We start from the raw sequence: 56,852 nt of genomic DNA on the forward strand, positions 1-56,852 counted from the left end.
GTGCCGTCGACGCGGAAACGGTGGGCCTGATCCTGGTGGCCGGCGACGGTGACGCGCGTAGCGGTGCAGCGGCAGCGCAGCACGAGTCCGTCGATCCGAGCCGAAAGTTGTTCGAGGTCAATGGTTCCGGCGATCCATGGGCCGCCGACGTCGTCCGGGCATACGAGTTCGGCGTGCTCGCCACGGCCGCGCAACTGGTCGGCGCCGGGCAGGCACTGCTCGACGCGTCGGTCGAATATGCCAAGCAGCGAAGCCAATTCGGCAACGTGATCGGGACGTACCAGGCGATCAAGCACAAGCTGGCCGACGTCCACATCGCGCTGGAGTTGGCGCGGCCGTTGGTGTACGGGGCGGCGCTGTCGCTCGGCGACAACTCGGCCGATACCGCGCGTGACGTCAGCGCAGCGAAGGTCGCCGCGTCGGACGCGGCGCTGCTGGCGGCCCGGTCGGCGCTTCAGACTCACGGCGCAATCGGATTCACGCAAGAGCATGACTTGTCGCTGTGGCTGCTTCGCGTGCAGGCGCTGCGCTCGGCGTGGGGCGACCCAACGTTGCATCGGCGCAGACTGTTGGAGGCATTGTGAGTGAAGAACGGGAACTGCTGCGCGAAACCGTCGCGGCGTTGGTCGACAAACACGCATCTCCCGCCGCCGTCCGCGAGGCGATGATGTCGGAACGCGGCTATGACGAAACGTTGTGGAAGTTGTTGTGCGAGCAGGTCGGAGCGGCCGCGCTGATCGTTCCCGAGGACCTTGGCGGTGCGGGCGGCCAGCTTGCCGATGCCGCGGTGGTGCTCGAGGAACTCGGCAAGGCGCTGGTGCCGACGCCTCTGCTCGGCACCACGCTGGCCGAACTCGCGCTGCTGGCCACCGACGAGCCCGACACCGACGCGTTGGAGAAGCTGGCCGAGGGTGCCTCGATCGGCACGGTCGTGTTCGACCCGGGCTACGTGATCAACGGCGACATCGCTGACGTGGTGGTCGCCGCCGACGGCGCCACGCTGAGCCGTTGGACGGCCTTCTCCGCCAACCGCGTCGAATCCATGGACCTGACACGGCGACTCGCGCGCGTCGAGCCGACGGAAACTGCCGATGTCGGCGCCGACCCCGGGTTGGCGAATACGGCGGCGATCCTGCTGGCCGCCGAGCAGATCGGCGCGGCCGCGAAATGTCTGGACTTGACCGTCGAATACAGCAAGGACCGCGTGCAATTCGGCCGTCCGATCGGCAGCTTCCAGGCACTCAAGCACCGGATGGCCGACCTGTACGTCGCGGTGCAGTCCGCACGCGCGGTCGTCGACGATGCGATCGCCGAGCCGTCGCCGACGTCGGCGGCGCTGGCCCGGGTGTCGGCCAGCGAGGCGTTCACGAAGGTGGCCGCCGAGGCCGTCCAGATGCACGGCGGCATCGCGATCACCTGGGAGCACGACATCCAGTTGTACTTCAAGCGTGCCCACTCCAGTGCACAGCTGCTGGGCCCGCCGCGGGAGCATCTGCGCAGGCTCGAAGCCGAGGTGTTCTAGCGCTTGACAGCCTGCAACGTGTAGGTCAACGGCAGCCGCTCCGCGTGCTCGACGAGCCGCCATTCGCCATCAGATTCCCTACGCATGCGCGCGGGTAAGGCGTTGTTCGGCGCGGAGTCGTGTTCGACGAGCATGGTGAGCTCGAGGCCCGCCGCAAGAACAGCGGTGATGATCTCGCCGAGGCCGTGGTTCCAGCTGCGAGACTCGTTGTTACTGAAGGCGATCGCGGTGTCCACGTAGGTACCTGGATCCTCGAACGTGTCGGGCTCGAGCTGTTCGAAGTACGGGTAGCCGAGCATGAGCGCCTCGGTCCGGGTTTCATCGACCGCCCACATCATCGGATGGTATTCGCGGAGAAACAGCCTGCCGCCCGGGCGCAACAGCGCGGAAACGATGTGCGCCCAACGGTTCACGTCAGGCAGCCAGCAGAGTGCACCGATACCGGTGTAGACGAAGTCGAAACCACCGCCGACGGCAGCGTGAGCGCTGTATACGTCCGCTTGCACGAAGGCGACGTCGGCACCGGCCTCGGCGGAGATCCGTCGCGCGGTGGCGATCGATTCCGGCGAGAAGTCCAGCCCTGTCATCACCGCGCCGAGGCGATGCAGCGAGAGGGTGTCGGTGCCGATATGACATTGCAGATGGATTCCGCGCAGCCCCTCGACGTCGCCGAGGCGGGGCACGTCGAACCGGACGACATCCGACAGCCGCGTCGGGTCCGAGATCAAATCCTGCACCGCGTAATCCGCCGAAGCGGCGTGCGCTGGCGCGCGGTCATCCCACCAGGCCCTGTTGATTGCGAAGTGCTCGTCGTGCTGCTGCATGGTCCCACTATCCTCGCTCAAATGAGCACCGCGAGCAGCAATACCGGCCCAGCACTGCGAGCCGGAATCCCACCGTTCTACGTGATGGACGTGTGGCTGGCCGCCGCGGAGCGCCAACGCTCGCATGGTGACTTGGTCAATTTGTCGGCGGGCCAGCCGAGCGCCGGCGCACCGACCGCCGTACGAGAGACCGCCAAGCGCGCGTTGGACAGCGGCCCACTCGGCTATTCGGTGGCGTTGGGCATTCCCGAACTGCGCAGCGTGATCGCAGGCTCCTACCGGGATCGGCACGGGGTCGACGTCGATCTCGCCGACGTGGTGGTCACCACCGGGTCCAGTGGTGGATTCCTGCTGGCCTTCCTCGCCTGCTTCGACGTCGGTGACAGGGTGGCGATCGCCAGCCCCGGCTATCCGTGCTACCGCAACATCCTCTCGGCGCTTGGCTGTGAGGTCGTCGAGATGCCGTGCGGACCGGAGACGCGCTTCCAGCCGACGGCGCAGATGCTCGCCGATCTGGACCCGCCAGTGCAGGGCGTGATAGTGGCGAGCCCGGCCAATCCGACCGGCACGGTGATTCCACCCGAAGAGCTGGCGGCGATTGCATCGTGGTGCGCGGCCTCTGGAGTGCGGTTGATCAGTGACGAGGTCTACCACGGCCTGGTGTACGAGGGCGCTCCCGCGACCAGTTGCGCGTGGCAGACGTCGCGAGATGCCGTGGTGGTCAACAGCTTTTCGAAATACTTCGCGATGACCGGGTGGCGGCTGGGCTGGCTGCTGGTGCCACAGGAGCTGCAGCGGGCGGTGGACTGCCTGACCGGTAACTTCACCATCTGCCCGCCCGTCTTGGCGCAGTACGCCGCGGTCGCGGCGTTCACCCCAGAGTCGATCGCGGAGGCGGACGCACTGCTACACCACTACGCCGCCAATCGCCGACTGTTGCTCGACGGACTCCGCTCGATCGGCATCGACCGCCTTGCCCCCACCGACGGTGCGTTCTACGTGTACGCCGACGTCTCACATGTGACAACGGATTCGCTGTCATTCTGCTCGAAGTTGTTGAACGACACTGGCGTTGCGATCGCGCCGGGCATCGACTTCGATCCCGCGCGCGGCGGATCATTCGTGCGACTGTCGTTCGCGGGGCCGACCGGCGATATCGAAGAAGCGTTGCGCCGCATCGGATCCTGGCTCAGTTAACCATCGTCAGAATGGTGGTGGTTGGTAGTTTTCGGCGAGCCAGGCTTGACGTTGTCGTTGTTCTTCGGCGATGAGTTCGGTTCGTTGGCGGCGTTCGGCGGCGATGCGGTCACACCGGCTCTGTTCACGGGTCTGGGTGCGCCGCGGCATCATCACCTGGCGATACGGTGCGGGCTTTTCGTCGACCCCCGACACCCCTAACGCCTCGGTGGGCTGCCCCAACGTCGGGAACAGCGCCGCGCCGTGCGCCTCGGACACATAGGCGTGCCCGCTCGGGCCGGTCAACACGATCGTCCCGTCGGGCCGTTGTTCCTCATACCAGCCCGGGTGGAAAGTCTTGATCAAATGATGAATCCGGCAGTAATGCTTGAGGTCTGAGACATGGGTGACCCCGGCCGGATAGGGCACCGTATGGTCCAAATCGCACGCGGCGGCAGGTTTGTCGCAACCCGGCCAGCGACACGTCAAATCCCGCCACCGGGTGAACTCCCGCGTCACGGCCGAAGGCCGATACCCCGGATCCGGGGTGGCCGTCGGCAGCACCACCGGCTTCACGTGCGCCCTACGGACCAGACTGCGTACCGATTCGGCAGGCAGGATCCCGAAACTCGGGAGATACCCCGGCGCATCACCAGTGCCCTCGACGGTGGCCTGCTCAGCCAGTACGTGAATCACCACCGACGCCGCCGCCGCCGCGTTGTCACGCTCGACACCGGCTGGGCAGTCGTCACGTCCGCACTGGCAGAGCAGGGTGGCCTCCCCGCGCGCCAGTGCCCCCGCAGCAGCCGAACGGCGCTGTTGATGGCTGCGAGGATCATCGGGGCACACGGTGGCGGCCAACGCATCCAGGCGCGCAGTCAACCCCGCGCCATCCTCGGCACGCAGGAACCCGCTGATCTCGGCCATACCCGGTTGCGTCGCCGAGGAAGTGATATCGACGTAACAGTTGTCGTCGACCTTCGGAGGTACCCGCACCCCGGCCGGATCGAAGTTGGCCACCCACTGATCAACCCGATCCTTCAGCTTCGGCGTCGACAGTTTCATCCACTTGCGGCACTGATCAGCGATCGCCTCGTCCAACGCCGGCATCACCGCATCATCGACATTGTCCGTGCGTGCCACGATCGTCGACACCAGCCGCAGATCGATCACCCCCGACACAAACACCCGCGCCACCCTCGGCAGCCGATGCCACAGGTTGCAGGCGAATTGCACCTGGGCCACCGCACGGGCATGACTGATGTTCTGCACCGCGGCGATCTCGGCCGCCACCCCGTCACAATGATCAGCCACCCACCACTGACACTCGGCCAACGCTTCCTTACGGCGCACGAACAATTCGGCCACCGCCGCCAGGCGCTGAGCGATCGCGGTGGACTCATCCCGCGTCGCCTCACCCATCACGTCGATGAGGTCTCCGTCCGCTACGCCTTCGAACACATGTTCGATTCTGCCACAGCATCATGACCCGTGCAGAAAACAATCCACATGCCTCGCGGAGGCTACTGCTTCAGATTGGCGTACCAGTCGAGCAGCCCGGGGTCGTCGACGGCGCTCTTCTCCACCACTCGGGCCGGGTCGGCGCCCTGGAACAACTTCTTGATCGGCACCTCGAGTTTCTTGCCGGTGCGGGTGTGCGGAACGCCTGGCGCGACGATGATCTCGTCGGGCACGTGCCGCGGCGACACCTCGTCGCGGACGGTCTGTTTGATCCGGTCCCGCAGTTCGTCGGTCAGTTCCGCGTCGTCGACGAGAACGACGAACAGCGGCATCCAGTAGCCGCCGTCGGGTTGTTCGGCGCCGATCACCAGCGCCTCGGCGATCTCCGGCAGTCGCTCGACGGCTTGATAGATGTCGGCGCTGCCCATCCGAATACCATGGCGGTTCAAGGTGGAATCCGAGCGGCCGTGCACGATGATGCTGTCGTGGTCGGTGATCGTGATCCAGTCACCATGGCGCCAGACACCGGGAAATATTTCGAAATAGGCGCTGCGATAACGGGAGCCGTCGGCATCGCGCCAAAACGCCACGGGCATCGACGGCATCGGTTTGGTGATGACCAGTTCGCCGACCTCGCCTCGCACGGGTCTGCCGGACTCGTCCCATGCGTCCAGCGCGACGCCAAGGTAGGGCGCGGACAACTCACCGGGCCACACCGGCACGGTGCGGACGCCGCCGATGAACGCAGACACCACGTCGGTGCCACCGCTGATCGACGCGACCTGGACGCGGTCACCCACGTTGTCGCGCAGCCACAACGAGGACGACGGCGGCAAAGACGACCCCGTGATGCCGACAGTCCGAAGCTTCGACAGATCGTGCTCTGTACGCGGCACCGCGCCCGCCTTGGCACAACCCAGCACATAGCCAGGGCTGGTGCCGAGCACGGTGGCACCGATGCGAGCGGCGATGTCCCACAGGCTATCCGGCTTCGGATAGTTCGGACTGCCTGCGTAGCAGACGATGGTCGCGCCGACCAGTAAGCCGGCCACCTGGAAGTTCCACATCATCCAGCTCGGGCTGGTGTACCAGAAGAAGGTGTCCTCGGTGCCGATATCCGACTGCAGTGCAATCGCTTTCAGGTGTTCGAGGACGACACCTCCGTGTCCGTGCACGATTCCCTTCGGCAGGCCCGTGGTTCCAGAGGAGAACAGGATCCACAGCGGATGGTCGAAGTCGACGGGGACCGTGGTCAGTTCGTCCGGTTCGGCCACCGCGGTGAGTTCGGCGGTCAGCACGGTCGCGCGCAGTGTCGGCAACCCGGCCTTCAGCGTCGCCACGTCGTCGCGTTTGTCGTGAGCCTTTCCGCCGTACCGGTACTCCTCACCGGTGACCAGGACGACCGGCTCCAGCTGACCCAGCCGGTCCAACGCGGCCTTGGCCGAGTAGTCCTGTCCGCACGCGCTCCAGATGGCCCCGATGCTTGCCGTCGCGAGAAACGCGATGATGGCCTCGGGGACATTCGGCAGATACCCGACGACGCGGTCGCCCGCCGTGACCCCGTGGGAGCGTAGGGTTTTCGCGAAAGCCGCCGTGCGCCCCAGCAGTTCGCGCCAGGACACCTCGGTGACAGAACCGTCCTCGCTCACATCCAGGATGGCGGGCCGGTCGGTGCGCGCATTGCGGACGATTTGGTCGACGTAGTTCAATCGGACACCGGGGAACCACCGGGCCCCCGGCATGGCATCGTTTTCGAGCACACGCGCGGGCGCATCGCCCAGGCCGAAGTAGTCCCACAGTGCGCCCCAGAAGGCGCCTGGGTCATCGACCGACCATCGCCACAGCGACTGGTAGTCGGACAGGGTGCCACCGGTGCGTTGTTCGACGAAGCGGGCGAAGTCGGTGACGCGGGCGTCGGCGATGTCGCGTTGCGTCGGCTGCCACTGAGGAACATCGACCGCGTGTGTCACCGGGCGCTCCATCCGCCGTCCATGGTGTAGGAGGCGCCTGTCACCATCCCCGCCGTCGGTGAAGCAAGCCAACCGACAAGAGCGGCAACCTCTTCCGGTTCCACGAGCCGTTTGATGGCGCTCTCCTTGAGCAGAATTTCGGCCACCACCTGATCCTCCGGGATGTCGTGGGTGCGGGCCTGATCGGCGATCTGCTTGGTGACCAGCGGCGTGCGCACATAGCCGGGATTCACGCAGTTGCTGGTCACGTCGTGCGGACCGCCCTCGAGCGCCGTCACCTTGGACAGCCCCTCGAGCGCGTGCTTGGCGGTGACGTAGGCGACCTTGTACTCCGAAGCGCGAATGCCGTGCACCGATGAGATGTTAATGACGCGACCGAACTTCTGCTGGTACATGTGCGGAAGCGCCGCGCGGATCAACAGGAACGGAGCCTCCACCATCAGTGTCAGCATCGTCCGGAAGCGTTCCGGCGCGAAGTCGACGATCGAGTTGATGCTCTGCACCCCGGCGTTGTTGACCAGGATGTCCGTCGCAAGCTGCAGGCTCTCCAGCGATGAGACGTCGAGAAGGTCCACCGCCCATGCTTGCCCCCCGATTTCCCGGGCCAGCTCTTGGGCGCCCGCCTCGTCGACATCGGCGACCGTGACGGCGGCCCCGCGCGCGGCCAGGTGCCTGGCGCACGCCGCGCCGATCCCACTCGCCGCGCCGGTGACCAGCGCGGTGCGGCCCTGCAGGCCCGTCATGCCACGCCCGCCTTGGCCAGCTGCTCGCGGTCGGCCTGGTCGATGGTCACGAGGTCGATGCCCTTGGTCTCACGGGTGAAGTACACCGCGACCAGCGTGATGACGGCGGCGACCGCCAGGTACAGCGCGATCGGGACCGACGAGTCATATGCCTTGAGCAGAGCGGCCGCGATCGAAGGAGCCAACGATCCGGCGAAGATCGAGGTGACCTGATAGCCAAGGGACACACCGGAATACCGCATCCGAGTGGGAAACATCTCGGCCATGATCGCCGGCTGGGGGGCGTACATGAACGCGTGGATGACAAGGCCGATGATGATGGCGCTCATGATCAACAGGTAGTTGGCCGTGTTCATCATGGGGAACGCGAAGAATCCCCAGGTCCCCGCCAGCACCGCGCCGAGAAAGTACACCGGCCGCCTGCCGTACCGGTCGGACAGTCTGCCGATGAGCGGGATCACGACGAAGTGCACCGCATGCGCGACCAGCAACCACCATAGGATGTCGGAGGTGTTGGCGTGCACCTGCTCCTTGAGGTACACGATCGAGAAGGTGACCACCAGGTAGTACATGATGTTCTCGGCGAGCCGCAGCCCCATTGCCGTGAAGACTCCACGGGGATAACGCTTCAGCACCTCGACAACGCCGAACGAGACGGCCTTGACGCGTGCGACCTCCTGCTGCGCCTCGAGGAAGATCGGCGCGTCGCTGACCTTGGTCCTGATGTAGTAGCCGATCAACACGACCACGGCCGACAACCAGAACGCGACCCGCCATCCCCAGGACAGGAACGCCTCTTCGGACAGCGTTCCGTTCAAGACCAACAGCACGATCGTCGCGAGCATGTTGCCGACCGGGACGGCGGCCTGCGGCCAACTGGCCCAGAACGCGCGGTCGCGGTCAGGGCTGTGCTCGGCGACCAGAAGCACCGCGCCGCCCCATTCGCCGCCGACGGCGAAGCCCTGCAGGAACCGCAGCGTCACGAGCAGCACCGGTGCCCAATAGCCGACCTGAGCGAACGTGGGCAGGCAACCCATCAGCACCGTCACCGCACCGACCAACAGCAGGCTGAACTGCAGCAGTTTCTTGCGGCCGTACTTGTCGCCGAAATGCCCGAACACCACGCCACCCAGCGGGCGCGCCAGGAAGCCGACTGCGTAGGTCAATAACGCCGCGATGATCGCGTCGAGGTCGCTGCTGCCCTTGGCGAAGAAGATCTTGCCGAACACGAGCGTGGCAGCCGTGCCGTAGAGGAAGAACTCGTACCACTCGACGACGGTGCCGGCCATCGAAGCGGCGACCACGCGTTTCAGCCCGGTTGGAATCGCCTGGTCGGTAGTTCGCGGCATATCGCCGTGGACAGTCATTCGCACACTCCTGCCTCAGATGTGATGGCCAGCACAAATCTGGGTGCGAGTATTCATGCAGATAAGCGCACCTGCAATGGGCAAATCTGCACGCGGTATCTGCAAAAATGCAGATATGGCCGATGCGCCGCCGACGCCTGCCCGCCGCCCCAGCGCCGACGACCTGCTGGTGCTGCTCGCCGTTGGCCGGTCCGGGCGGTACAGCACCGCCGCCGAGGAACTCGGCCTGAACCACACCACGATCTCGCGGCGTATTGCTGCGCTCGAACAGTCGATCGGCGGCCGGGTGCTCGCGCGCGTCGGCGGCGGCTGGGAACTCACCGATCTCGGCCGCGCGGCACTGTCCGCGGCCGAAACCGTCGAATCGGCGGTCCGCTCGCTGACCGTCGACCCCGGCGGCGTGCGCGCGCTCGAGGGCGTGGTGCGGATCTCGGCGACCGACGGATTCAGCGCGTACATCGCGGCGCCTGCCGCCGCGCAGGTACAGCGCACACATCCCAAGGTGGCGGTCGAGATCGTGGCGACCACCCGGCGCGCCACTCAGCAGCGGTCCGGGCTCGATGTCGAGGTGGTCGTCGGCGAGCCGAAAGTCCACCGCGCCAAAGCCATACGGCTCGGCGACTACTGCCTCGGCCTGTACGCCTCGCGCGAGTATCTCGCCGAACACGGCACGCCGGTCAGCGTCGCGGACCTCGCCCGCTTCCCGCTGGTGTATTTCATCGACTCGATGCTGCAGGTCGACGACCTCGACATCGCGACGAGCTTCGCGCCCGCAATGCGCGAATCAGTGACGTCCACCAACGTTTTCGTCCATGTCGAAGCGACAAGGGCCCACGCGGGCGTCGGATTGCTCCCGTGCTTCATGGCCGACCGTCACGAGGACCTGCTCCGCATACTGCCCGAACGGGTCGCCATCCGGTTGGCGTACTGGCTTGTGACGCGAGGCGAAACGCTGCGCAGACCCGAGGTCGCCGCCGTCGTGGATGCGATCCGCAGGCGGGTAGACGAACAGCGCGACGCGCTGCTAGGCCGGCGTTAACGTCATTACATGCCGTTCATCGACCACCCCAAGGGCCGCGCTTATTACCGGCACTGGGCCGCCGCCGAACCGCGGGCAGCCGTCGTCTTCCTGCACGGATTCGGTGAGCACACCGGCGTCTATCACCGGTATGGCTTCGCCCTGAACGCCGCCGGCATCGACTTGTGGGCCGTCGACCAGTTCGGCCACGGTTTGAGTCCCGGCACCCGAGGCGACTTCGGCTCGATCGAGGACAGCGCCGCACTCGGCGACATGCTGACCGAATTCGCCGAACAGCACCACCGCGGGCTGCCGCTGATCGCGCAAGGCCATTCGTTCGGAGCGGTGGTCACGCTGTTCCGCCTGCTGGACCAACCCGACCGCTATCAGGCAGGGGTCATCTCGGGCGCCCCGCTGATACCCATCCCTGAGATGCTCGATACGGACAGCGCTTTCGATCTTGATCCGAGCTGGCTTTCCGCCGATCCCTTCTATCTCGATTCACTGGAAAACGACCCGCTTGCCTTCGTCGACGCCGACGGTAAGCCGTTGGCCCGCGAACTCGACAAGGCATGGGACCGGTTCGGCGGCGACCTGCCGAAGCTAGCCGTGCCGACGTTGGCGGTGCACGGTACGAACGACCCGATCGCGCTCGTCGACGGCGTGCGCGCCTACGCCGACCAGATCGAACTGTTGCAACTCGAGGAGTTCCCAGGCGCCCACGACATCCTCAACGAGACCGTGCATCGTGACGTCGCGGCGGCCGTCATCGGCTTCATCCGGACACAGACGGGGCCGCGGTGATAGTCGTAGCCGCTGGGCGTTTGCTGTGGCAGACTGCCTGCCAGGTCGTGACGAGGAGCGATGAGTGGGGCCGGACGAAGATCGACCGCAGCAGGGCGGACCGTCAGACGACGAGAAGCGCGCGCTCGGTGACAACGCGGAGAAGCCGTCCGGTGGCAGCATGCGGTTCCAGGATCCCGCGACCACAAGGCCCCGCCCGCCGACCGTCGGCGAGACGCGGGCCAGGGAGAAAGCCGAGCGCGAGCGGAAGGCGGCTGAGCAGGCGCGCGTTGAAGCCGAGCTCAAGAAGCAGCAACGCAACCGACGGTTGATCGGTGGTGCCGCGGTCGTCGGCGTGGTGGGAGTCGTTGCCGCCCTAGGCTACTGGGCGCTGTCCCCGCGGACGGTCAATGCGCAGTGCGTCCAGGAGGACGGCAACGGCGGACCCATCGTCGTGCCAGACAGCTACTGCACCGGCCATTCCGGCGGTTACGGCGGTCTGTTCATCTACAGCGGGCATCAGTACCGCTACTACTACGGCAGCAGCGGAACCGTCGGGTCGCGACCAGTGGGCGGCACGACGGTGATGCCGAAGGACACCACGGTCAAGACGTCGTCGGGCACCACCATTCAACGCGGCGGTCTGGGTACCAAGTTCTCGGGCAGCGGCGGCGGCTGAGCAGCGATCCGTGAAACGCCTCAGAACGGACCGACGGCCGGACTGGCAGTCGATCGTGGAAACGCAGGGCCTCGTGTTCGGCACGCCCGCGCTCGATCCCTCCGGCGCGGACCGCGTGTACTGGGACGAGTCGGTGTTCTACGAGTTCGAGATGGCCGAAGTGCTGGCGCTGGAGGCCGACGTCGAACTGCTGCATTCGATGTGCCTGAACGCGGTCGAGCAGGTCGTGCTCATGGAGCGATACGCCGATTTTGGTCTGCCGGAATGGAGTTGGCAGCCCATCGCCGAATCTTGGCGGCGCTCAGATCCGTATGTCTACGGTCGTTTCGACTTGCGCTACGACGGCGGCTCCCCCGCCAAGCTGCTGGAGTACAACGCCGATACCCCGACGACGTTGCTGGAATCATCGGTCTTGCAGTGGCATTGGCTGCAGGACAAGTTCCCCGGGTTCGACCAATGGAACTCGCTGCATGAACAACTCGTGGACCGGTGGAAGGTTGTGCGAGATACCCTGCCCAGCAACGAGCTTCACTTCTCCTGGTCGGGTGCCGAGCAGACCGGCGAAGACCAGATCACGACGACATACATGCAGGAGACCGCGGCCGAAGCCGGTTTCGAGACGATCGCACTGGAAATCGAGGATGTCGGTTGGGACACCGCCCTCGAGCGCTTCGTCGACTTGGAAGAAGCGCCGATCGATGCGATGTTCAAGCTCTACCCGTGGGAGTGGGTACTGGACGACGAATTCGGCAGGCACGTCGCATCGAGCCTTCCGCAGACGATGTGGATCGAACCGATGTGGAAGGCGCTGCTGTCCAACAAGGCGATCCTTGCGGTGCTGTGGGAGATGTACCCCGGGCACCCCAACCTGCTGCCCGCCTACCTCGATGAACCCCACGAGCTGACCGAGTACGTCCGCAAACCGAAACTGGGCCGCGAGGGTGGCAACATCACGATCGTCGGTCCGGGTGTCGAGTTGGCCACCGGCGGCATCTACGGCGAAGAGGGCTACGTCTATCAACTGTTCGATCCGCTCCCGCTTTTCGACGACGTGCGGCCCTCGTTGGGCGCATGGGTGGTCGGCGACTCGTCCGCGGGGTTGGGGATCCGCGAGGCCGGCGGCCTGGTGACCGACGACCGTGCTGCCTTTGTCCCACACCGAATTCCGTTGACAGAAGGAAGCTGATGATGACGACCACCGTATTGGCGCTCGATTCCGACTTCTGGAACACCGTCGGTCGCGGGGTCGGCGCCATGTGGCTGTACGCCGCTGTCGGGTTGGTGCTGATGGTGGTGGGCTTCTACGCGATCGACCTGGCAACGCCGGGCCCGCTGCGCCAGATGGTCAAGCAGGGCAAGCCAAACGCCGTCATCATCTCGGCGGCAGGCATCGTCAGCATGGCGTTCATCGTCGTGCTGGCCATCTACGGGTCGGGCGGAAAGCTCGCGGAGGGACTGATATCCACCGCGGTGTTCGGTCTCGTCGGCATCGCCGCGCAGGTGATCATGATGCGTGTCGCGACGACGGTGCTTGGCGTGGACATGTCCGGATGCCTGCACTCTGCGGAGTTTCGGCACCCCACACTGATGGTGGCGGCCGCCCAGTTCGCCCTCGGCCTCGTGGTGGCGGTTGCCATTCTGTGAGGCGTCGGTCGGCGGGCTGTATCTAGAGCCAGGTGTCGTCGGTGGTGGCGGTCAGGAACGCCTCGAGGTCGTCGCGCCATTGCGCAGGAGTGTTCTTGTCGGGCTCGATGCCTGTGTACTCGCCGCGGTAGAACAACAGCGGCCGCGGTTTCGTGTGCGGCACATCGGACAACGAGTGCACCGCGCCGAAGACGACGTAGTGGTCGCCGCCGTCGTGCACGGAATGCACGCTGCAGTCGATGTGGGCCAACGTGCCGTCGATGATCGGTGAGCCGAGCTTCGACGGGTGCCAGTCGAGTCCGGCGAATTTGTCCGGTTCCCTCGAACCGAATCGTGCCGAGACGTCCTTTTGCTTCTCGTGCAGGACGTTGACGCAGAAGTGGCCGCTCGCTTCGATCGCCTGCCACGACCGGGAGACCTTGGTGGGGCAGAACAGCACCAGCGGAGGATCCAGCGACAGCGCGGCGAACGACTGGCAGGCAAAGCCGATCGGCCCACCGTCGTGCACGGTGGTGATCACCGTGATGCCGGTGCAGAACTGCCCGAGCACATTGCGGAACGTGCGAGGGTCGATCGGTTCTGCGGCCACTTACTTGAAGCCGACGCTGAAGTCGTGGCCCCACAGGCTGACGGCCGTGCTCTCCCGTGCCACCCAATTCTGGTCCTCGACTTCGAGGCCCTCACAACCGAATTCGACATCGAAGCCGCCGGGTGTCTTCATGTAGAAGGACAACATCTTGTCGTTGACGTGCCGACCCAGTGTCGCCGACATCGGGACTTTGCGGCGCAGCGCGCGGTCCAGGCACAGCCCGACATCGTCGGCGTTTTCCACCTCGACCATCAAATGCACGATGCCGCTGGGTGTCTCACCGGGCATGAACGCCAGGCTGTGGTGGCGGGGGTTGACGCCGAAGAACCGAAGCCACGCGGGCGGCCCGTCGGCGGGCCTGCCGACCAGTTGCGGTGGCAGCCGCATCGAGTCGCGCAACCGGAAGCCCAACACGTCGCGGTAGAAGTGCAGCGACTCCATGTCGTCCCTGGTGGTCAGCACGACGTGGCCCAGACCTTGTTCCTCGGTGACGAACTTGTGCCCGTACGGGCTGACAACGCGGCGGTGCTCCAGCGCGGCGCCGTGGAACACCTCGAGGCGGTTGCCGGACGGATCCTGGAACCGAATCATCTCGTCGACGCGGCGGTCGGCCAGTTCCGCGGCGGTGGCCTCCTTGTACGGGGTGCCTTCGAGGTCCAGGCGGTTGCGGATCTCCTGCAGCCCTTCGGCGTTAGCGCATTCCCAGCCGGACTCCAGCAGCCGGTCGCTTTCGCCGGGCACGATCACCAAGCGCGCAGGGAAGTCATCCATCCGGAGATACAGTGTCGCTTCCCGCCCACCACCTGATGCGCCCTCGGTGGAGCCCTTGCCCTCGACCATGCCGAGCACCTTGAGGCCGTACTCACGCCAAGCGCCGACGTCCGTCGACTCGATGCGCAGATAACCAAGCGACCGGATGCTCATGACTGGCCTCCCAGAAAGTCAACTGTCAGCTTGTTGAACTCGTCGAATTTCTCCAGCTGGGCCCAGTGTCCGCACTGCCCGAAGACGTGCAATTGCACCCGCGGGATCTGCTTGAGGGCCAGCAGCGCGCCGTCGAGCGGGTTGACGCGGTCCTCCCGACCCCAGATCAGCAGTACCCGCTGGCGCAGCTTGTACACCTCGCGCCACATCATGCCGAGCTCGAAGTCCGCGCCTGCGAACGACTTTCCCATCGCCCGGGTGGCTGCCAGCGACTCCGGTGTGCTGGCGATCGCGAAGCGTTCGTCGATCAACTCCGGCGTGATCAATTTCTGGTCGTACACCATGATTCGCAGGAACGCTTCGAGGTTCTCCCGCGTCGGCTCGTAGGAGAACTTGCCGAGCAGCTTGACGCCCTCGGTCGGGTCCGGCGCGAACAAATTGACCGACAGCCCGCCGGGACCCATCAGCACCAGTCGACCCGCGCGGTCGGGGTTGTCGAGCGCGAACCTGACCGCGGTCCCGCCGCCGAGCGAATTGCCAACCAGCGCAGCGCGTTCGATGCCGAGATGGTCGAACAGGTTCAGCAATGCGGTGGCACTGTAGCGGTTGTACTGCTCGTGTTCTGTGTGCTTGTCGGAGTGACCGTAGCCGGGCTGATCGACGGCGAGCACGTGGAAATGACGCGCCAGCACGCCGATGTTGCGGCCGAAGTTGGACCAACTCGACGCGCCTGGCCCGCCACCGTGCAGCAGCACGATCGTGGGACCGCTACCCACGCCTGCTTCGTGATAGTGCAGCCGCATAGCCATATCCCCCGAGCGGACTTGGGCGAAGCGGGAGGTCGACTCGAACGTGATCTCTTGCTGCTGAGCGGTTTCAGCGGCGAATGACGTCATCAGGCCGGCCAATCAAACCATCGTGTCCTGCGGCGGAAGCCCGAACTCGTTGTTGCCGAAGATCAGATAGGCGCGTTCGGGGTCGTTGGCCGCGTGCACCCGGCCCGCGTGCGCATCGCGCCAGAACCGTTGCACCGGAGCGTCGTTGTTCAGTGCGGTGGCGCCCGACGCCTCGAAGAGCCGGTCGATCGACGCGATGGCACGGCCGGTGGCTCGCACCTGATCACGACGGGCGCGGGCACGCAGCTCGAACGGGATCTCCTTGTCCGCCTTGAGCAGTGCGTATTCGTCGCCGACATTGCCGATCAGCTGACGCCAGGCGGCGTCGATGTCGCTGGCCGCCTCGGCGATGCGAACCTTGGCGAACGGATCGTCCTTGGCCTTCTCGCCGGCGAACGCCGCGCGCACCCGCTTGCCCTGATGCTCCACATGAGCGTCGTAGGCGCCGTAGGCCATGCCGACGATCGGCGCCGAGATGGTGGTCGGATGCACTGTGCCCCAAGGCATCTTGTACACGGGAGCAGTGTTGGTCTGCAGGCCACCCGCCGTGCGGTCGTTCATAGACTTGTAGGACAGGAACCGGTGCCGCGGCACGAACACGTCCTTGACCACCACGGTGTTGCTACCGGTGCCGCGCAGACCGACCACGTGCCAGACGTCGTCAATGCGGTATTCGGTGCGCGGGATCAAGAAGCTGCCGAAGTCGACCGGCCTGCCGTCCTTGATGACAGGGCCGCCGAGGAACGCCCATGTCGCGTGGTCACACCCCGACGACCAGTTCCACGAACCGCTGACCAGATAGCCGCCGTCGACCACGGTGCCTGCACCCATCGGCGCGTACGACGAGGAGACCCGAACCGAGGGATCGTCGCCCCACACCTCTTCCTGGGCCTGCTGGTCGAACAGCGCGAGGTGCCAGTTGTGCACGCCGATGATGGAGCTGACCCAACCCGTCGAACCGCACGCGGTGGCGATGCGGCGCACCGCTTCGTAGAACACCGTCGGATCGCATTGCAGACCGCCCCACTGTTCGGGCTGCAGCAGTTTGAAGAAGCCGACCTCGTCGAGTTCGGCAACGGTTTCGTCGGGCAGCCGACGCAGATCTTCGGTCGCCTGGGCTCTCTTGGCGATCAGCGGCAACAGGTCGTCGATGCCGGCCAGGACCGACTGCACGTCACCCTGTTCAATGGACGTCACTGCTTTGCCTCCCGAGAGTACGGACCTGACAGAAGATTAGAACACGTTACGATTTGTGTCGAGCAGGGTATATCTGCAGCGGCTGGACCTGGGCACATGCATTTCTGTAACCTGTTCTAGTTATCACCGCATCTTTGACCAGGAAGGGCGCCACTAGTGACGGACGAGCCGCTCGGTAGCCACGTGCTCGAGCTGCAAGTGGCCGATGTCATCGAGGAGACATCCGACGCGCGCTCGCTGGTGTTCACGGTGCCCGACGGGCCAAACGATCCAGTGATCCCGGCGGAGAAGCTGCGGTATTCACCGGGTCAGTTCCTGACGCTGCGGGTGCCCAGCGAGCGGACCGGATCGGTGGCCCGTTGCTATTCGCTGTGCAGTTCGCCGTTCACCGGGGACCCGATGACGGTGACGGTCAAACGCACCGCCGCCGGATACGCGTCGAACTGGTTGTGCGACAACGCTCATGCGGGGATGAAGATCCACGTGCTGGCGCCGTCGGGCACCTTCGTGCCGAAGACGCTCGACCAGGACTTCCTGTTGCTGGCCGCCGGTAGCGGCATCACCCCGATGCTGGCCATCTGCAAGTCCGCGCTCGCCGAGGGCAGCGGCAAGGTGGTGCTGGTCTACGCCAACGAGGACGAGAACTCAGTAATCTTCGCGAGCGCGCTGCGCGATTTGGCGGCGAAGTATCCGGATCGGCTCGCGGTCGTGCATTGGTTGGTGTCGGTGCAGGGCCTGCCGACCGCGGCGGCGCTGGCCGGTCTGACCGCGCCCTACATCGGCCGCGACGCATACATCTGCGGGCCCGGCCCGTTCATGGCCGCCGCAGAGGAGGCGCTGAAGAGCTCGGGCGCGTCGGCGGACACGATCCACATCGAGGTCTTCAAGTCGCTGGAGTCCGACCCGTTCGCCGCCGTTGTCGTCGAGGACGACGACAGCGACGAGGGGCCCGTGACCGCGATCGTCACGCTCGACGGTGAGCGCCACGAGGTGCGTTGGCCGCGCAACGCCAAGCTGCTCGACGTGCTGCTGGACAAGGGCCTGGACGCGCCGTTCTCCTGCCGCGAGGGCCATTGCGGCGCGTGCGCGGTGCTGAAGAAGAGCGGCGAGGTGGAGATGGAAGTCAACGACGTGCTCGAGCAGCAGGATCTGGACGAGGGGTTGATCCTCGGCTGCCAGGCGCGCCCGCGATCGGATTCGGTCGAAGTCACATACGACGAGTGAGCGAACGGATACCTTGCTGACGATGAACCGGCTCACAGCAGCGAGTGCGGCGGCACTGGCGATCGCGGTGCTCATCGAGCCCGCGTCGGCGACGGCTGCGGCCAACTCCGCCGTCACCTCGATCCCGGTCGATCCGGCGACTCAAATCGAAATGCACGTCAATGCCGATTGCGCGGCGGGCAGATGCACGTTCAGCACGACGGCGAATCTGCTGACGCCGGACGGACCCACCGGATTCCCTGGCGATGCCTGGTCGCGGCAGACCATCACACTGCGCAGTTCGTCTCGCAGCGTGTGGCAGGAAGCCACCTACAGCGCGCCGTCGGGGATGCCCCGGGACAACAAGGGCCAGAATCACGACAACGTGCTGTCCAAGCTGTACAAGTCGCTCGACGACGTCGAGATCTCCATCACCACCTTCGGCGGCGGACCGATCGAGCGCTACACCATCGACGGCGAGTCCGTGCCGACCGATTGGCGCACAGGCCAACCGAATACGAAGGCCGACTTCATCGCATGCTCCCAGATCCAGGTGGTTTACGGCGGAGTGAACCTCACCACGCCGACGGCGTGCGCGCAGACCACATTCAGCTAGCGCGTTTCGAGCGTGTCAATAAAGGGGTAAACCCTCATCGTGCCGCGTCAGCGATTCGATCCGTACGCCGTGCTCGGGGTGCAGCGCACAGCAACCGGAGGCGATCACCAGCGCCTACCGAAGACGCGTCCGCGAGCTTCACCCCGACACGACCGTCCCGCAGCCGACCGATGAGCAATTCGAGCTGGTTTTGGCCGCCGACAACCTGTTGCGCAATCCCGCGCGCCGAGCGCGCTATGACCGCAGCGTCCGACGGGAACGGACGAAGTCGACCCACACCGCGGCGTCGGCTGGTGGCGTTCGCATCTTGGGCGTCTCGCTGAAATTCAACGCGCGGCCGCTTTCAGAGTGAGCTGATTTCTCGTCCTGCAGGCCTAGCGCGGCAGTCCCAACAGGCGTTCGCCCGCCATGGTGAGCAGGATCTGCTCGGTGCCGCCCGCGATGGTCAGGCAGCGGGTGTTGAGGAAGTCGTGCACCTCTTTGTTTTCCACGATGCCCGCGCCATGCGAGATCTCCATTCGAAACTCCGAGAGCGCTTGCCGGTACCGCACACCAATCAGCTTGCGGGCGCTGGCTTGTGGGCCCGGGTCCTGGCCGCCGAGGATCAATTGCGCAATCCGCTGATCGAGCAGGGACCCCACCTGAGCAGACCGAATCAGTTCGCCGAGTTGATCGGCCACCGCCGGATCGACGTCCAATTCGGTGACCGTGCGAAGCAACTCCTCCATCGGGTTGCCCAGTGCAGTGCCGTGCGCCATCGCCACGCGCTCGTTGGCCAGCGTGGTGCGGGCCAACCGCCAACCGTCGTTGACCTGCCCGACCACCATCTCGTCGGGCACGAACACCTCGTCGAAGAAGACCTCGTTGAACAGGCTGTCGCCGGTGATCTCACGCAGCGGGCGAATCTCGATACCCGGAGACGTCATGTCGATCAGGAAGTACGTGATGCCCTTGTGCTTGGGCGCATCAGGATCGGTGCGTGCCAGGCACACACCGAACTGCGCCCAGTCCGCCCGCGACGTCCACACCTTCTGCCCGGTGAGCTTCCAACCCCCCTCGGCCCGAACGGCTTTCATCCGCAGTGACGCCAGATCCGAGCCGGCGCCCGGCTCACTGAACAACTGACACCAAAACAGCTCACCGGTCAGCGTGGGCGGCACGAAGCGCTCGATCTGCTCGGGGCTGCCGTGCTCGAGGATCGTCGGCGCGGCCCACCACCCGATCACCAGATCAGGCCGCACCACACCGGCTTTGGCCATCTCCTGGTCGATCAACAACTGCTCGGCCGGGCTGGCTTCGCGGCCGTACGGTCGCGGCCAGTGCGGTGCCAGAAGGCCCGACTCGGCAAGCGCCACCTGCTGCTCATCGACAGGCAGCGCCGCGACTGTCGCTACCGCAGATGCGATTTCCGGCTGCAGGTGCGCCACCGAATCCAGATCGATGTGCAGTTCGCGGCGCACGCCATCGCTCGTCAGCGCGGCGACCCGGCGCAGCCATCGCGACAATCCGCCGAGGAACTGCGAAATACCATATGCCCGGCGCAGATACAGGTGCGCATCGTGTTCGAACGTGATCCCGATGCCGCCGAGCACCTGAATGCAGTCTTTGGCATTGGCTTTCGCGGCTTCAATCGCGGTGGCGGCCGCCACCGCCGCAGCGATGGACAACTGGCGTCCATCAGAGTTAGCGACCGCGGCCGCCGCATCCCCGGCGGCTACCGAGATCTGCTCCGAACGCAACAACATCTCGGCGCACATGTGCTTGATCGCCTGGAAGCTACCGATCGGCTTGCCGAACTGCTCGCGCACCTTCGCGTACTCGGTGGCGGTCCGCAGCGTCCAGCGAGCCACCCCCGCGGCCTCGGCGGCAAGCACCGTCGCGGCCAGATCCTCGACCCGTTGCGAGTCGACGGCCAACTCGTCGGCGGTCGCCGACTCCAGCACCACCCGCGTCAGTGGGCGGGTGAAGTCCGTGGCCTTCACCGGTTCGATCGTCACCCCGCCGGCAGTCGCATCGACGAGCAGCCACTTGTCTCCTGCAGGAAGGATCAGCACTCCGTCCGCGTCGGCGCCGAGCACGTAGTCGGCGGTGCCGGTGGCCTGACCGTCGCCGTAGCGCACGTCGGCCGTCAATGCGACACCCGCCGTCCGCTCCCCGCAGGCAAGGGCCTCGAGCAGCTTGGCATGCTGTTCGCCGAGCACCAGCGTGGCCAGCGCGGTAGTGGCGACCGGACCGGGCACCATCGCAGCGGCGGCCTCGTCGACCATCGCGCACAGGTCTTCTGCGGTGCCGCCCGCGCCGCCGTGCGCCTCTGGCAGCGCTACGCCGAAGATCCCTAGTTCGGCCAGGCCGCGGTAGGAGGTGTGCCACGCATCGGCCCTGCCCCGCTCGACGTCACGCACGGCCTGGACGGTGGCGGCGCTGGCCGCCCAGCTACGCACCAGGTCGCGCGCAGCAAACTGCTCGTCTGTGATGGTGGCCGACAACATGACTCCTACCGTTTGGGTGAGAAGGCCGTGCTTCTCACTAGAACGTGTTCTAATAGTGCCAGCGTTCGAGCGTCAAGTCGACCGCCATTGGGGCAGCACACGCCGGTGTCGTCGGTGTGCTGAGGGAAGAAAATGCAGTCCTGGATGCGTATCGTTTTCATGAGCACGCACGATGAAGGAGTAGCCGACCACATGTCTGGGATGTCGCAACCGGCACAGCCCGCGCAGGGTTCGGGGTCGGATTCGCGGCCGCGCCAGGTGATGAACGTGGCCGTACTGGCGGAGTCCGAGCTCGGGTCAGAGGCCCAGCGGGAGCGCCGCAAGCGCATCCTGGACGCCACGTTGGCCATCGCCTCGAAGGGCGGTTACGAGGCGGTTCAAATGCGCGCGGTTGCCGAACGGGCGGATGTCGCCGTCGGCACGCTATACCGTTATTTCCCGTCGAAGGTGCACCTGCTGGTATCCGCGCTCGGCAGGGAATTCGAGCGTATCGACGCCAAGACCGACCGTGCCGCGTTGTCCGGCGGCACGCCGTATCAGCGGCTGAACCTGATGGTCGGCAAGCTGAACCGGGCGATGCAGCGCAACCCGCTGCTGACCGAGGCCATGACGCGCGCGTTCGTGTTCGCCGACGCGTCCGCTGCCGGTGAAGTCGATCACGTCGGCAAGCTGATGGACTCCATGTTCGCCCGCGCGATGAGCGACGGCGAGCCGACCGAGGACCAGTACCACATCGCACGTGTCATCTCGGACGTCTGGTTGTCCAACCTGCTGGCCTGGCTCACCCGGCGGGCGTCAGCGACCGACGTCAGCAAGCGACTGGATCTGGCCGTGCGTCTTCTCATCGGCGACGGCGAGCACCCTAAGATTTAGCGGGTGGCTTCACCGCTACCTGTTGAACTGCAGCGCGCGCTCGGCACCGTCGCGCGGGTGCCGCGACTCCTGGTGGCGTGCGACTACGACGGCACGTTGGCGCCGATCGTCGCCAACCCCGACGACGCGCGCCCGTTGACTGAATCGGCGGCGGCGCTACGTGCGCTGGCCGCACTGCCGTCGACGACGGCTGCGTTGATCTCGGGCCGGGCGCTGCGCGACCTCGCGACGTTGTCGCGGATGCCTGCCGAAGTCCATCTGGTGGGCAGCCACGGTTCGGAGTTCGACACCGGGTTCGTGCACGCCATCGACGATTCGGCCAAGGCGCTGCTGGGCAGGATCAAGGATGCGCTGGGGGCGATAGCGGCCGAGTACGCCGGTGTCACCGTTGAGATAAAGCCGGCCAGCGTGGCACTGCACGTGCGCAACGCCGACCCCGCCGAGGGTAGGGAGGCGCTGGAGAAGGCGCGGTCCGCCGCGGTGCAGTGGGACGCGCAGGCGACCGAGGGTAAGTCGGTGCTGGAGTTCGCCGTCATTCAGACCGACAAAGGGCAGGCGCTCGACATCCTGCGACACCAGGAGGCGGCATCCGCGGCAGTGTTCATCGGCGACGACGTCACCGACGAGAAGGCGTTTCGCAGGCTGCACGGACCCGACATCGCCATCAAGGTCGGCGACGGCGACACGCTCGCCGGGTATCGAGTCGACTCGCCGGAAGATGTTGCGACGGTGTTGGAATGGCTGCTCGACGCGCGCCGCACCTGGCTGCTTGGCGGCCACAGCACGCCGATCGAGCGGCTCACCATGCTGTCCAATTCGCGCACGGTGGCGTTGTTGACGCCGGATGCCGACGTGGTCTGGATGTGCCATCCGCAGGCGGACGCGGCGGCGGTGTTCTCCCGACTCCTCGGCGACGCGACCGCAGGCCATTTCTCGATCGGGCCGCACCGCGAGGCGCTGCCTCTGTCGCAGCGCTACGTGACCGGCACGATGACCGTCGAAACCCGTTGGGCGAGCTTGCTTGTCACTGATTACCTGTCGCACGATGTGGGGGCGGGGCGCACAGACCTGATTCGGGTGATCAGCGGACAGGCCAAGGCGGTGGTGGAGTTCGCACCGCGCCCCGAATTCGCGCAGGCACCAGTCCACCTGCGGTCCGACGGGGACGGCTTGCGGGTCTTCGCGACCAACGAGCCGATGGTGCTGCGGTCTGTCGGGGTCGAGTGGGAAATCGTCCCCGACGGCGTTCACCAGACAGCGCGCGCCGTCGTTGATCCGGCGCAGGGTCCGGTGATCCTGGAATTACGGTGCGGTACCGAGGATCTGACGGAAAGCCCTGTCGATGCCGAATCGCGCCGCAACCGGGCCGAAAGCTACTGGAGCGACTGGGTTTCCACGCTCACGCTGCCGTCCCTGAAGCCGGAACTGATGAAGCGCTCGGCATTGACCCTGCGCGGGCTGGTGCACGCCGACACCGGCGCGATCATGGCGGCGGCCACCACGTCGCTGCCGGAAGAGATCGGCGGGGTGCGCAACTGGGACTACCGCTACTGCTGGATCCGCGATGCCGCGATGACCGCGTCGGCGCTGGTGTCCCTTGGCTCGACGGCGGAGGCCGAGGGGTACCTGCGCTGGCTGCACGGGGTGATCGAAACCATGCACGGACCCGAGCGGCTGCATCCGCTGTACGCGTTGTCCGGCGCGATCCTCGGCCCCGAGGCAGTGATCGATTCGCTGCCCGGTTATGCGGGTTCGCGCCCGGTCCGAGTCGGCAACGCCGCCAATGTCCAAGTGCAGCTGGATGTCTTCGGGCCCGTCGTTCAACTGATTTCGGATCTCTGTCACCGGCGGGTCGCCGACGGCCTGCCGAACGCGTTGACGGACGGGGACTGGAACCTGGTCAGCGAGATGGTGTTCGCCGTCGAAAGTCGTTGGGTGGAGCCCGATCACGGCATCTGGGAAATCCGCGGGAGTCCACGCCACCACGTCTACTCGAAGGTGATGTGCTGGTTGACGGTGGACCGCGCGCTGAAGCTGGCCGCCGAGTTCGGCCGCGAGGCGCCGCCCGGCTGGGCGACGCTGCGCGACTCGATCGCCGCACAGGTGCTCGAACGGGGCTGGCACGACAAGGTCAAGTCGTTCACCGCCGCCTACGACGGCACCGACCTCGACGCGGCGACCCTGCACATCGGGTTGTCCGGCCTGATCGAGCCGTCGGACGACCGATTCGCCGCAACCGTCGTCGCGACTGAGGCCGAATTACGCAGTGGTGCAACTGTTTACCGATACCACCGCGATGACGGCCTGCCCGGCACCGAGGGCGGCTTCCACCTCTGCGCCGCGTGGCTGCTCGAGGCTTACCTGCTGGTCGATCAGCGCTCTCAGGCCGAGGCGCTGTTCGACAGGCTGGTCGCCGCCGCAGGCCCGACGGGTCTGCTGTCCGAGGAGTACGACCCCGTGTCCGAGCGCGCATTGGGCAATCATCCGCAGGCCTACAGCCACATCGGTCTGCTGCGCTGCGCGCAACTGCTCGACGGCTAGGCGGGCGGACCCGACGTGCGGCCCCGCACCACATCGGTGTCCAGCACGTCCATCACCGGCAGGCCGTCGCGCGGCGGATTGTGCAGCAACCGTCCCGCGCGCCTGCCCTTCTCCATGCTGGGCTGCACCACCGTGGTCAGGCCGCGCCGCAATGCATCTGGGATGCCGTCGAACCCGGTCACCGTCATCTGGCCGGGCACGTAGATTCCCCGCGCGCGCAGATAGTCCATCGCCGAGATGGCAAGCACGTCGGCGGTACACATCAACGCGGTGACGCGCGGATTCGCCTCCAGCGCCACCTCTGCGGCCGCACCGCCCGAGGTCGGCAGGTGTTCGTAACTTTCCACCACTGTCAGAGACGCGGTGTCCAAACCCGCGGCCGTCATCGCGTCGTACACACCGTGGATCCGCTCGCGCTGCACGTGAAAGTGCGGAGTCTGCACGCGCTCAGGGTCGGCGACCGCGGGGCGCGGGCCGCCGTGCGGCCAGTCGCGGCCCAGTCGCATGGTGAGTAGGGCGATCTCCCGATGGCCCAGTCCCACAACGTATTCGGCGAGCCGCCGCATCGCCCCTCGATCATCGATGGAAACCCTCGACGTACCCGGGATGTCCTTGGGTTGGTCGACGACGACGACCGGAAGATGTCGCTGCTGGACCACAGACAGGTACGGGTCGTCATCGGAGGCCGAGTAGACCACGAAGCCGTCGACACCGGCTGCCAGCACCGCCGCCGATCCGTCGCCGACGCTGCGGTTCGGCCCGATGGCGACCAGTAGCAGGCCCTGTCCCGCCTCCTCACACGATTCGGCAAGACCGGCAACGAAATCCAACGCGGCGGGATCCGAGAACGAATAGTTCAGCGGTTCGGTGATCATCAATCCGACCGCGCCGGCCTTGCGGGTACGCAACGAACGGGCGACCGGGTCGGGTCCTGGATAACCCAACCGCTTGGCGGTGGCCAGCACGCGCTCGCGAAGGTCCGACGACAGTTGATCCGGTCGGTTGTAGGCGTTGGAGATGGTGGTGCGCGAAACTTTGAGCTCAGCGGCCAATGAGGCCAGGGTCGCACGCCGTCTGGGCGTGGGACTCCTCGACATGCTCCACGAGGTTAGCGGATCAAGTTGGTAAACCCGCTCAGCCATGCGCTAGAGTAATTGGAAACGGTTTTCATTTGTATTAGGAGCATGCGATGCGCGCGATCACGGCAACGGTCAGCCTGGCGGTGAGCACGGCTTTGATCGCCGGCTGCAGCCAGGGCCACGACGCCACTTCCGACCAGCAGCACACGGCTTCGGTCGTCGCGTCGACGAATGTCTGGGGCAGCGTGGCGAGCGCCGTCACCGGGGACCACGCGTCGGTCAAGGCGATCATCTCCAACCCCGCCGACGATCCCCACTCATTCGAGGTCAGCCCCGCCGATGCCGCGTCGCTCGCCGACGCGTCGCTGGTGGTGTACAACGGCGGCGGTTACGACCATTGGGTGGACGACGTGCTGGCCACCCACAAGGACGTACAAACCGTTGACGCGTACTCTCTGCTGTCCGCCTCGGTGCCACGACCGGCCAACGAGCATGTGTTCTACGACTTGGAGACGGCCAAGGAGGTCGCCAAGCAGATCGCCGACAAGCTGTCGCAGGCCGATGCCGGACACGCCGACGACTACAAGGCCAATGCGGACAAGTTCGCGCAGCAGGCCGACATGATCGCCGCCGCCGAGCGCGCGATCGGCGCATCCCATCCCGGCGCCACCGTGGTGGCCACCGAACCCGTCGCCCATTACCTGCTGACCAACACCGGGATCGTCGACAAGACGCCGCAGGGCTTCACCAAGGCGATCGAAGCCGACACCGACCCGTCGCCGTCCGACCTGGCCGCACTGCTCGACCTGATCAAGAACCGCCAGGTGTCGGCGTTGGTGTACAACACGCAGACCCAGACCGATGTCACCGAACAGATTCAGAACGCCGCCAAGCAGGCTTCGGTCCCGATCATCACGGTGACCGAGACCCTGCCCACGGGCACCGATTATCTGACCTGGCAGCGGCAGACCGTCGACCAGCTGGCCAGCCAGCTGGACAAGGCACCGCACTCGAACCGATAAGTTCTCCTAGTGGCCACTGACGTCGTCGCCGAATTGACCGGCGCCTGCCTGGCATTCGGCGACCGCGTGCTGTGGAACCACCTCGACCTGACGGTGCGTGCCGGGGAGTTCGTCGCTGTGCTCGGCCCCAACGGCACCGGCAAGACGTCGCTTTTCAAGGTGTTGCTCGGTCAACTCTCGCTGACCGCTGGCAGCGTCACGGTGACGGGTCAGCCGGTCCGCACCGGTAGCGAACGGATCGGTTACGTCCCCCAGCACCGCGGCGTGGAACGCGGGCTGTCAATGCGCGGCCGGGATCTCGTCGGGCTTGGCTACGACGGCCATCGGTGGGGGATGGCGAGCCTGCGCCCCGCCGACCGGGCGGCCAAACGTGACGCCGTGCAGCAGGCGCTCGAACAGGTCAACGGTGTGCACCTGGCGGCAGTGTCGGTCGGTGTGATGTCCGGCGGTGAGATGCAACGGGTTCGGATCGCGCAGGCGCTTGCCACCGATCCGGTGCTTCTCCTGTGCGACGAGCCATTGCTGAACCTCGACCCCGCCAACGCCCGGTTGGTGTCCGCGCTGATCGATCGGCGCCGTCGCGAGGCGAACACGGCGGTGCTGTTCGTCACCCACGAGGTCAATCCGGTTCTGCCGTACGTGGATAAAGTGCTGTATCTGGTCGACGGCAGATTCCGGATCGGCACCGTTGACGAGGTGATGACCTCGGCGACGCTGTCCGAGTTGTACCGCGCCGACATCCAGGTGGCGAAGGTCGGCGGCCGCTACGTCGTGGTCGGTCAAGAGGACCACTCAGGTCACGCGAGCGGACACGACAATGACTGAACGACTCACCGACATGTTGTCGAAGATGTTCTCGTTCGACGTCACCGCCGATCTGCTCAGCCGTGATTTCGTCCAGCAGGCGCTGCTCGCTGCCGCGTTACTCGCTTTGGTATCTGGCTTGATCGGGCCGTTCATCGTGATGCGGCAGATGTCGTTCGCGGTGCACGGATCGAGCGAATTGTCGCTTACCGGCGCCTCTTTCGCGTTGCTGGCGGGTTTCAACGTCGGGTACGGTGCGCTTCTGGGATGCGGGCTGGCGGCGGTGCTGTTCGGCATCCTCGGTCAACGCGCTCAACAACGCGACTCGGCGATCGGGGTGGTGCTGGCGTTCGGTCTCGGCCTCGCGGTGCTGTTCATCCACCTCTATCCGGGCCGCACCGGCACCAGTTTCGCGTTGCTGACGGGACAGATCGTCGGCGTCGGATACTCCGGCCTGGCGTTGTTGAGCGTCGTCGTGGTGGCCGTCGTCGCGGTGTTGGCCGTGTCGTACCGGCCTTTGTTGTTCGCGACCGTCGACCCCGAAGTTGCTGCGGGCCGCGGGCTTCCGGTGCGTGCATTGGGCATCGTGTTCGCCGCGCTGGTCGGTGTGACGGCAGCGCAGGGCGTGCAGATCGTCGGCGCGCTCCTGGTGATGTCGCTGTTGATCACCCCTGCGGCGGCCGCGGTGCGGGTGTTCGCGTCGCCGGCCGCGACGATCGTGGCGTCGGTGGTGTTCGCGGAGATCTCGGCAGTGGGCGGCATCATGTTGTCGCTGGCGCCCGGGGTACCGGTGTCGGTGTTCGTCACGACCATCTCGTTCGCGATCTTCCTGGTGTGCTGGGCGATCGGACAGCGTGGCCGTGAGCCGGTCGGCTAGCCGGTTTCGACTTGACGCGTTGAGTCCGAGGACCATTCGGACCACGAGCCCGGATACAACGCCGCGCTGATGCCCGCCGCGGCCAGCGCGGCCACCGCCACCGCCGCAGTGACCCCCGAGCCACAGTAGGCCCCGACCGGTCCGTCGAATCCAGGCAATCGGTCCAATGCGAACGTGCCGTCGCCGCGCAACAGCGCTGTGCTGGGCAGGTTTCTGGCGCCCGGGATGTGGCCCGCCACCGGATCGACGGGCTCCACCTCACCGCGAAACCGCTCGGGTGCGCGCGCGTCGAGCAGAACGTCGGCGGCGGCGGCCTGCTCGGCGGTCATGGTCGGCAGCGCGCCGGCGTAGAGGTCGTCGTGGGTCACCGCGACGTCGCCGGCTTCGGGTTCGACGACGCCGGTTTCGAGTGGTCCGGGCCAGGCGCCCAGGCCGCCGTCGAGGATCCGCACGTCGGCGATGCCTGCGGCGGTGAGCACCCACCACGCCCTTGCGGAACCGGCGCGATTCCAGTCGTCATAGACGACGACTGGGACGCCCTCGCGTACACCCCAACGCCGCGCCGCGGCTTCCAGGTTGCGGCCGGAAGGAAGCGGATGCCGCCCGCGCCCAACGACGGCGTGATCGCTGAGTTCGTCTTCGAGGGAGACGTACACCGCGCCGGGCAGATGGCCCTGCAGGTAGGCGGCCCGGCCGTCGGGCTCAGCCAACTGCCAGCGCACGTCCAGGATGGTCAGCGGTTCACCGGCGTTCAGACGTCCGGCCAATTCGGTTGCGCTGATCAACACGTCGTCGCGGCTCACCGTATCGATGGTGCCACCTAAGCTGTCCGCCGTGACCGAGCACGCCTTCAGCGCGGCCGAACGCAACGCCGTCTACCGCGCGATCACCGAGCGGCGTGATATGCGCAGATTCCTGCCGAATGAGACGGTGCCGGACGACGTGCTCACCAGGCTGCTTCAGGCCGCCCACGCCGCACCGAGTGTGGGGCTGATGCAGCCGTGGCGATTCATCCGTATCACCGACGCAGGGTTGACCCGGATCCATGCCATCATCGACGACCAACGGCTATGCACCGCCGTCGCGCTGGGGCCGCGCGGTGACGAGTTTCTCACCCTCAAGGTCGAGGGCATTCTCGAGTGCGCCGAACTGCTCGTGGTGGCGCTCGGCCCATGTTTTCGGCAGGCGCACGCGGCCCCAGATGGACCTCGCGTCGGTGTCGTGCGCGACCAGAATCTCTGGCTGGCCGCCCGCGCCGAAGGCCTCGGGATGGGCTGGGTCTCGATCTTCGATCGCGGCCTACTCGGCGCGCTGCTCGCGATGCCGCCCGACGCGCAACCCGTCGCGATCCTGTGCTTGGGGCCGGTGCCCGACTTCCCGACCCGCCCGCAGCTGGGAATCGACCACTGGACCTTCGGCCGACCGCTCGGCGATTTCGTCGCGGAGAACGGCTGGCCCGCGGCCACTCCGGCATAGGCTGACGGACGTGGTGACAGTGGATCTCAACGCCGATCTCGGTGAGGGCTTCGGCATGTGGGAACTCGGTGACGACGACGCGATGCTGGACGTGGTCACCAGCGCCAATGTCGCCTGCGGTTTTCACGCCGGGGACCCGGCGCTGCTGCTTCGAACCTGTCGCACCGCGGTGAAGCGGGGCGTTCGGATCGGCGCGCAGGTCAGCTATCGCGACCTGGCCGGCTTCGGCCGGCGCTTCATCGATGTCCACCCAGATGAGCTGAGCGCGGAGATCATCTATCAGATCGGTGCGCTACAGGCGCTGGCGCAGGCCGCCGGTGGAACGGTCAGCTACGTCAAACCCCATGGCGCGCTGTACAACACGATCGTCAACAACCACGGTCAGGCCCGCGCCGTTGCTCAGGCCGTGCATGCCGTCGACCCCGGGCTTCCCGTGCTCGGCCTGGCCGGCTCGGTCTTCTTCGCCGAGGCACAAGACCTTGGGCTGCGCACTGTTCCCGAGGCGTTCGCCGATCGGGCGTATCGGTCCGACGGGCAACTCGTTTCGCGCCGCGAACGCAACGCCGTGTTACACGACGTTGCCGAGATCGCCGACCGGGTGGCGTCGATGGTGTCCGCGGGCCGGGTGGCGGCCGCCGACGGATCGACAATCCCGATCACCGTCGAATCCATTTGCGTGCACGGCGATTCACCCGGCGCGGTGCAGATCGCCAACGCGGTGCGGGACCGACTGACCGCCGACGGCGTCGAGCTGAAGTCGTTTACTTGATCTCGACGAACGGCAGCAGTGCCATCTCGCGGGCGTTCTTGATCGCCGTCGCGACTTGACGCTGCTGCTGGGGGCTCAACCCGGTCACCCGTCGGGAGCGGATCTTGCCGCGCTCGGAGATGAACGTGCGCAGCAGATGGGTGTCCTTGTAGTCGATCGTCGTGACGCCCAGCGCCTTGAGTGGATTTTTTCTCTGCCGCTTGAGCTCTGGAAGTGGCGGCCGCCGCATCCGTGACTTCTTGCCTGCCATCAGATACTCCAATAGCGCGTGAGTTCACCGATCAGGTGTGGCGGGAAGTCTACCCAAGTGCGACTCTGACCGAGCGTTATTCGAGTATCAGCCCGCACGCGCGACAGTCCGAACTTCCGCAGATGACCCCGTGGCCTGCCGTCGACAACGTCGCGGTTGCGCAGCCGAACCGGATAATCTTCTGAGTTCGGCACGACGGTCGGCGTAACGCGCCACCAGTATTCGACGCCGTTCGTTCTTGGTGATTTTCGGATGCCTTGGCCATCAGCGTTCCTCGCGGAACTCGACATGGCGCCTGAGGACGGGATCGTACTTTCGCAGCACCAACCGGTCGGGATCGTTGCGCCGATTCTTGCGGGTGACGTAGGTGTAGCCGGTGCCCGCCGTCGAACGTAGTTTCACCAGAGGCCGAATATCGTTGCGCGACATCAGATCTTTCCCCCCTGCGCCGGATGCGGGCCACCACGGCTTCGATGCCGTCGCGGTCGATGACCTTGATGCCCTTCGCGCTGACACGCGAAACGGCGTTGCCGAACCCGGGGCTTCGCACGGTGGCCTGACAGTGCGCGGACATGTGCCTCTCATTCACTCGTAACCAGAAATGATTATCGTTTTTAACTATACATGTCGGGGCCGTCGCCGATGCCAGAAGATCCAGCAAGGGCACCTAAGGTGGCGTCATGCGCCTGAGACCCGGCCGCCCCGACTTGCGGAAGTACGCGAACGCGTTCGACGCGCCGGCGGCCCGGTCCGACGCGCCACTGACCGTGACATGGGCGGGTGTGACCACGCTGCTGATCGACGATGGCCAGTCCGCGGTGATGACGGACGGCTTCTTCTCGCGGCCGAGCCTGCTCCGAGTCGGATTGACCCGCCTGTCGCCGTCGACACCACGTATCGACGGCTGCTTGTCTCGCCTCGGCGTGCGCCGGTTGGAGGCGGTCATGCCGGTGCACACGCACTTTGACCACGCGATGGATTCGGCGGTGGTGGCCGAGGCAACGAACGCAGCAGTGGTCGGTGGGACGTCGGCGGTCGCGGTCGGCCGTGGCGCTGGCCTGCCTGACGACCGGCTCGTCGCGGTCACGCCTGGCGATCCGACGACGCTCGGCGCCTACGACGTGACGTTGATCGAGGGCGAGCACTGCCCCCCCGACCGCTTCCCGGGCGTCATTTGTCAACCCGTGGTTCCACCGGTCAAGGCGTCGGCGTACAAATGCGGCGAAGCCTGGTCGACGCTGGTGCACCACCGCCCATCGGACCGGCGACTGCTGATCGTCGGAAGCGCTGGCTTCGTCCGCGGTGCACTGGCCGGGCAGCGCGCCGAGGTGGTGTATCTGGGCATCGGGCAGTTGGGACTGCAGCCCGAGCAATACCTGATCGACTACTGGACCGAGACCGTGCGCACCGTTGGGGCCCGACGCGTCGTGCTGATCCATTGGGACGACTTCTTTCGTCCGCTCCACAAGCCGCTGCGGGCACTGCCGTACGCGGCAGACGACCTCGACGTGTCGATGCAGGTGTTGTCCGGGCTGGCCGAGGAAGACGGCATTCCCGTGCACCTGCCCACCCTTTGGCATCGCTGCGACCCGTGGAGTTGACGCTGGCGCTGGCGGCGCTGGCGGTGGTGCTCGGATTCGCGATGGTCCGGCCTCGTGGTTGGCCCGAGGCCGTCGCCGCAGTGCCGGCGGCGGGCCTCCTGGTCGCGTCCGGCGCGATCTCGCTGAAGGACGCTTGGGCCGAAGTGGATCGGCTGCTCCCCGTTGTCGGTTTCCTTGCCGCGGTGCTGGTGCTGGCTCGACTTTGCGATGACGAAGGGCTGTTCCGGGCGGCAGGTGCAGCGATGGCGCGGTCCAACTCGGGCAGCCAACTACGGTTGTTCATCACCGTTTTCATGATTGCGGCGGCTACGACGGCGGTGCTCAGCTTGGATGCGACGGTTGTGCTGTTGACGCCGGTCGTGCTTGCCACCGCGCGCTCCCTGCGGGTCGCAGCGAGACCGCACGCGTACGCCACCGCGCATCTCGCGAACAGTGCATCGCTGCTGTTGCCGGTGTCCAACCTGACCAACCTGCTGGCCTTCAGCGCGGCGGGACTGTCGTTTCTCCACTTCACCGCGGTGATGACGCTGCCCTGGCTGGCCGCCATCCTCATCGAATTCGCGTTGTTGCGTTGGGTTTTCGCGCGTGAACTCGCGATCGCGCCAACACATGACTCGGTGCTCAGCGAGGTCAAGGTGCCGGTGTTCACGCTCGCGGTACTGGCACTCACGCTGATCGGGTTCGCCGTCACTTCCGTGTTCGGATTGTCGCCCGCATGGGCGGCGCTCGCTGGTGCCGTGGTGCTCGGTGTGCACGGGTTGGCGCGCGGTCGCACGACCGTTTCGACTATCGCGGATGCGCTGGATGTGCCGTTCCTTGCGTTCGTGCTGTGCCTCGGTGTGGTTGTCGCCGCAGTGATGGCCAACGGCATCGACGCTGCGATGCGTCACGTGCTGCCCCTCGGTGACACCCTGCCGGCACTGCTCGGGATCGCTGCCGTCGCGGCCTTGCTGTCCAACGTCGTCAACAATCTTCCCGCAGTATTGGTGCTGCTGCCGCTGGTGACCGGTCCGGCCGCGGTGCTCGCCATCCTCATCGGCGTCAACGTAGGCCCGAACCTGACTTATGTCGGTTCTCTCGCGAATCTGCTGTGGCGCAGCGTGGTACGTCGCGACCTGCGTGCCGGCTTCGCCGAGTTCAGCCGCGTGGGCTTGGTCACCGTGCCGCTCACCCTTGTCGGTGCCGTCCTCGCGCTTTGGCTCGGGATCCGCATCTTCGGTGTTTAGCGACGCGGGGGTTACACCGACGCGAACAACAGAGGGCGATTCGCCGACTTGCGGCGCTGGCGGTGAGCGAATCGCCGTACGATCGGCAAGATTGGTGACGTGGCGTTCACCAGATTCGTGGCGCTCGGTGACTCGTTCACCGAGGGTGTCGGCGACCCACATCCGGACAGCCCCAACGGTTTGCGTGGGTGGGCCGATCACGTGGCGCTCGCTCTGGCACAGCACAACCCGCAGCTTGGCTATGCGAACCTGGCGGTGCGTGGTCGTCGAATGAACGAGATCCTCGTCGAGCAGGTTCAGGCCGCAGTCATGCTCGAACCTGATCTCGTCACCGTCTACGCGGGCATGAACGATCTGCTCCTGGTGCGCAACGACATCGACGCGATGATGGGTCGATATGCCGATGCGTTGAAGACGCTGCAGCAGTCCGGCGCACATGTGCTGGTGTTCACGGCGGGTGACCTCGGGACGGTGCCGCTGTTTCGGCGGCTGCGCGGCCGCGCCGCGGTGTACAACGAGTTGTTGCGCGGCATCGCCGATGATCTGGGCCTGCAACTGGTCGACTTCTGGCGCTTCACCGAGTTTCGCGATCCACGGCTGTGGGCAGGCGACCGCATCCATCTCTCGCCCCTTGGCCACGAGCGGATGGCGGCCAAAGTGCTTGACTCTTTGACCGTTTCGCACGGCCTGCCGACGCGCGCCGCCGCCTTGCTGGCGACGGATCTGCCGACGCGCAATTTCCGGGCAAACGTGGAGTGGACGCTGGCTTTCGCCGCGCCGTGGGTGGCGAAACGGCTACGCCGTGCGACACCCGGTGCGGGCGTGAAGCCGAAATATCCGGTGCTGACCCGGATCCGCTAGCCGCGGCGTTGCCGCGCGATTTCGGCCAGCACCACTCCCGCGGCGACCGACGCGTTGAGCGACTCAGTTGGCCCCGCCATCGGAATGGCTATCACGGCGTCACAGTTCTCCCGCACGAGTCGCGACAGACCCTTGCCTTCCGACCCCACCACCACGACCATCGGTTGCGTGCAGTCCAGGTCGTCGATGGTGGTGTCACCGCCGGCGTCAAGGCCGACCACCTGCAGGCCCGCGTCAGCCCAATCCTTCAGTGTGCGATTGAGATTCGTCGCCCTCGCCACCGGCAACCTGGCCGCCGCGCCCGCGCTGGTGCGCCACGCCACGGCGGTGACGGACGCCGATCGCCGCTGCGGGATCACCACACCGTGACCACCGAACGCCGCAACGGACCGCACAATCGCGCCAAGGTTGCGCGGGTCGGAGATGTTGTCCAGCGCCACCATCAGGGCCGGCACGCTGTCGTTGGTCGCCTTGGCCAACAGGTCGTGGGGATGCGCATATTGATACGGCGGCACCTGTAACGCGATGCCCTGATGCAGACCGTTGGCGGCGATGCGATCCAGGTCGTGGCGCGGCACCTCGAGAATCGAGATACCGCTGTCCGCAGCGAGTTTCACCGATTCGGTCAGACGCTCGTCGGCTTCTGCACCAAGCGCGACGTACAGCGCGGTGGCGGGTACCCCAGCCCGCAGGCATTCGAGAACGGGATTGCGGCCCAACACGATCTCGGTGTCATCGGTCTTGCGACCGGACCGTCCCTGTTGCTGACGTTGAGCCTTGGCCGCGCGTTTGGCGGCCGGATGGCCGGGCCTCATGTGTGCGGGCGGGGTGGCGCCCCGGCCCTCCAGCCCACGGCGGCGCACACCACCGGAGCCGACCGTCGGGCCTTTCTTCGTGCCCGGCTTGCGGATTGCGCCCCGACGTCGTGAATTCCCGGCCATCTACTTGGTGTACCCGTCGAGCAGCGCCCACTGCGGTCCGTCGGCGGTATCGGTGACCTCGATGCCGGCCTTCTTCAGCCGGTCGCGGATCGCGTCTGCTTCGGCCCAGTCGCGTCGTGCCCTGGCGTCTTCGCGACGCTGCACCTCGGCATGGACCAGCACGTCGACGGCGGCCAGCGCCGCCGATGTCTCGTCTTTGGATTCCCACCGCTCATCGAGCGGGTCCGCACCGAGAATGCTCATCATCGCGCGAATCGACATCGCCTGAGCCAGCGCCGTCTCGTGATCACCGGCGTCCAGCGCGCGGTTGCCTTCGGCTCGGGCGGCATGCACCTCGGCCAGTGCGATCGGGACGGACAGGTCGTCGTTCAGCGCGGCCGCGAACTTCGGCGTCCACTCCCCCGGCACCACCGCGCCGACGCGGTTGCGCACCCGGTGCAGGAAGTCCTCGATGCCGGTGTAGGCCTTGGCGGCATCCTGCAGCGCGGTCTCGGAGAATTCCAGCATCGAGCGGTAGTGCGCGCTGCCGAGGTAATAGCGCAACTCGGCGGCCCGAACTCGTTGCAGCACAGCGGGAATCGCGAGCACATTGCCGAGCGACTTGCTCATCTTCTCGCCGCCCATGGTGACCCAACCGTTGTGCAACCAGTACCTGGCGAACGCATCACCGGCGGCCTCCGCCTGGGCGATCTCGTTCTCGTGATGCGGGAACACCAGATCCATGCCGCCCGCGTGGATGTCGAACTCCGGACCGAGGTAGGCCTCGCACATCGCGACGCACTCGGTGTGCCAGCCCGGCCTGCCCGGGCCCCACGGCGTCGGCCAAGATGGCTCGCCGGGCTTGGCGCCCTTCCACAGTGTGAAATCGCGTTCGTCGCGCTTGCCCTTGGCGACCCCCTCGCCTTGGTGCACATCTTCGATCCTGTGCCCGGAGAGCTTGCCGTAGTCGGGCTGACTGAGCACATCGAAGTAGACGTCGCCGTTCCCGGTGTACGCGTGTCCGCGTTCGATCAGGCGCTCGATCAACTCGACCATCTGGGTGATGTGGCCGGTGGCACGAGGTTCAGCTGAGGGCGGAAGCACCCCCAGTGCGTCGTAGGCCGCCGAAAACGCCCGCTCGTAGGTCGCGGCCCACTCCCACCACGGCCGGTCCGCGTCGGCGGCCTTGTTGAGGATCTTGTCGTCGATGTCGGTGACGTTGCGGATGAACGCGACGTCATAGCCGGTGGCCATCAGCCAGCGGCGCAGCACGTCGAAGGCGACTCCGCTGCGGACATGGCCGATGTGCGGCAGCCCCTGCACCGTGGCGCCACACAGGTAGATCGACGCGTGGCCGGGCCGCAGCGGGACGAACTCGCGGACAGTGCCCGTCATCGTGTCGTGTAGCCGCAGTTGCGCGGCTGGGCCATGGGTCACTCCGACCTGCCGTTCGCTCCGCTCACGACGGGCCAGCTTACCGGCACTATTCGGCGCTGATTACCAGAGCGGTGGCGATGGCCGCCAAACCCTCGCCGCGGCCGGTGAGGCCGAGGCCGTCGGTGGTCGTTGCCGACACCGACACCGGAGCGTCCAGCAGCTCAGAAAGCACCTTCTGCGCCTCGCCGCGGCGCGGACCCACCTTGGGCCGATTACCGATTACCTGCACGGCGGCGTTGCCGACCCGGTAGCCCTGCGCAGACAGCAGACCCTTGACGTGCTTGAGCATGTCCGCGCCACTCACGTCGCGCCACTCAGCTCGTCCGGTGCCGAACACCGCGCCGAGGTCGCCGAGCCCGGCAGCCGACAACAAAGCGTCGCACAGCGCGTGTGCGGCCACGTCACCGTCGGAGTGGCCGGCACAGCCGTCGTCTTCGCCGAACAACAGACACAGCAGCCAGCACGGCCGACCGACCTCGATCGGATGTACGTCGGTGCCGAGCCCGACTCGGGGCAGGCTCTTCGCCGACATCAATGCCTTCAGGAGGCGGCGGCCAGAACCTCGTCGAGGATGGTTGCCGCCTTGGCGTCGTCGGTGTTCTCGGCGAGCGCGAGCTCGCCAACCAGGATCTGGCGCGCCTTGGCCAGCATCCGCTTCTCACCCGCGGACAGGCCACGCTCCTGGTCCCGGCGCCACAGGTCACGAACGACCTCGGCCACCTTGTTCACATCGCCTGAGGCCAGCTTCTCGAGATTGGCTTTGTAGCGGCGCGACCAGTTGGTCGGCTCCTCGGTGTGCGGGGCGCGGAGCACCTGGAAGACCTTGTCAAGGCCTTCCTGGCCGACAACGTCACGCACGCCGACATACTCGGCATTCTCGGCAGGAACTCGAACGGTGAGATCGCCCTGGGCAACCTTCAAGACGAGGTATTCCTTTTGTTCGCCTTTGATGGTCCGGGTTTCGATCGCCTCGATCAACGCAGCACCGTGATGTGGATAGACAACGGTGTCTCCGACCTTGAAAATCATCAGATACGAGCCCCTTTCACCCCTCCATGTTAACACGGGGCCGATAGGGGTGCCGATCAACGGTGCAGGTCAGGGGCACAGTCGATGAAGTGCAGGGGTTGACATGGTGACGAATCCGTGCATGGCAGACGTGGCCAGCGAACCGACGTAATCAGTTGGGCAACCCTGGCCGCGGCCGGGGCCCTGAAGCATCTGTCCCGATCGCTTTTGCCCTCTCGAAATGCGCCAACGCCGCGTTCACATGTGCTGTGAAGGCGTCAATCTCGGCCTGGCCGGCACCGGCGCCAGCGTTCAAGCAAACGTCCGCCGCGGCCCCGATCTCATCCACGACGGCCTGGACTTCGGCGGTCAACGCCCGCACCGGACTGGGCAACGTTGCGCGCAACCGTTGGTTTGCTTTGCTCATCCGCTCGCAGGCGGCCTTGGCGCCCGCGACATCACCCGCCCCGACAGCGCTCTGCACGCTTTGAACCGCACTTTCGATGTCGTCGCCCGCGTCAGACGCCTTCGCGGCCCAGGCCAACACCGGGCTCGATTCCTGCGCCGGCCTCACCGTGCCTTGGCCCCCCACCTCCGAGGTCATGTCCGGGAACCATTGCGGCAACGTGTTCGGCCTGGGCATCCACGGGGTCGCGTCCGTTGTCGAGGCGGCGGCGGACGGCATGTTGGCCACCTGCGTTCCTCCGCCTAGGACTACGGCGCTTGATGCGGTCGCCGCGAACCCGGCAACTATAAGTCCTACTCCTATCCAGCTCCTGCGGCGTCGTAGGCCGCCAGCCTGGTGGGCTACATCGCCACCCATTGGTCCCCCCAAATCGCCACCCCGAACACAGTCTCAGAGTTAACTGTAAGGCACCCGCCGCGCCGGAATCACGGAAGGGGCAAACGAATCTTTGCGAACTTTCACCGTGGCAGGTCACGGGTTGCGTGTGATCGCGCGCGGCCGCGTGGCGCGAGGCGACTGCAGAACCGGCCGGTTCGAAAGGCGCTGTGTCGGCTATCTTCGGCGAAGAGCGACCCGCGGTACCGCGGTCACCAGACCTGCGTCCCGGCGTCGTAGTGGAGGTACTGACGTTTTGGCAGCACTGGTTCGGTTCGCCGCCGTGAGCTTGCGGCTCGCGCTCGCACTTCTCCTCTCGCTGACGGTCTATAAGTTGATGGGTCTTTCCCCGCAGCTGCCGTCCGCTCCGGACTCGGCGCCCATTCTGGTGGCGTTGCCCGACGTCGCCACCGATGTGTGGCAGAGCCGGGGTCAGGTAGTGCATGAGGAGCCGTACGACGACCCGCCGCTGGAGGACCGCGACGCGGTTCTGGGTCAAGCGTGGCGCGCTGTGTACACCTCGGTTTCGGGTGTGGACGGCGGGAGCCGCGAAGTGTCTGGGGCGTTTTTCGTTCCCCGCGGGACCCCACCGGAAAATGGCTGGCCACTCATCTCGCTCGCCCATGGCACCACCGGCATCGGACACGACTGCGGGCCGTCGCGACAGCCCGATCTCATGGGATACGCAGCGATGGTCGAGAGGCTCCTCGATGACAAGTACGCCGTGGCGCTCACCGACTACGAGGGGCTCGGAGAAAGCGGGTCGCACCCTTACCTGGAACCACGGACCGAGGCATTCAACACCATTGATGCCGCACGCGCGATGCGCGCCATCTCACCAGACGTGTCTGCGCGCTGGGTGGCTGTCGGCTACTCGCAGGGTGGACAGGCGGCGTGGGCCGTCAACGAGTTGAACTCCTACTACGGAAACGATCTGCAGCTGCAAGGAAGTGTTGCCCTGGCACCGGCGGCCAATCTGACGGGCATCGCCGACCTTGTCTCGTCGGGTTCGTTGACGGACGAGCAGCGGGCGATTTTCCCGATGGGCTTGATCGGCTTCGCTCGGTACAACCCGGATCTAGACCCAGACTCGTTTCTGCACGGGTCCGCAGACTATTTCCGAAAGCTGCTGAGCCGCTGCGAGCCAACCGCCAGTCAAGAGTCGACCAGTCAGCCCGCCGTGCCCGCGCCGGTCCTTCGGCGAGTCGTCGTAGATCGGCTGCGCGACGCCAACGATGTGAAGCCACAGAGCCCTCAAGACGCCACCACTTTGCGGGACGCGGCGCGCCGGGTTGCCCTGCCGCAAGGGCCGCTGGACAAGCCCATGCTCGTCATCAACGGCGAGAATGATGCCCAGGCCTTGCCGGACTGGACTCGATCCGCGGTGGCACGCAGCTGCGCACTCGGCGCACAAATCGAATATCAGGAGATACCGAAGACCGGCCATAACGACCTCCCGCCCAAAGCTGCCGACACGATGGAGCGTTGGATCGCCGATCGCTTCGCCGGCACCCCTGCGCCCTCGAACTGCCCCGCCGGACAGGTGAGCCCGGACGGACCCCCGCATGGAACTCCCACAGCTCGTTGACATGCCGTTGGTCGGTTGGTGCGCTGCCCGGTGCGGCTCGTACGCCTGTTGACGAATCCCAGCAACCTATCTCGAAGATAACGTCTGATCACCAGCACACGGCCGTCCAGCGGGACGGAGGCGTACCCGACGACCCCCGTCCACTCATGGAGAAATCAGGTAAGCGGGCGTCGTCATTGCTAGCGTCGTTCCTGTGCGCCACGTGCACGCATTCGAAGACGATGCGCTCGGTGAACTCGACGCGGTCGGCCTCTGCGACGCCATCAAGGCCGGTCGGATCGGCAGCGCCGAGGCGACGGAAGCCGCCATCATCCGCACCGAAGCGGTCAATCCGGCGCTCAACGGACTGGCGTGTCAAGCATTCGACCATGCGCGCGCCAAAGCATCGCAGCGGAGTTCGGACGGTGAATTCTTCGCCGGCGTACCAACTTTCGTCAAGGACTGCGTCGACGTCGCGGGACTGCCGACGATGTCGGGCACGGATGCGTGGGAGCCGCACGAGGCGGCCGCCGACAGCGACTGCACCCGATTGTATCTAGCCACCGGGCTGATATCGCTGGGCAAGACCCGGTTGTCAGAACTCGGTTTATGTGCATCCGCCGAACATCCTCGACTGGGATCGGTGCGCAATCCATGGAACACCGACTACACCGCTGGCGGTTCCTCATCGGGCTCGGCCGCGTTCGTCGCGGCCGGAGCGGTGCCGATCGCGCATGGCAACGACGGCGGTGGTTCGGTCCGCATTCCGGCCAGCTGCACCGGTCTGGTGGGCCTCAAGCCGTCGCGTGGCCGGTTACCGCTGGATGACAAGACGGGCTGGGTTCCGCTTCGTCTCGTCACCAACGGTGTGCTAACCCGGTCAGTGCGTGACACCGCGGCCTTCTACCTTGCGGCTGAACGCATTTGGCGCCACCCGAGGCTGCCGCCGATTGGCGACGTGCGGCATCCGGGCAAGCAGCGGCTGCGCATCGCCGTCGTCACCCGCTCGGACAAGCGCGAGTGCAGCCGCGAACTGCGCGAACTCACGCTGAAATCTGCCGAGCTTCTCGACGAGCTCGGCCACCACGTCGACTATGTCGAAACCCTGCCGGTGTCTTCCAGTTTCACCGCCGATTTTCGGCTGTATTGGGCCTTGATAGCCAGCTGGCAGGTGAGGATCATCGAGCGCGGGTTCGGCGACACGTTTGATGCCAGCCGGTTGAACAACCTGACGCGGGGGCTGGACCGCTATGCCCGCCGCAACAGGCACCGCCTCCCCGCAGCGATCATGCGGCTGCGCGCGACTCGGCGGCGCACCGCAGAGTTCTTCGGCGCTTATGACGCGGTGCTGACCCCGACGATGGCCGACGAGACGCCGCGCCTCGGTCACCTCGACCCGACCGCCGAAGCACAGCAGATCATCGATCGACAGGGCGAGTGGGCTGCCTTCACGCCGCTGCACAATGTCACGGGTGAGCCGGCTATCTCACTGCCACTGGCCGAATCCGCAAGCGGCATGCCAGTCGGCATGATGCTCTCCGCCGATGTCGGACAGGAAGCGCGGTTACTGGCATTGGCCATCGAACTCGAAGAGGCCCGGCCCTGGACCCGCATTCAATCCCGCGCTCGGGACTGACGAGGGCTTCCTACGAACCTGATGGAGCTGCCGAGCTCGGCCACCCGGCGATTCAACGCTGTCAACTGCGCAAGCTCTGAAATGTCAAAGGCCTTCTGCCCCAAAGGCTCGGAGCAGTATGGGCCGTAAGCTGACCGACGCCTACCACGCCCGGTCGGGCTCGAGGCAGAGGGCGCGCTGCTGGCCCTGGCCATGGCGCTGCACTGGCGCGCGGCCGCATGGTCGAGGCCGGCAAGCACCGGTGAGCGCAGCTTGGGGCTCACCGCCACCGAAGATCCACGGACGCGGGACATCCTCAAGACTGCCCGCGCGGAATGCTTTAGGGTATTTGCCACGGAGGGGGGACGACATGGCAGTGGCGACAACCGATCCAATACGACTACCGCCAGGGCCGCGGGTACCGAACATCGTCTCAGTTGTGATCTTGACCGCACTAAAGCACCGTTGGGTGCTGGTTCTGGGTCGACGTTACGGCGGCACGTTCACCATGAATTTGCCGGTCTTCGGCAACATAGTGGTGATCAGCGACCCGATTCTGATCAAGGATGTCTTCAGCACGAGCAGTGATCTGATCGAACGCCCGACTACCCTCCTCGGCCCGGTATTCGGCCCTGGATCGACCTTCAGCCTCACCGGTAAAGACCACCTGATGCGCCGCAGATTGGTGCTCCCGGCGTTTCACGGGAGGGGGGTGAGAAGCTACGAACATATCGTCGAAGAAGAGGTGATGAAGGAAACCGCGGACTGGCCCGAAGGCCGCGAGTTCGAAACGCTTGAGACGATGAGCCGCCTGACCCTCAACTCAATTCTGCGTGCGATGTTCGGCGAAGACAAAGATGTGCTGGATGAACTTCGCAGCCTATTGCCGGCGATGGTCAGTCTTGGCTCCCGCCTACGCATGGTGCCGTCGGTAGCGGGGCGTGACTTCGGTCGGTGGAGTCCGGGGGGGCGGTTATTGCGGCTGCGGCGCCGGTTTGACACAGTCGTCAAAACGCTCATCGCAAAGGCGCGCGCCGACCCGGCCTTGGAAGAGCGCAGCGACATGCTCGCGGTCTTGTTGCAGGCCCGCTACGAAAACGGTGAGCCGATCCCCGATCAGCATATCGCCGACGAGCTGCTGACCTTGGTCGTCGCCGGTCACGAGACAACCGCCTCGCAGCTGGCCTGGATTGTGGAGCGGATGCGCCGGCATCCAGAGCTGATGTCGCGGCTCGCCGACGAAGTGGACGCCGGCGGATCTGAGTTGCGACAGGCAACAATCTTCGAAGTGCAGCGCACCCGGTCGATTTTCGAGGCCACGACCCGCAGTGTGAAGAAGCGAGTTCGCTTGGGCGACTGGGTCCTTCCGCCCGGCACTACGGTGCAGATTGATTTTCATCTGGCACACGAGTCAGAAGAGAACTTCCCCGACGCGGCCTCGTTCAACCCAGACCGATTCGTCGGCACCAGCCCGAAGCCGTTCAGGTGGATTCCGTTCGGCGGCGGCGTAAACCGCTGTGTTGGTGCGGGTTTCGCGGCCATGGAGATGGATGTCGCCGTGCGCACACTACTGCGCGAATTCCGGTTCGCGCCAACCGATGCGCCAGGAGAACGGCTTCAGAACCGCGGTTTTTCGATCGCGCCGGCACAGGGCGCGCGCGCGGTGGTTTACCGGCGAACGGCCGCGGCGTCGGGTAATCGCGTCTCTATGTCGGTGGCCGACCACGGCAGCTGACGTCTGCGAAATCCTTCAGCTCGCAGTGACCTCCCGCTGACGCGAGCAGCTGTGTGTGCCATTCGTTCGAGGCGACCGGCGGTGGCAGGCTTCCGGCGATGTGCGCGACATCAACAGCAAGCTCCGACCTGAGCTATCGGAAAGCGACCGCCCGCCCGGCGTATCCTCTGGCATACTCCCGCCATGGCCATCAGGGGGACGGACTACATCACCGACATCAAGGTCAGGTTCATCAAAGCATTGGTGAACCATTACTGGTATCCCTTTCTGAGCCGACGGCTCGATGCGGAAGACCTCACGTTCCTCAACTTCGGCTATGAGGAGGACCCGCCGATGGCCTTGCCGCTGGCGGCGTCCGATGAGCCCAACCGGTTCAGTATCCAGCTCTACCACCGCGTGGCGACCCAGGCGGAGCTCAACGGCAAACAGGTTCTGGAGGTCAGCTGCGGCCACGGCGGTGGAGCCTCGTATCTTGTCCGCACGTTGCGCCCAGCTTCCTATGTGGGGCTGGACTTCAACGCAGACGGCGTCGCCTTTTGCCGAAGGAGGCATAACCTGCCCGCGCTGGATTTCGTGCACGGTGACGCCGAAAGCCTGCCGTTCGCCGACCAGTCGTTCGACACGGTGATCAATGTCGAAGCTTCGCACGCCTATCCTCGGTTTCCCCGCTTCCTCGCCGAAGTGGTGCGCGTCCTGCGCCCCGGAGGGCGTTTCCTCTACGCTGATTTCCGCTACCGGCCGGATTTGTCCAGCTGGGGGGCAGAATTAGTCGACACCCAGATGCGGCAGGTTTCGGAACGCGTCATCAATGCGGAGGTTCTGCGTGCGCTGGATAAAAATTCGCAGCGGTCACTCGAACTGATCGGTCGCGTGCTGCCGCCGTTTCTGGGTCGCTTCGCCCGCTGGTTCGCCGGTGTGCCGGGCTCGGGGATGTACTGCAACATCCAGAGTGGGCAAATCGAGTATCGGATGTATTGCTTTACCAAGGATTGAGCGGCCGTCCCGCCACCAAAAAGCAGGGCCTCGTTCGATTTGGCGCGTGAAGGGCCGAACTACGGGGTTTCCCCATCAACTTCAACTCGGCATCTGCAAGTGTTGTGGGGAGAACCGAACCGCCGCGAGTGTGGCCCGTACCCAGCATGGCCCAGGCCCGCGGGGCCCATCCCTACTCTCCCCTAGGGTTTACCGGCTCTTCCGGGAAATGGAGTGCATGGAAGGGCGTGGAAATCCCGGTTGATGGGTCGTGTCGGTGAGCTGAGACGGGCCCCGGCGGGCAGAGGATGCAGGTGTCTACGCCGTATCACTTACCGTGCTGGGAGCCCTGTGTCTGACCCTCGTTGTCTGCTGCCGCTGTTGTCGCCGACACGATCGTGCGGACCGTTGAACTCGATGTGACGATCACCGACGCCACCGTCGACGGCGATGGTAGCCTGCGTTAATGTCTGCGAGGCGGATCGCAGGTGCGATCGCTTATCGGGCGAGCGCCCTGTTCGAGCGCCTCATCGCCCGCACACCGTCCGGGCGTACCGAGTTCTTCGAACCCGATGAGTTCCCGTGGATCGCTGGCGTCGAAGCTCGCGCCGACGAGATGAAGGAGGAACTCGCCGGGCTACTCGCTCGCGTCGATCACCTCCCCAACTACCAGGACATCCAGGAGGAGCAGCGCCGTCTCACCGAGGACGACCGCTGGAAGATCTTCGGCTTCTACGCGTTTGGGGCCCGCGCCGACGGCAACTGCCGGCGATGCCCGCGAACCGCTGAGATCGTCGAATCGATCCCGGGCATGACCACGGCGTTGTTCTCCGTGCTGCTCCCTCACAAGCACATCCCCCCGCACCGCGGAGTGTGGAAGGGAGTGCTGCGCTATCACCTCGCGCTGCGCACACCGGCCGATGAGACCGCGGCTCGTATCCGCGTCGGCAACAGCATCGAGCACTGGCGTGACGGTCGCAGCCTGGTCTTCGATGACACGTTCGAGCACGAAGTCTGGAATGACAGCGACGAGATCCGCGTCGTGCTCTTCGTCGACGTCATTCGCAAGCTGCCGTGGTACCTGGCGGCACCGAATCGCGCGTTCATCGGCGCCATTCGGAGGTCGCCATACATCAAACGTGCAGTCGCAAAAAACGAGGCATGGCAGGAGACGCTCGGGGCGACGATCACTGGAGGGTAGACGACGCCTCTCTCTATCAACGGTTGCTTTCGCGTTGACGGCTACGGTTGCTGGTCGTTTCACCGAAAAGTTGGCGGAAACGCCTGTCAGACCATGTCCATGTGGCGGCGCACTGGTCGACGCGGGGGCCGTCGCCGGCGACCTGGCAGGCGCTGCATCAGCGGACCACCCCACTCGACGAGCTTGGGCGCCTGTTGGTCGGCTGAAGCGGTGCAGTCGATAACCTGGCTTGGATGTCAAGACGGCCATCCCGCTGCCCGCGCCGCCCCTGGTGGCGGCAGCGCCGATGCCCGCCAGCGGCATCGCCTGGTAAGGCGGGCCTCGCCGGAGACGCACACCGGCCTCAGCCACCAGGCATGCCAGCGTTTTCGTGTCATTCCGATGTCGTTGTAAGGCAACAACATACAGCCGACGGGCAGTCAAGATCAGGTCGCCTATTTCCGCCTTGTCCGGTCATATCACCGGTGAAAAAGCGATGGCGGGCTTTTCCTTACTTTGCACGGTCGTTCGACGGCGGCTGGTCATTCGCTGGGGTAGCGGCCCGACTCGCCGTGTGTCTGATTCCCATCGGCAAGGGTTCCCACAGCCGTGCTTCATGACCGAGTTCGGCAGAGAGCATCTGCCGACTGGCAAACCGCTCGCGGATTCGGCTAGCGGCAGTGAGATCGCGGGATAGCCGGTGATGTTGTGCAGCCACGCGAACGCGTTCCTGTTGCCCTGTCGGTCGATATCTGCTGACGTCGGCGACTGGGGTCGAGGTGACCGAGGCGCGGCGTCTCGTCGGCCACCCTCCGGGTCATCCGGCCGCCCTGCTTCGCTTTGCCGGGTCGGTACTGGTCGAGGCCCACGACGAGTGGGCAGGTCGCCGTCAAGCGCTACCTGTCCGAATCCACCATGGCCCTGCTCTCACGGCATAGCGGACTCCGCGGAGACTCATGCGAAACGCAGGCTCGGTTTACACCAATCGACACGGCGACTTCGCTGCGGATGCCGAAGGTTTCAGCGTCGGACCATCGAGGTCTCGCCATGGACTCCAACGCTTGCAGTGCCGTCAGATGGATCCGGCCGCTATACGAAGTGACATTTGTACCTTTGACGTGGCACTGGCGGCCGCGATACTGGCCCGGCCTTCGAACTCGAACAGATCCGCTTTTGGATGGAGTCACCCGGATCGAATTCGCTACATAACGCAATGTCACGGCAGAAGCGCTGAATTGCACTGAGGATCTATCCGGCCTTAAGCTTGCTAGGGCGCTCACGGGTCGACAGGGGGGCACGATGGCGAACAACGCCGCTGAGCCGGTCGGGCAGGCCGAACGGGCAGGGACATGGTTCGACCGCGCGCAGTTTGCCGGCCTGGCGTCGGTTGGCGCGGGGGCGTGCCATCTCACCGCCGCCGGCATTCATGCTTCAAGCCCGTCCCTCGCGCGCATCTTCGTGATCATGGGTGCAGCCCAGGTGATCGCCGGGTTCGCGCTGGCGCTGGGAGGAGGGCGGCCGGTGGCCGCCGTAGCGGTCGTGGTGAACGTTGTCGCCGTCGGTGGCTGGGCGCTCACCCGCACAGTCGGCATCTCGTGGGTCCAGGGGCTCGCGGACCCAGAGCCCTTGCATTTTGCCGACACGGCCTGCGCCGGGCTCGGCGCACTCGCCATCGTCCTGGCCATCGTCGTCCTGCTGCGGGGCGCACGATGGGCGGGGCGCAGCGGACTCGTCGTGCCCGGTGCACTGGTCGGCGTCGTCAGCGTGGCCGCCATGCTCACCGGCGCTACGCATGTCCATGGTCACGACGATGCCGACCACAGCCACGGCGTCGAAACGTCCACTTGGCCGCGGCCTTTCGACCCGACTCAGCCGATCGACTTCGGCGGGGTACCCGGAGTGACCGCCGAGCAGCAGGCCCGCGCAGAGACGCTTGTCGCCTCGACGCTGCGAGACCTCCCGCAGTTCGCCGACGTCACCAAGATCGGCGCACTCGGGTTCACGTCAATCGGCGACGCCGGCAGCGGGTACGAGCACTACATCAACTCTGCGTACCTCCGCGACGACGCGTTCCTCGATCCAAACAAACCAGAGTCGCTCGTCTACCAGGTCGAGGGTGACAAGCGGACGCTGGTCGCGGCGATGTTCGCAGACACCGGCATGTCGCTGAACGATCCAAAGCTCGTCGACTGGGGTGGTCCGTTGATGCAGTGGCACGTGCACAAGGACCTGTGCTGGAGCCTCGCCGAGGTCGTCACGGGCGTCACCGACGAGGCAGGCAACTGCCCAGTCGGCTCGATCAACGCCGGCGGCGATATCCCGATGGTCCATGTGTGGATTGCACCCAACAAGTGCGGCCCGTTCGCCGCCCTCGAAGGCCGCAGCGCCGGCCAGGTCGCCGGCGAGGGCCCCCGCGTCGACCAGTGCGCCGCCCACCACCACGGCGGAGATTGACAGGCGCGGCAAGCGTCCAAAGTGTTTGCCGGGATGCGTGCCAAAAGTGACAATATCGTCGCGCGCGTACCGCGCGTAAACGACAATGGGGGGCGCCGTCCGCGAGGCGTCACGGCTAATCCGGGTCACGTCGTTCGAAAACGGGGGATTTCAGCTTTGGCCACCAGACATGCGACCACAGTGACGATTAGGTATCAGGTCGGGCGGTCGAGGCCGTTCATCCGTGGCTGGCCGGCAAATCTGAACTGGCCACCCGACGAGGTTTCCACGGGGTCCGACAACGCGGGCCGATTCCTGCCAGCCCGCGGAGTTGGTCATCGCGCGTCGGCCCGAGCGCGGCGTCAAGCCCGCGCCGCGATGTCGCTGGTGCCCGGATGGTGATGCAGCGAGCTCGGCTAGGCCTGGAGCTCGCCCGCTCCGGGGAGGGACGCCGATGGTTACGGCTGACCGCGCGCAAGCGCCTCTACTCGCGCGGCGTATCAATCGGTGTGCGCCGGGACATGAGCGTGCATGTTGAAGGTCAGATCGGGCGCGACCTCGCGGTGATACCACCGGCGAAGATTCCCTTGGTCGTCCGCCAACTCGAGCCCGGGGATGATCTTTCGTTCATTGATGACGTTCCGGGCCTCGACCCACGGTCGGCGCAGATGCGCGCCGACCAGCGCTGGCTGATGAGCGGTGATCTTCCCCGGCCATGGGTCGCCGTCGACCCCGACGGGAAGGTGTGCTTCATGACATTTCTGCTCACAGCGCGCGACAACGCGGTCATAAAGGCGCGATGGGGAGAATTCCTTCCGCAGCTAAAGCCGGATGAGGTACTGATCGAGGGCCCCTTCGCAGAGGAAAGCGCTCGCGGGTTGGGGATCATGAAAGAGGTCGCAGGCCGGCTTCTGCAAGTGGCGCATGCCTCCGGTGCGCGATACGTGATGGGCTTCATCGGTGAAAAGAACGTTGCAACACTGAAAGTCGTCGAGTTGGGCGGGTTAACTCCCTTCGTCAAGCGCGAGGAGCGGTGGTTTCTATTTCGCCAGCGCATCCGGTTCCTGCCCTTGGCGGATGCGGCGACGTAATACAGGCTGCGCCGGCATCTGCCCAGCAGGCAGTGTCCCCTGCTCACTCACCTCGGCATGTCCGACCAGAGATCGGGCGTAACTAGCGTTTGTTCTGCTCGACAAACTCAGCCAGAGTCCCGATAGTCTCGAAGACCTCACCGTTGAAATCCTCGTCGTCTATCTCGAAGTCGAATTCACGCTCCAAGTTGACTGTGAGGGCGACGACGGCCATCGAGTCGAGTTCTGGCAAGCTTCCGAACAGCTCGGTGCTCGCGTCAAGCGTGTGTGCGCGATCCTGTATTCCAAGGGTTTTCACGAGCACCACCTTCAGTCTGTCAAGAGTGTCCTGGCTGAAGTTCATCGAATATCCTCCCTATGCGCGACGAAACCTATACAAGCACTTCAGTGGGTAGCGGATGGCCCAAAAAGGCCGTGGGACTGGCGGTAAAGCCGTAGGCACCCGCCTGAAACAACACGATGGAGTCCCCGATTTGGGCATCCGGAAGCCTGACGTCGTCGCCCAATAGATCCAGGGGGGTGCACAGGCAGCCGACAACGGTCGCCGCGGACTCCGCTGGTTCCGCTAGGCGGTTACCGACAGCGATTGGGTAGTTGCGGCGAATGACCTGGCCGAAGTTTCCTGACGCGGCCAACTGGTGGTGCATCCCGCCGTCGACGATGAGATACGTGCGGCCCCGCGACACCTTGCGGTCGATGACTCGGGTGACGTACACGCCACATTCCCCAACGATGTAGCGGCCGAGTTCGATCGCGACCTCGGCGTCCGGCAGGTTCGGCTTGATCCAGTTGTCTACCAGGTCGGCTAAATTCGCCCCGATCGCGGTGAGGTCCAGCGAGGTGTCCCTGTCGAAGTACGGAATACCAAAGCCACCACCGAGATTGACATACCGCAACGGTGCCGGCGCTTTCTCGGCGAGCGCCAGTATGAGTTCTGTCGTCTTGCGCTGCGCCTCACACAAGATTTCTGCGTTGAGGTTCTGGGATCCGGCGAACACGTGGAACCCGAGGAACTCCAGATCCGCTGCGGCGAGGGTGGTCAGAAACTCAGGCACCCGTTCGGCGTCCACGCCGAACTGCTGCGGACCGCCGCCCAGCCGCATACCTGATCCCTTCACCTGGAAGTTGGGATTTACCCGCACCGCGACGCGGGGCCGTACACCGAGCATCTCACCGGCTTGGATTACCCGACGGGCTTCCGTCGCCGATTCCATCTCGATCATCACCCCGGCTGCGACGGCCTGCACAATCTCCGCTGAAGTCTTGCCGGGTCCTGCGAAAGTTACTTGGGCAGCCGGCATTTGGGAGTCCAGTGCGGTCCGCATCTCAAGCGCCGAAGCGACATCCAGCGCATCGACAAGGCCAGCCAAGTGTTGTACGACCGCAGGCATTGGATTGGCTTTCACCGCGTAACTGAGGTGCAGCGTCGGCGGCAATGTCGCCCTCAGCAAGCCGATGCGCTCGGTCAAGAGTCGGCGATCGTAGGCGAAGTATGGTGTGGATCCGACCCGTGCCGTGAGTCGGTCCAGCGGCATCCCACCGACGGCAAGCTGACCATCGATGCTGCCGAACGCCGAGATCACGGGGCGCACGCTCACGTGGCCAACTCCTGACGCAACATTGCGCGGTCGAACTTGCCGTTTGGCGAGCGAGGAATGGCATCGCGAACCACTACATTGCTTGGCACCATGTACAGCGGCAGCCGGGACTTCATCTCTTCGAGAAATGCGTCGGCGTCGAAGTCATCGACTTTCGGTGCCACCACCAAAAGCACCCGTTGCCCCAGCGTTGCGTCCTCGACACCGAGCGCTACCGCGTCACGAACCTGAGTGCTGGCGTAGGCGACCTCCTCGATTTCGGTCGGGCTGACGCGGTAGCCGGACGTCTTGATCATCTCGTCGGTACGCCCGACGAAGTAGAGGAAGCCCTCGGCGTCGGTGACCACCGTGTCACCTGACCAGACCGCGAGTTCTGGTGTGCGCCAAGGCTCGTCGCGGCCTGGAACTGGCCGGAAACGCTCAGCGGTTCGCACCGGATCGTTCCAGTAACCGAGCGCCACGTGTGGTCCACGATGGACGAGTTCGCCCTCCTCACCAGGATCACAGGGCGATCCGTCCGGCCGAACCACGAGAATCTCAGCGCCGGGAATCGCCTTGCCGATGGAGTCGGGCCGACGATCGACCTCAGCGGGATCGAGGTAGGTCGATCGGAACGCCTCCGTAAGTCCGTACATGAGAAAGGGTTTCGCCAACGGGAACACCTCCCGCAGCTTCTCCAGGACCGGCTTGGGCATCCGACCGCCGGTGTTCGCGAAGTACCGCAGAGACGCTCTAGCGTCCTGCGGCCAGCTCTGCTCGGCGATTTGAATCCAGAGCGGAGGCACACAGGTGAGGCCGGTGACCCGGTGCCGGGCACACAGCCGCGGCACGTCACCCGGGAGCAGGTAGTTCATCAGGATCACATGTGCACCTACGGCGAAAGCCGTTGTCAGCTGGCTGAATCCCGCATCGAAGCTCAATGGAAGCGCAGCAAGAAGGACGTCCTCGGAGGTATTACCGAGATACGTCGCTACGCTCTCGGCACCGGCAATCAGGTTACGGTGGCTGAGCACCACACCCTTTGGCCTGCCAGTGCTTCCCGAGGTGTACAGAATGGCGGCGATGTCGAGGTCGATCACGCTCGGCGTATGCGCCGGATAATCCGATCCGCGTAGCCGGTCCCATCCATGGACCCGGTAGTGCGCAGTAGCTTCCGCGTCCTCGGATTGGGCGCCGACGAGCACGACGTCTTCTACTGTCGGGCACGATGCGAGTTCGTCGCGCAGCAGTGCCAGGCGCTCGGCGGAAGTCACGAGCACCCGCACATCGCAATCTCGCAGAATATGGCCGACCTGCGCGGGACGCAGCACCGGATTCACGGGTACGAAAGCGACACCCGCGGCCGACGCTCCGAAGATCGCCACCACCGTCTCGATCCGCTTTTCGAGATATACCGCGACCCGCTCTTCACGTGCCACTCCAAGCTCGCCCAACCCGGCAGCAACACCCCGAACGTGCGTACGCAACGCGCCGTAATCGAGCGACTCTCGCTTGAAGGTCAACGCCGGCGAATTAGGGTGTGATCGGGCGCGATCCTCGATGAGGTGATGAAGGTTCGTCCTCATTCCTCCCGTGCTAGCCCTTTCCGTCCGATGACTTCGGGGCTCTCAACCAGACCCCGATCCACTTGAAACAGGTCAGCTCGCTATAGAGGTAGTCGATCTGTTCTGGCTGCAGATCTTCGCTGAGGTACATTTTCGACGGGCCCGCCACCATTACCGACCTTGGCGGACGGTACTTAACCAACCTGATCTCAGCCAGCGTCATAGGTATTCCGCGGCGTAGGAGCAGATAGCGGTAGAAGTGCGGCGCCCAGTCCCGAAACAGCTCTGGATCGCTGACATACAGGATTGAAGCAAAGTACGGGAACCGCTTCAGCCGGCCGAGGTCCCTGCGAAACATCACGTAGCAGCTCTGATTCCGATTAGTGAGCACTACGTGGTGAGCGGCGGTCGCGGCGTGGTCACGGTATATTGCCTTGTCCCGCCCGGAGAGCAATCCATCGATGTCCTGTGGCGTATCGACAACCCGCACGCCCCTCGACCGCACGGGCCACGGCATGTTAGGCACTATTGCCCTCGCCGTATCGAGCGAAACGAACCCGAGACGCTTGTTGAGCGCCATGACGGTGGCGTTCGGGGTCAGATCGGTGAAGCTGTATCCCCGCTGCCGGAGCAACGACCGTTGCAGCCGTAATCCGCTTGCGCGGTGTTCGTCGGTTACGCACCAGGTTCCGAGGTTGCAGATGCGATGCAGGCGGCCGTCAATCATTCGTTCCGAGTACAACGCAAGGTATGCGCCAACAACGCGCCCGTTCTCGCGCAGAAGGTAGCCGTGATTGGGTTGCTCGACATCCCAAGGCGGACTCATCGCCCGATGCCAGTCGTCCGTGGAAACCGCCGAGCCCATATCGCGGTGTAAGAACTCCGCCACCGCCTGAGTATCCGCGTCGGTGATCGGCTTGACCTCGACCGAGCAAACATCCGGCATGGCGCCACACTACCGTAGCCACGCCGGCCAGCAACGAGTTCCAGGGGACCCAGCTGGGGCCAAAAATCAGCCCGTGAGCAAACGCGACCACGATTCGCCACAGCGATGTGTCGGTCAGACCGCGCCGCCACCATTGCTCAGCGTTTGGGCGCGAAGTAGACCGTTCCTTTTGAATGCCCTACGCCCGCTGCACCGGCCGCAGGAGGGGACCGATAGGGCTTTTGGAATCACTGGTTTCGCTCGCATCATCTGCCTCGGCAAAGCCTGAAAGGCTTGTTGCCCGTGATGGTAGCGTCGCCTGGCATGACGAACGTGTCCACGAAACTGAAGAATGCCATAAAGCGCGTCCCGGGAACGCAGACGCTTTACTTCAAATTGGCGGGTCTGCGACTGCCCCGCTCGACCGAAGATGTTTTTCGCTCTGCCATCAGGGAAAACAAATGGGGCGTCAATGACTCGGAGTCTGGTGGTGGATCGGATCTTCATCAAACCCGGGCCATCCGAGAGCGCCTCCCGACGTTGTGGTCCGACTTCGATATTGGCACCGTCCTCGATCTCCCGTGTGGGGATTTTTACTGGATGAGGCACGTGCCGATGGATGGTATACGTTATATTGGCGCCGATATTCTTCCCGAGCTTGTCGAACGGAACGGCGAGCTTTATGGCAACCCGCATGTGACATTTCGCCGAATGAACATGCTGGAAGATCCTTTGCCTGAAGTCGATCTGGTCCTTTGTCGTGATTGCTTGGTGCATTTTTCGTATCGCGATGTCGAAGCGGCGCTGCGAAATATCTGCGACAGCGGATCGACATACCTACTCACAACCACGTTTACTGAGCGACGACGGAATCACGATATTGCGACGGGCCAATTCCGTCCGCTCAATCTCGAGGCACAACCGTTGTCTCTACCCGCGCCTATCCTTGTGATCAATGAAGGCTGTACAGAGGGAGATGGTAAATACCAAGATAAGTCACTCGGGCTGTGGTCCGTGTCCGACATTCGGGCGCGCCTCGATGGCGACCGACTCTAGTTGAGTGGCAAAGTCCCAGCGGTCGACAAGAGATTACGTCGTCAGCTCGCCATGTCGCAGTCTGCCGGCAGCTCTGGGTGGCGTTGCTTGCGCTTATTGCGGGCATGCTTCGAGAAAGGACGGGCACGTTCCAACAGGTATCCAGAGGCGGCACATGTGAGTCCGAGCAGAATTGTGAACCCTTGCGAAGTTTCCGTCGCGCGCAGGGAATGAAGCCGCACAACCGCCACACGAAGCACTGTCATCGCATAATCGCGTTCCACGCCAATAACCGATGCAGAGCCGAGGTTGCTCGCCATCAGTCCTTTGCCGCGCCCTTCTGCGAAACACCGGCGAAGAAAATATCCCATTGATACGCGTGATCGGGGAATGCTGTGATTGATGGTTGCGGCCGGAACATACATCCAATGTCCTCCGGCAGCCGCCATTCGTATGCAAAGATCAGTATCCTCTGGCTGCGGTGCGTCCCCGCGTTTTCCGAAATCGTTGCGAAAACCTCCCACGCTACGGAAAACGTCGGTACGCACGGCCATATTGCCTGACCATACATTTCGCACCGGCGCCGTCAAGATTGGTAACCCCTCGTACGATCCTCCAACGACCCATTCGAATTCCCGCGGAAACCAGAATGGCTTACCCGAGGGCCACGTGACCTCGTATTTCCCACCGGTCCCGACTACATTATTTTCGGCTAGCGGTCGAGTGAGCTCCCAGAGCCAATCTCTATCAGCCACCTCGTCATCATCAAGAAAGGCGGTGTACTTCGTCGTTACCGCTTCGACGCCACGATTGCGAGTGGCAGATGCCCCTTGGAGCCGCTCATTCACCACGACAGTAACCCAGTCGAACATAGCCTGTAGTTTCCGCGCTAAAGTCTCGTTATTGTCTACGGCTACGATAACTGCGTGTGGTGGGAACTGCTGGTGCTGAAGCGAGGCCAGAGCCGCAATGATATTAGGCAAGCGCTTTTCTGTATAGCACGGGATCACGACGGAAATGTCTTCGCTTTCGATAGGAGAATTCCCTAGCGACAGGCCACCTTGGTCGAACGCGTTGCCGACTACCACGGCGTTCGCGAGCTTCCTCTGCGCGGCGAGCGGTCAACACACGCTGGTGCCGCGTCTAGCGAACTGCTGAGGTCGCTCAGACGAGGCGATTCGAGGTAGGTAGCGGCCACGATGTCAGCGCCGATCCAGAAGGTATCGCTCACGGAACTCCGACTGCTGTATCGCCCGCCTGTGGGTGAGCTGACGGAACGCCCAATATCCTTGGCGGCCGAGCGAGCGCTTGAGCAGAGTTGCAAGGCGCTCCTTCACGTCATCTCGCCGCCGCCAGCTACCCATGAAGAGATGCATCGAGTAGCCACCGGGGCCCCAGAGCACGGGGAAGTCGAAGTATTCTTTCGGGTAGATCGTGACTTCGTCGAGTTGCTGCCGCTTGTTGTTCAGTTTGAACTGCGGAAAGCGCTGGAGAAAAAACCGTGTGTATACGTCGTTACTGATCCAACGCTCGCCGACCAGATCGTCGTAGACCGCGAGGAGTTCACCGATCACGGGTTGACCCGGCTCCGAACCAATCACCGCGGTGCACAAGTTGCAGTCGAACATGAAGCCGAAGAAGGCTTTGTTCGATAGGAACGGAGTGAAGTCTTTGAACACTTCGACGTCGACGTCGAGGTAGAGGCCGCCGTACTGGTACAAGACGTCAAGCCTCGCGAAGTCCCCGATGTAACCCCAGTCGCCGTTTGCGTACGCCTCGGCCATGAAGGCGCTCTTGTTTACGTCGTAGTTGGCTTCGTTCCACTCCTTGATTTCGTAGTCCGGGAGCGCCGCGCGCCAGCTGGCGATACAACGCTGTGCGAGGGCCGGCTTTTCCGCGGGGCCGAACCAGAAATGGTGGACAACCTTCGGGATCATCTCGCCCCCCTGAACACAACCGCTAGAACATTCGATGTCCCGAGCATCTGCTTCATCTCTGCCACCACTGCCGGATCACCCGTTCGGCAGCCTTGCCCCTTGGGGAGTAGTTCGTGGCGTGGTCGCTTCCGTCGTCTGGCAGGGCGTTCCAGACCCACCAATAGACGCCCTCCCACCACGGCTCGTTGCTGAAGGTCGCCAGCAACGCTTGATAGGCCGCCGCCTGTTCATTCTCATCGGGCCTCGTGCCGAGCTGCCAGTCATTGGGACGCGTAGTGGTGCCCTCCTGGCTCGTGTAGCCAGCCTCGGTGAACACGACTTTGCGGCCGAATCTCGCTGCGCCCGCAGCCATCTCGGCCCTGATGGGTTCCCACGCTTGCTGCAAAGCGGCCACGTCGCTGGTGGGGGCCCCGCTCAGCGAAAAGTAGGCGTCGATGCCGATCACGTCGAGCGCATCCCAGAACGGAACGCGTTCGGCTTCGCCTGGTTCTGCGGCGTACAGCAAGACGCCGTTATACCTAGCCCGTACTTCTT

General features: G+C 65.0%; 55 protein-coding genes and 2 pseudogenes (2 of these 57 only partly in view). 29 read left to right on the forward strand and 28 right to left on the reverse strand.

The genetic code is table 11. The annotated features are described in order from the left end of the window. On the forward strand, window positions 1-584 hold the 3' portion of the coding sequence (locus tag ACGFK1_RS13355) for an acyl-CoA dehydrogenase family protein (RefSeq protein WP_393429269.1). It extends 370 nt beyond the left edge of the window; the window shows 584 of its 954 coding nt (coding positions 371-954); the start codon falls outside the window, past its left edge; its stop codon occupies window positions 582-584. Continuing rightward, window positions 581-1,522: an acyl-CoA dehydrogenase family protein gene (locus tag ACGFK1_RS13360; RefSeq protein WP_393429272.1), complete on the forward strand. Its 942-nt coding sequence runs from the start codon at window positions 581-583 to the stop codon at window positions 1,520-1,522. The genes ACGFK1_RS13355 and ACGFK1_RS13360 overlap by 4 nt, the downstream gene beginning before the upstream one ends. On the opposite strand, the gene ACGFK1_RS13365 is transcribed toward ACGFK1_RS13360, so the two are convergent. Then, a complete protein-coding gene (locus ACGFK1_RS13365; protein ID WP_393429275.1) occupies window positions 1,519-2,346 on the reverse strand; it encodes a class I SAM-dependent methyltransferase in 828 nt (275 codons plus the stop codon). The two genes, ACGFK1_RS13360 and ACGFK1_RS13365, sit on opposite strands and share 4 nt — an antisense overlap. A gap of 21 nt (window positions 2,347-2,367) precedes the next feature. Here ACGFK1_RS13365 and ACGFK1_RS13370 point away from each other — a divergent pair, with 21 nt between their 5' ends. Continuing rightward, window positions 2,368-3,543, forward strand: a complete 1,176-nt coding sequence (locus ACGFK1_RS13370; protein WP_393429278.1) for a pyridoxal phosphate-dependent aminotransferase — start codon at window positions 2,368-2,370, stop codon at window positions 3,541-3,543. A 6-nt stretch (window positions 3,544-3,549) separates the two neighbouring features. On the opposite strand, the gene ACGFK1_RS13375 is transcribed toward ACGFK1_RS13370, so the two are convergent. The 4 genes from ACGFK1_RS13375 to ACGFK1_RS13390 all read right to left on the reverse strand — a co-directional run bounded on the left by ACGFK1_RS13375 (window position 3,550) and on the right by ACGFK1_RS13390 (window position 9,063). After that, window positions 3,550-4,983, reverse strand: coding sequence for an HNH endonuclease signature motif containing protein (locus ACGFK1_RS13375; protein ID WP_393429281.1), 1,434 nt, complete (start codon window positions 4,981-4,983; stop codon window positions 3,550-3,552). Window positions 4,984-5,045: 62 nt separating this feature from the next. Then, complete coding sequence (locus ACGFK1_RS13380; protein ID WP_393429284.1) at window positions 5,046-6,953, reverse strand: acetoacetate--CoA ligase; 1,908 nt, start codon at window positions 6,951-6,953, stop codon at window positions 5,046-5,048. After that, window positions 6,950-7,696 carry a 3-hydroxybutyrate dehydrogenase gene (locus tag ACGFK1_RS13385; RefSeq protein ID WP_393429287.1) on the reverse strand — a complete coding sequence of 249 codons (747 nt, stop codon included), beginning with the start codon at window positions 7,694-7,696 and terminating at the stop codon, window positions 6,950-6,952. The genes ACGFK1_RS13380 and ACGFK1_RS13385 overlap by 4 nt, the downstream gene beginning before the upstream one ends. Beyond that, window positions 7,693-9,063 carry an MFS transporter gene (locus ACGFK1_RS13390; RefSeq protein WP_393429290.1) on the reverse strand — a complete coding sequence of 457 codons (1,371 nt, stop codon included), beginning with the start codon at window positions 9,061-9,063 and terminating at the stop codon, window positions 7,693-7,695. Before ACGFK1_RS13390 ends, ACGFK1_RS13385 begins: the two co-directional genes overlap by 4 nt. A 115-nt stretch (window positions 9,064-9,178) precedes the next feature. Here ACGFK1_RS13390 and ACGFK1_RS13395 point away from each other — a divergent pair, with 115 nt between their 5' ends. The 5 genes from ACGFK1_RS13395 to ACGFK1_RS13415 all read left to right on the forward strand — a co-directional run bounded on the left by ACGFK1_RS13395 (window position 9,179) and on the right by ACGFK1_RS13415 (window position 13,187). Next, window positions 9,179-10,102: a LysR family transcriptional regulator gene (locus ACGFK1_RS13395; RefSeq protein ID WP_393429293.1), complete on the forward strand. Its 924-nt coding sequence runs from the start codon at window positions 9,179-9,181 to the stop codon at window positions 10,100-10,102. A 9-nt stretch (window positions 10,103-10,111) separates the two neighbouring features. Then, a complete protein-coding gene (locus ACGFK1_RS13400) occupies window positions 10,112-10,885 on the forward strand; it encodes an alpha/beta fold hydrolase (RefSeq protein WP_393429296.1) in 774 nt (257 codons plus the stop codon). Between the two features lie 64 nt (window positions 10,886-10,949). After that, window positions 10,950-11,543, forward strand: a complete 594-nt coding sequence (locus ACGFK1_RS13405) for a hypothetical protein (protein WP_393429299.1) — start codon at window positions 10,950-10,952, stop codon at window positions 11,541-11,543. Between the two features lie 10 nt (window positions 11,544-11,553). Further along, a complete protein-coding gene (locus ACGFK1_RS13410) occupies window positions 11,554-12,729 on the forward strand; it encodes a glutathionylspermidine synthase family protein (RefSeq protein WP_393429302.1) in 1,176 nt (391 codons plus the stop codon). 2 nt (window positions 12,730-12,731) lie between these two features. Further along, entirely contained in the window at window positions 12,732-13,187 is a 456-nt protein-coding gene (locus ACGFK1_RS13415; protein ID WP_393429304.1) for a DUF350 domain-containing protein, read from the forward strand. A 22-nt stretch (window positions 13,188-13,209) separates the two neighbouring features. On the opposite strand, the gene hsaB is transcribed toward ACGFK1_RS13415, so the two are convergent. From hsaB to hsaA, 4 genes are read right to left on the reverse strand one after another with little or no spacing between them, the layout of a single operon-like run. Continuing rightward, window positions 13,210-13,776: a 3-hydroxy-9,10-secoandrosta-1,3,5(10)-triene-9,17-dione monooxygenase reductase subunit gene (gene hsaB, locus ACGFK1_RS13420; protein ID WP_393429307.1), complete on the reverse strand. Its 567-nt coding sequence runs from the start codon at window positions 13,774-13,776 to the stop codon at window positions 13,210-13,212. Next, window positions 13,777-14,700 carry an iron-dependent extradiol dioxygenase HsaC gene (hsaC, locus tag ACGFK1_RS13425; RefSeq protein WP_393429310.1) on the reverse strand — a complete coding sequence of 308 codons (924 nt, stop codon included), beginning with the start codon at window positions 14,698-14,700 and terminating at the stop codon, window positions 13,777-13,779. Next, a complete protein-coding gene (gene hsaD, locus ACGFK1_RS13430; RefSeq protein ID WP_393430086.1) occupies window positions 14,697-15,596 on the reverse strand; it encodes a 4,5:9,10-diseco-3-hydroxy-5,9,17-trioxoandrosta-1(10),2-diene-4-oate hydrolase in 900 nt (299 codons plus the stop codon). The genes hsaC and hsaD overlap by 4 nt, the downstream gene beginning before the upstream one ends. A 12-nt stretch (window positions 15,597-15,608) precedes the next feature. Continuing rightward, a complete protein-coding gene (hsaA, locus tag ACGFK1_RS13435; RefSeq protein ID WP_393429313.1) occupies window positions 15,609-16,793 on the reverse strand; it encodes a 3-hydroxy-9,10-secoandrosta-1,3,5(10)-triene-9,17-dione monooxygenase oxygenase subunit in 1,185 nt (394 codons plus the stop codon). A 156-nt stretch (window positions 16,794-16,949) separates the two neighbouring features. On the opposite strand from hsaA, the gene ACGFK1_RS13440 reads away from it, so the two are divergent. From ACGFK1_RS13440 to ACGFK1_RS13450, 3 genes are all read left to right on the forward strand, one after another. Further along, window positions 16,950-18,017, forward strand: a complete 1,068-nt coding sequence (locus ACGFK1_RS13440) for a 2Fe-2S iron-sulfur cluster-binding protein (protein WP_393429315.1) — start codon at window positions 16,950-16,952, stop codon at window positions 18,015-18,017. Between the two features lie 22 nt (window positions 18,018-18,039). After that, on the forward strand, window positions 18,040-18,612 hold the full coding sequence (locus tag ACGFK1_RS13445) for a hypothetical protein (RefSeq protein ID WP_393429318.1): 573 nt from the start codon (window positions 18,040-18,042) through the stop codon (window positions 18,610-18,612). A gap of 103 nt (window positions 18,613-18,715) precedes the next feature. Then, window positions 18,716-18,964 carry a DnaJ domain-containing protein gene (locus ACGFK1_RS13450; protein WP_393430089.1) on the forward strand — a complete coding sequence of 83 codons (249 nt, stop codon included), beginning with the start codon at window positions 18,716-18,718 and terminating at the stop codon, window positions 18,962-18,964. A gap of 22 nt (window positions 18,965-18,986) precedes the next feature. Here ACGFK1_RS13450 and ACGFK1_RS13455 read toward each other — a convergent pair whose 3' ends face one another. Continuing rightward, window positions 18,987-21,101: an acyl-CoA dehydrogenase family protein gene (locus tag ACGFK1_RS13455; RefSeq protein ID WP_393429321.1), complete on the reverse strand. Its 2,115-nt coding sequence runs from the start codon at window positions 21,099-21,101 to the stop codon at window positions 18,987-18,989. Between the two features lie 267 nt (window positions 21,102-21,368). Here ACGFK1_RS13455 and kstR point away from each other — a divergent pair, with 267 nt between their 5' ends. Both kstR and otsB read left to right on the forward strand, forming a co-directional pair. Next, the gene (gene kstR / locus ACGFK1_RS13460; RefSeq protein WP_192724394.1) at window positions 21,369-21,974 is read left to right on the forward strand and encodes a cholesterol catabolism transcriptional regulator KstR; all 606 of its coding nucleotides are present in this window, start codon (window positions 21,369-21,371) and stop codon (window positions 21,972-21,974) included. A gap of 3 nt (window positions 21,975-21,977) precedes the next feature. Continuing rightward, complete coding sequence (gene otsB / locus ACGFK1_RS13465) at window positions 21,978-24,515, forward strand: trehalose-phosphatase (RefSeq protein ID WP_393429324.1); 2,538 nt, start codon at window positions 21,978-21,980, stop codon at window positions 24,513-24,515. Here otsB and ACGFK1_RS13470 read toward each other — a convergent pair. After that, window positions 24,512-25,612 carry a LacI family DNA-binding transcriptional regulator gene (locus tag ACGFK1_RS13470; protein WP_393429327.1) on the reverse strand — a complete coding sequence of 367 codons (1,101 nt, stop codon included), beginning with the start codon at window positions 25,610-25,612 and terminating at the stop codon, window positions 24,512-24,514. The genes otsB and ACGFK1_RS13470 overlap by 4 nt on opposite strands. 92 nt (window positions 25,613-25,704) lie before the next feature. Here ACGFK1_RS13470 and ACGFK1_RS13475 point away from each other — a divergent pair, with 92 nt between their 5' ends. Genes ACGFK1_RS13475 through ACGFK1_RS13485 form a run of 3 tightly spaced genes read left to right on the forward strand, consistent with a single transcriptional unit; the run spans window position 25,705 to window position 28,297 of the window. Further along, a complete protein-coding gene (locus tag ACGFK1_RS13475; protein WP_393429330.1) occupies window positions 25,705-26,616 on the forward strand; it encodes a metal ABC transporter solute-binding protein, Zn/Mn family in 912 nt (303 codons plus the stop codon). 9 nt (window positions 26,617-26,625) lie between these two features. Then, entirely contained in the window at window positions 26,626-27,441 is an 816-nt protein-coding gene (locus tag ACGFK1_RS13480; RefSeq protein WP_393429332.1) for a metal ABC transporter ATP-binding protein, read from the forward strand. Next, the gene (locus tag ACGFK1_RS13485; RefSeq protein WP_393429335.1) at window positions 27,434-28,297 is read left to right on the forward strand and encodes a metal ABC transporter permease; all 864 of its coding nucleotides are present in this window, start codon (window positions 27,434-27,436) and stop codon (window positions 28,295-28,297) included. Before ACGFK1_RS13480 ends, ACGFK1_RS13485 begins: the two co-directional genes overlap by 8 nt. Here the strand turns inward: ACGFK1_RS13485 and ACGFK1_RS13490 are convergent. Then, on the reverse strand, window positions 28,294-29,100 hold the full coding sequence (locus ACGFK1_RS13490; protein WP_393429338.1) for a sulfurtransferase: 807 nt from the start codon (window positions 29,098-29,100) through the stop codon (window positions 28,294-28,296). The two genes, ACGFK1_RS13485 and ACGFK1_RS13490, sit on opposite strands and share 4 nt — an antisense overlap. 31 nt (window positions 29,101-29,131) lie before the next feature. On the opposite strand from ACGFK1_RS13490, the gene bluB reads away from it, so the two are divergent. Next, window positions 29,132-29,773 (forward strand): 5,6-dimethylbenzimidazole synthase, encoded by a 642-nt coding sequence (gene bluB, locus ACGFK1_RS13495; RefSeq protein ID WP_393429341.1) that lies wholly within the window; start codon window positions 29,132-29,134, stop codon window positions 29,771-29,773. 10 nt (window positions 29,774-29,783) lie between these two features. Continuing rightward, window positions 29,784-30,542 carry a LamB/YcsF family protein gene (locus tag ACGFK1_RS13500; protein ID WP_393429344.1) on the forward strand — a complete coding sequence of 253 codons (759 nt, stop codon included), beginning with the start codon at window positions 29,784-29,786 and terminating at the stop codon, window positions 30,540-30,542. Here ACGFK1_RS13500 and rpsR read toward each other — a convergent pair. The 4 genes and pseudogenes from rpsR to ACGFK1_RS13520 form a co-directional block, all read right to left on the reverse strand. Continuing rightward, window positions 30,535-30,795, reverse strand: a complete 261-nt coding sequence (gene rpsR, locus ACGFK1_RS13505) for a 30S ribosomal protein S18 (protein ID WP_393430094.1) — start codon at window positions 30,793-30,795, stop codon at window positions 30,535-30,537. The genes ACGFK1_RS13500 and rpsR overlap by 8 nt on opposite strands. Continuing rightward, a pseudogene (locus ACGFK1_RS13510) lies at window positions 30,792-31,038 on the reverse strand (hypothetical protein). The gene rpsR and the pseudogene ACGFK1_RS13510 overlap by 4 nt, the downstream one beginning before the upstream one ends. An 18-nt stretch (window positions 31,039-31,056) precedes the next feature. After that, a complete protein-coding gene (gene rpmG, locus ACGFK1_RS13515) occupies window positions 31,057-31,221 on the reverse strand; it encodes a 50S ribosomal protein L33 (RefSeq protein WP_393429347.1) in 165 nt (54 codons plus the stop codon). Between the two features lie 4 nt (window positions 31,222-31,225). Continuing rightward, window positions 31,226-31,366 (reverse strand): annotated as a pseudogene (locus ACGFK1_RS13520) (50S ribosomal protein L28); the annotation flags it as partial. Between the two features lie 106 nt (window positions 31,367-31,472). On the opposite strand from ACGFK1_RS13520, the gene ACGFK1_RS13525 reads away from it, so the two are divergent. The 3 genes from ACGFK1_RS13525 (at window position 31,473) to ACGFK1_RS13535 (ending at window position 34,480) form a co-directional block, all read left to right on the forward strand. Further along, window positions 31,473-32,393, forward strand: a complete 921-nt coding sequence (locus tag ACGFK1_RS13525) for an MBL fold metallo-hydrolase (RefSeq protein WP_393429350.1) — start codon at window positions 31,473-31,475, stop codon at window positions 32,391-32,393. After that, window positions 32,384-33,619: an SLC13 family permease gene (locus ACGFK1_RS13530; protein ID WP_393429353.1), complete on the forward strand. Its 1,236-nt coding sequence runs from the start codon at window positions 32,384-32,386 to the stop codon at window positions 33,617-33,619. The genes ACGFK1_RS13525 and ACGFK1_RS13530 overlap by 10 nt, the downstream gene beginning before the upstream one ends. A gap of 99 nt (window positions 33,620-33,718) precedes the next feature. Then, a complete protein-coding gene (locus ACGFK1_RS13535; RefSeq protein ID WP_393429356.1) occupies window positions 33,719-34,480 on the forward strand; it encodes an SGNH/GDSL hydrolase family protein in 762 nt (253 codons plus the stop codon). On the opposite strand, the gene rlmB is transcribed toward ACGFK1_RS13535, so the two are convergent. The 5 genes from rlmB to ACGFK1_RS13560 form a co-directional block, all read right to left on the reverse strand. Then, window positions 34,477-35,421 (reverse strand): 23S rRNA (guanosine(2251)-2'-O)-methyltransferase RlmB, encoded by a 945-nt coding sequence (rlmB, locus tag ACGFK1_RS13540; RefSeq protein ID WP_393429359.1) that lies wholly within the window; start codon window positions 35,419-35,421, stop codon window positions 34,477-34,479. The two genes, ACGFK1_RS13535 and rlmB, sit on opposite strands and share 4 nt — an antisense overlap. Further along, window positions 35,422-36,837, reverse strand: a complete 1,416-nt coding sequence (gene cysS, locus ACGFK1_RS13545) for a cysteine--tRNA ligase (RefSeq protein WP_393429361.1) — start codon at window positions 36,835-36,837, stop codon at window positions 35,422-35,424. It abuts the gene before it with no gap. Between the two features lie 46 nt (window positions 36,838-36,883). Next, entirely contained in the window at window positions 36,884-37,369 is a 486-nt protein-coding gene (gene ispF / locus ACGFK1_RS13550) for a 2-C-methyl-D-erythritol 2,4-cyclodiphosphate synthase (protein ID WP_393429364.1), read from the reverse strand. A gap of 8 nt (window positions 37,370-37,377) precedes the next feature. After that, entirely contained in the window at window positions 37,378-37,866 is a 489-nt protein-coding gene (carD, locus tag ACGFK1_RS13555) for an RNA polymerase-binding transcription factor CarD (RefSeq protein WP_020100886.1), read from the reverse strand. A gap of 151 nt (window positions 37,867-38,017) precedes the next feature. After that, complete coding sequence (locus tag ACGFK1_RS13560) at window positions 38,018-38,539, reverse strand: hypothetical protein (RefSeq protein ID WP_393429369.1); 522 nt, start codon at window positions 38,537-38,539, stop codon at window positions 38,018-38,020. Between the two features lie 430 nt (window positions 38,540-38,969). On the opposite strand from ACGFK1_RS13560, the gene ACGFK1_RS13565 reads away from it, so the two are divergent. From ACGFK1_RS13565 to ACGFK1_RS13595, 7 genes are all read left to right on the forward strand, one after another. Beyond that, window positions 38,970-40,274, forward strand: coding sequence for a lipase family protein (locus ACGFK1_RS13565; RefSeq protein ID WP_393429371.1), 1,305 nt, complete (start codon window positions 38,970-38,972; stop codon window positions 40,272-40,274). A 193-nt stretch (window positions 40,275-40,467) separates the two neighbouring features. Further along, a complete protein-coding gene (locus ACGFK1_RS13570; protein ID WP_393429374.1) occupies window positions 40,468-41,889 on the forward strand; it encodes an amidase in 1,422 nt (473 codons plus the stop codon). 349 nt (window positions 41,890-42,238) lie between these two features. Then, complete coding sequence (locus ACGFK1_RS13575; protein WP_393429377.1) at window positions 42,239-43,603, forward strand: cytochrome P450; 1,365 nt, start codon at window positions 42,239-42,241, stop codon at window positions 43,601-43,603. A gap of 183 nt (window positions 43,604-43,786) precedes the next feature. Then, complete coding sequence (locus ACGFK1_RS13580) at window positions 43,787-44,596, forward strand: phthiotriol/phenolphthiotriol dimycocerosates methyltransferase (RefSeq protein WP_393429380.1); 810 nt, start codon at window positions 43,787-43,789, stop codon at window positions 44,594-44,596. Between the two features lie 445 nt (window positions 44,597-45,041). Then, window positions 45,042-45,776 (forward strand): aspartyl/asparaginyl beta-hydroxylase domain-containing protein, encoded by a 735-nt coding sequence (locus ACGFK1_RS13585; RefSeq protein ID WP_393429382.1) that lies wholly within the window; start codon window positions 45,042-45,044, stop codon window positions 45,774-45,776. A gap of 1,278 nt (window positions 45,777-47,054) precedes the next feature. Then, window positions 47,055-48,209 (forward strand): hypothetical protein, encoded by a 1,155-nt coding sequence (locus ACGFK1_RS13590; RefSeq protein ID WP_393429385.1) that lies wholly within the window; start codon window positions 47,055-47,057, stop codon window positions 48,207-48,209. A 488-nt stretch (window positions 48,210-48,697) separates the two neighbouring features. Further along, window positions 48,698-49,279: a hypothetical protein gene (locus ACGFK1_RS13595; RefSeq protein ID WP_393429388.1), complete on the forward strand. Its 582-nt coding sequence runs from the start codon at window positions 48,698-48,700 to the stop codon at window positions 49,277-49,279. A gap of 82 nt (window positions 49,280-49,361) precedes the next feature. On the opposite strand, the gene ACGFK1_RS13600 is transcribed toward ACGFK1_RS13595, so the two are convergent. From ACGFK1_RS13600 to ACGFK1_RS13615, 4 genes are read right to left on the reverse strand one after another with little or no spacing between them, the layout of a single operon-like run. Then, window positions 49,362-49,622, reverse strand: coding sequence for an acyl carrier protein (locus tag ACGFK1_RS13600; protein ID WP_393429391.1), 261 nt, complete (start codon window positions 49,620-49,622; stop codon window positions 49,362-49,364). A gap of 28 nt (window positions 49,623-49,650) precedes the next feature. Next, window positions 49,651-50,877 carry a pyridoxal-dependent decarboxylase, exosortase A system-associated gene (locus ACGFK1_RS13605; RefSeq protein ID WP_393429395.1) on the reverse strand — a complete coding sequence of 409 codons (1,227 nt, stop codon included), beginning with the start codon at window positions 50,875-50,877 and terminating at the stop codon, window positions 49,651-49,653. Next, on the reverse strand, window positions 50,874-52,442 hold the full coding sequence (locus ACGFK1_RS13610; RefSeq protein WP_393429398.1) for an acyl-CoA ligase (AMP-forming), exosortase A system-associated: 1,569 nt from the start codon (window positions 52,440-52,442) through the stop codon (window positions 50,874-50,876). The genes ACGFK1_RS13605 and ACGFK1_RS13610 overlap by 4 nt, the downstream gene beginning before the upstream one ends. 10 nt (window positions 52,443-52,452) lie before the next feature. Then, window positions 52,453-53,367, reverse strand: a complete 915-nt coding sequence (locus tag ACGFK1_RS13615) for a hypothetical protein (protein ID WP_393429401.1) — start codon at window positions 53,365-53,367, stop codon at window positions 52,453-52,455. A 303-nt stretch (window positions 53,368-53,670) separates the two neighbouring features. On the opposite strand from ACGFK1_RS13615, the gene ACGFK1_RS13620 reads away from it, so the two are divergent. Continuing rightward, window positions 53,671-54,402: a class I SAM-dependent methyltransferase gene (locus tag ACGFK1_RS13620; RefSeq protein WP_393429404.1), complete on the forward strand. Its 732-nt coding sequence runs from the start codon at window positions 53,671-53,673 to the stop codon at window positions 54,400-54,402. Between the two features lie 41 nt (window positions 54,403-54,443). Here the strand turns inward: ACGFK1_RS13620 and ACGFK1_RS13625 are convergent, their stop codons facing one another. From ACGFK1_RS13625 to ACGFK1_RS13635, 3 genes are all read right to left on the reverse strand, one after another. Beyond that, window positions 54,444-55,469: a glycosyltransferase family 2 protein gene (locus tag ACGFK1_RS13625; protein ID WP_393429407.1), complete on the reverse strand. Its 1,026-nt coding sequence runs from the start codon at window positions 55,467-55,469 to the stop codon at window positions 54,444-54,446. Window positions 55,470-55,583: 114 nt separating this feature from the next. Then, window positions 55,584-56,318 carry a glycosyltransferase family 32 protein gene (locus tag ACGFK1_RS13630; protein ID WP_393429410.1) on the reverse strand — a complete coding sequence of 245 codons (735 nt, stop codon included), beginning with the start codon at window positions 56,316-56,318 and terminating at the stop codon, window positions 55,584-55,586. A 52-nt stretch (window positions 56,319-56,370) separates the two neighbouring features. Next, window positions 56,371-56,852, reverse strand: partial view of a glycoside hydrolase family 113 gene (locus ACGFK1_RS13635; RefSeq protein ID WP_393429413.1) — the end only. Its footprint extends 580 nt past the window's final position; only the last 482 of its 1,062 coding nucleotides appear in the window; the start codon falls outside the window, past its right edge; it ends in the stop codon at window positions 56,371-56,373.

This window comes from Mycobacterium sp. NPDC048908 (genome assembly GCF_043197955.1).
In the GTDB taxonomy this organism is placed as follows: Bacteria; Actinomycetota; Actinomycetes; order Mycobacteriales; family Mycobacteriaceae; genus Mycobacterium.

Bases quoted from the DNA above. Each gene is read 5' to 3' on its own strand.
- ACGFK1_RS13600 (WP_393429391.1), bottom strand. From the start codon at position 49,622: ATGAACTTCAGCCAGGACACTCTTGACAGACTGAAGGTGGTGCTCGTG.
- ACGFK1_RS13590 (WP_393429385.1), top strand. From the start codon at position 47,055: ATGGCGAACAACGCCGCTGAGCCGGTCGGGCAGGCCGAACGGGCAGGG.
- ACGFK1_RS13370 (WP_393429278.1), top strand. From the start codon at position 2,368: ATGAGCACCGCGAGCAGCAATACCGGCCCAGCACTGCGAGCCGGAATC.
- hsaD (WP_393430086.1), bottom strand. From the start codon at position 15,596: ATGACGTCATTCGCCGCTGAAACCGCTCAGCAGCAAGAGATCACGTTC.
- ACGFK1_RS13395 (WP_393429293.1), top strand. From the start codon at position 9,179: ATGGCCGATGCGCCGCCGACGCCTGCCCGCCGCCCCAGCGCCGACGAC.
- ACGFK1_RS13415 (WP_393429304.1), top strand. From the start codon at position 12,732: ATGACGACCACCGTATTGGCGCTCGATTCCGACTTCTGGAACACCGTC.
- ACGFK1_RS13485 (WP_393429335.1), top strand. From the start codon at position 27,434: ATGACTGAACGACTCACCGACATGTTGTCGAAGATGTTCTCGTTCGAC.
- ACGFK1_RS13390 (WP_393429290.1), bottom strand. From the start codon at position 9,063: ATGACTGTCCACGGCGATATGCCGCGAACTACCGACCAGGCGATTCCA.
- ACGFK1_RS13615 (WP_393429401.1), bottom strand. From the start codon at position 53,367: ATGCCGGATGTTTGCTCGGTCGAGGTCAAGCCGATCACCGACGCGGAT.
- rpmG (WP_393429347.1), bottom strand. From the start codon at position 31,221: ATGTCGCGCAACGATATTCGGCCTCTGGTGAAACTACGTTCGACGGCG.
- ACGFK1_RS13580 (WP_393429380.1), top strand. From the start codon at position 43,787: ATGGCCATCAGGGGGACGGACTACATCACCGACATCAAGGTCAGGTTC.
- ACGFK1_RS13610 (WP_393429398.1), bottom strand. From the start codon at position 52,442: ATGAGGACGAACCTTCATCACCTCATCGAGGATCGCGCCCGATCACAC.
- ACGFK1_RS13475 (WP_393429330.1), top strand. From the start codon at position 25,705: ATGCGCGCGATCACGGCAACGGTCAGCCTGGCGGTGAGCACGGCTTTG.
- ACGFK1_RS13620 (WP_393429404.1), top strand. From the start codon at position 53,671: ATGACGAACGTGTCCACGAAACTGAAGAATGCCATAAAGCGCGTCCCG.
- ACGFK1_RS13470 (WP_393429327.1), bottom strand. From the start codon at position 25,612: ATGTCGAGGAGTCCCACGCCCAGACGGCGTGCGACCCTGGCCTCATTG.
- hsaC (WP_393429310.1), bottom strand. From the start codon at position 14,700: ATGAGCATCCGGTCGCTTGGTTATCTGCGCATCGAGTCGACGGACGTC.
- ACGFK1_RS13630 (WP_393429410.1), bottom strand. From the start codon at position 56,318: ATGATCCCGAAGGTTGTCCACCATTTCTGGTTCGGCCCCGCGGAAAAG.
- ACGFK1_RS13525 (WP_393429350.1), top strand. From the start codon at position 31,473: ATGCGCCTGAGACCCGGCCGCCCCGACTTGCGGAAGTACGCGAACGCG.
- ACGFK1_RS13585 (WP_393429382.1), top strand. From the start codon at position 45,042: ATGTCTGCGAGGCGGATCGCAGGTGCGATCGCTTATCGGGCGAGCGCC.
- ispF (WP_393429364.1), bottom strand. From the start codon at position 37,369: ATGTCGGCGAAGAGCCTGCCCCGAGTCGGGCTCGGCACCGACGTACAT.
- ACGFK1_RS13445 (WP_393429318.1), top strand. From the start codon at position 18,040: ATGAACCGGCTCACAGCAGCGAGTGCGGCGGCACTGGCGATCGCGGTG.
- rlmB (WP_393429359.1), bottom strand. From the start codon at position 35,421: ATGGCCGGGAATTCACGACGTCGGGGCGCAATCCGCAAGCCGGGCACG.
- ACGFK1_RS13385 (WP_393429287.1), bottom strand. From the start codon at position 7,696: ATGACGGGCCTGCAGGGCCGCACCGCGCTGGTCACCGGCGCGGCGAGT.
- carD (WP_020100886.1), bottom strand. From the start codon at position 37,866: ATGATTTTCAAGGTCGGAGACACCGTTGTCTATCCACATCACGGTGCT.
- ACGFK1_RS13455 (WP_393429321.1), bottom strand. From the start codon at position 21,101: ATGTTGTCGGCCACCATCACAGACGAGCAGTTTGCTGCGCGCGACCTG.
- ACGFK1_RS13365 (WP_393429275.1), bottom strand. From the start codon at position 2,346: ATGCAGCAGCACGACGAGCACTTCGCAATCAACAGGGCCTGGTGGGAT.
- ACGFK1_RS13400 (WP_393429296.1), top strand. From the start codon at position 10,112: ATGCCGTTCATCGACCACCCCAAGGGCCGCGCTTATTACCGGCACTGG.
- ACGFK1_RS13575 (WP_393429377.1), top strand. From the start codon at position 42,239: ATGGCAGTGGCGACAACCGATCCAATACGACTACCGCCAGGGCCGCGG.